53 protein-coding genes and 1 pseudogene (1 of these 54 only partly in view) are annotated in these 56454 nt (G+C 68.9%); 23 read left to right on the top strand and 31 right to left on the bottom strand.

Annotated elements, in window-relative coordinates; translation table 11 throughout:
- A protein-coding gene (locus tag AB0B82_RS19750) for an MFS transporter (protein WP_360170082.1) crosses the window boundary here: on the bottom strand, positions 1 to 983 show its 5' portion. Its footprint begins 229 nt before the window's first position; 983 of the gene's 1212 nt are visible here — the first part of the coding sequence; it begins with the start codon at positions 981 to 983; the stop codon falls past the left edge of the window.
- A 1397-nt stretch (positions 984 to 2380) separates the two neighbouring features.
- On the opposite strand from AB0B82_RS19750, the gene AB0B82_RS19745 reads away from it, so the two are divergent.
- The gene (locus tag AB0B82_RS19745) at positions 2381 to 3721 is read left to right on the top strand and encodes a sensor histidine kinase (RefSeq protein WP_360170079.1); all 1341 of its coding nucleotides are present in this window, start codon (positions 2381 to 2383) and stop codon (positions 3719 to 3721) included.
- Between the two features lie 52 nt (positions 3722 to 3773).
- Positions 3774 to 4421: a response regulator transcription factor gene (locus AB0B82_RS19740; protein ID WP_360170076.1), complete on the top strand. Its 648-nt coding sequence runs from the start codon at positions 3774 to 3776 to the stop codon at positions 4419 to 4421.
- Between the two features lie 166 nt (positions 4422 to 4587).
- On the opposite strand, the gene AB0B82_RS19735 is transcribed toward AB0B82_RS19740, so the two are convergent.
- Complete coding sequence (locus AB0B82_RS19735; RefSeq protein WP_360170073.1) at positions 4588 to 6066, bottom strand: PxKF domain-containing protein; 1479 nt, start codon at positions 6064 to 6066, stop codon at positions 4588 to 4590.
- 304 nt (positions 6067 to 6370) lie between these two features.
- On the opposite strand from AB0B82_RS19735, the gene AB0B82_RS19730 reads away from it, so the two are divergent.
- Positions 6371 to 6796, top strand: coding sequence for a CBS domain-containing protein (locus AB0B82_RS19730; RefSeq protein ID WP_360170070.1), 426 nt, complete (start codon positions 6371 to 6373; stop codon positions 6794 to 6796).
- Between the two features lie 45 nt (positions 6797 to 6841).
- Here AB0B82_RS19730 and AB0B82_RS19725 read toward each other — a convergent pair whose 3' ends face one another.
- From AB0B82_RS19725 to hisN, 3 genes are all read right to left on the bottom strand, one after another.
- Positions 6842 to 8191: a pitrilysin family protein gene (locus AB0B82_RS19725; RefSeq protein WP_360170067.1), complete on the bottom strand. Its 1350-nt coding sequence runs from the start codon at positions 8189 to 8191 to the stop codon at positions 6842 to 6844.
- Positions 8188 to 9501, bottom strand: coding sequence for a pitrilysin family protein (locus AB0B82_RS19720; RefSeq protein WP_360170064.1), 1314 nt, complete (start codon positions 9499 to 9501; stop codon positions 8188 to 8190). Before AB0B82_RS19720 ends, AB0B82_RS19725 begins: the two co-directional genes overlap by 4 nt.
- 157 nt (positions 9502 to 9658) lie before the next feature.
- Entirely contained in the window at positions 9659 to 10438 is a 780-nt protein-coding gene (gene hisN / locus AB0B82_RS19715; protein WP_360170061.1) for a histidinol-phosphatase, read from the bottom strand.
- Positions 10439 to 10584: 146 nt separating this feature from the next.
- Here hisN and AB0B82_RS19710 point away from each other — a divergent pair, with 146 nt between their 5' ends.
- Positions 10585 to 11064, top strand: a complete 480-nt coding sequence (locus AB0B82_RS19710; RefSeq protein ID WP_360170058.1) for a DUF2231 domain-containing protein — start codon at positions 10585 to 10587, stop codon at positions 11062 to 11064.
- On the opposite strand, the gene rsgA is transcribed toward AB0B82_RS19710, so the two are convergent.
- The 4 genes from rsgA to AB0B82_RS19690 all read right to left on the bottom strand — a co-directional run bounded on the left by rsgA (position 11046) and on the right by AB0B82_RS19690 (position 14822).
- Positions 11046 to 12041, bottom strand: coding sequence for a ribosome small subunit-dependent GTPase A (gene rsgA / locus AB0B82_RS19705; RefSeq protein ID WP_360170055.1), 996 nt, complete (start codon positions 12039 to 12041; stop codon positions 11046 to 11048). The two genes, AB0B82_RS19710 and rsgA, sit on opposite strands and share 19 nt — an antisense overlap.
- Positions 12041 to 13309: a 3-phosphoshikimate 1-carboxyvinyltransferase gene (gene aroA / locus AB0B82_RS19700; RefSeq protein WP_360170052.1), complete on the bottom strand. Its 1269-nt coding sequence runs from the start codon at positions 13307 to 13309 to the stop codon at positions 12041 to 12043. The genes rsgA and aroA overlap by 1 nt, the downstream gene beginning before the upstream one ends.
- A gap of 49 nt (positions 13310 to 13358) precedes the next feature.
- Positions 13359 to 13937: a DoxX family protein gene (locus AB0B82_RS19695; protein ID WP_360170049.1), complete on the bottom strand. Its 579-nt coding sequence runs from the start codon at positions 13935 to 13937 to the stop codon at positions 13359 to 13361.
- Between the two features lie 153 nt (positions 13938 to 14090).
- Positions 14091 to 14822: a DsbA family oxidoreductase gene (locus tag AB0B82_RS19690; RefSeq protein WP_360170046.1), complete on the bottom strand. Its 732-nt coding sequence runs from the start codon at positions 14820 to 14822 to the stop codon at positions 14091 to 14093.
- 82 nt (positions 14823 to 14904) lie between these two features.
- On the opposite strand from AB0B82_RS19690, the gene AB0B82_RS19685 reads away from it, so the two are divergent.
- Positions 14905 to 15750 (top strand): aminoglycoside phosphotransferase family protein, encoded by an 846-nt coding sequence (locus tag AB0B82_RS19685; RefSeq protein WP_360170043.1) that lies wholly within the window; start codon positions 14905 to 14907, stop codon positions 15748 to 15750.
- A 188-nt stretch (positions 15751 to 15938) separates the two neighbouring features.
- Entirely contained in the window at positions 15939 to 16622 is a 684-nt protein-coding gene (locus AB0B82_RS19680) for a DUF4097 family beta strand repeat-containing protein (RefSeq protein WP_360170040.1), read from the top strand.
- Positions 16623 to 16701: 79 nt separating this feature from the next.
- Here the strand turns inward: AB0B82_RS19680 and AB0B82_RS19675 are convergent, their stop codons facing one another.
- The 7 genes and pseudogenes from AB0B82_RS19675 to AB0B82_RS19645 all read right to left on the bottom strand — a co-directional run bounded on the left by AB0B82_RS19675 (position 16702) and on the right by AB0B82_RS19645 (position 23586).
- Positions 16702 to 16950, bottom strand: coding sequence for an alpha/beta fold hydrolase (locus AB0B82_RS19675; protein ID WP_360170037.1), 249 nt, complete (start codon positions 16948 to 16950; stop codon positions 16702 to 16704).
- Positions 16886 to 17185 (bottom strand): annotated as a pseudogene (locus AB0B82_RS19670) (ATP-binding protein); the annotation flags it as partial. The pseudogene AB0B82_RS19670 and the gene AB0B82_RS19675, both read right to left, overlap by 65 nt.
- Positions 17186 to 17197: 12 nt before the next feature.
- Complete coding sequence (locus AB0B82_RS19665; protein WP_360170034.1) at positions 17198 to 18427, bottom strand: M20/M25/M40 family metallo-hydrolase; 1230 nt, start codon at positions 18425 to 18427, stop codon at positions 17198 to 17200.
- A gap of 7 nt (positions 18428 to 18434) precedes the next feature.
- Positions 18435 to 18740 (bottom strand): phosphotransferase, encoded by a 306-nt coding sequence (locus AB0B82_RS19660; protein ID WP_360170031.1) that lies wholly within the window; start codon positions 18738 to 18740, stop codon positions 18435 to 18437.
- 2 nt (positions 18741 to 18742) lie between these two features.
- A complete protein-coding gene (locus tag AB0B82_RS19655) occupies positions 18743 to 19285 on the bottom strand; it encodes a hypothetical protein (RefSeq protein ID WP_360170028.1) in 543 nt (180 codons plus the stop codon).
- Positions 19285 to 20574, bottom strand: coding sequence for an aspartate--tRNA(Asn) ligase (gene aspS / locus AB0B82_RS19650; protein WP_360170025.1), 1290 nt, complete (start codon positions 20572 to 20574; stop codon positions 19285 to 19287). The genes AB0B82_RS19655 and aspS overlap by 1 nt, the downstream gene beginning before the upstream one ends.
- 663 nt (positions 20575 to 21237) lie before the next feature.
- On the bottom strand, positions 21238 to 23586 hold the full coding sequence (locus tag AB0B82_RS19645; protein ID WP_360170022.1) for a sigma-70 family RNA polymerase sigma factor: 2349 nt from the start codon (positions 23584 to 23586) through the stop codon (positions 21238 to 21240).
- Positions 23587 to 23905: 319 nt separating this feature from the next.
- On the opposite strand from AB0B82_RS19645, the gene AB0B82_RS19640 reads away from it, so the two are divergent.
- Positions 23906 to 24730, top strand: coding sequence for a hypothetical protein (locus AB0B82_RS19640; protein WP_360170019.1), 825 nt, complete (start codon positions 23906 to 23908; stop codon positions 24728 to 24730).
- Positions 24731 to 24826: 96 nt separating this feature from the next.
- Here the strand turns inward: AB0B82_RS19640 and AB0B82_RS19635 are convergent, their stop codons facing one another.
- Entirely contained in the window at positions 24827 to 25819 is a 993-nt protein-coding gene (locus AB0B82_RS19635) for an ATP-grasp domain-containing protein (protein WP_360170016.1), read from the bottom strand.
- A 97-nt stretch (positions 25820 to 25916) separates the two neighbouring features.
- Here AB0B82_RS19635 and AB0B82_RS19630 point away from each other — a divergent pair, with 97 nt between their 5' ends.
- From AB0B82_RS19630 to rsrA, 4 genes are all read left to right on the top strand, one after another.
- Entirely contained in the window at positions 25917 to 26693 is a 777-nt protein-coding gene (locus AB0B82_RS19630) for an SOS response-associated peptidase (protein ID WP_360170013.1), read from the top strand.
- A 117-nt stretch (positions 26694 to 26810) separates the two neighbouring features.
- Positions 26811 to 27452 carry an alpha/beta family hydrolase gene (locus tag AB0B82_RS19625; RefSeq protein WP_360170010.1) on the top strand — a complete coding sequence of 214 codons (642 nt, stop codon included), beginning with the start codon at positions 26811 to 26813 and terminating at the stop codon, positions 27450 to 27452.
- A 173-nt stretch (positions 27453 to 27625) separates the two neighbouring features.
- Positions 27626 to 28273, top strand: a complete 648-nt coding sequence (locus AB0B82_RS19620; RefSeq protein WP_360170007.1) for a sigma-70 family RNA polymerase sigma factor — start codon at positions 27626 to 27628, stop codon at positions 28271 to 28273.
- Positions 28270 to 28542, top strand: coding sequence for a mycothiol system anti-sigma-R factor (rsrA, locus tag AB0B82_RS19615; RefSeq protein WP_360170004.1), 273 nt, complete (start codon positions 28270 to 28272; stop codon positions 28540 to 28542). The genes AB0B82_RS19620 and rsrA overlap by 4 nt, the downstream gene beginning before the upstream one ends.
- Positions 28543 to 28553: 11 nt before the next feature.
- Here rsrA and AB0B82_RS19610 read toward each other — a convergent pair whose 3' ends face one another.
- The gene (locus tag AB0B82_RS19610) at positions 28554 to 31022 is read right to left on the bottom strand and encodes a helix-turn-helix domain-containing protein (protein WP_360170001.1); all 2469 of its coding nucleotides are present in this window, start codon (positions 31020 to 31022) and stop codon (positions 28554 to 28556) included.
- 656 nt (positions 31023 to 31678) lie between these two features.
- On the opposite strand from AB0B82_RS19610, the gene AB0B82_RS19605 reads away from it, so the two are divergent.
- Positions 31679 to 32998, top strand: a complete 1320-nt coding sequence (locus tag AB0B82_RS19605; RefSeq protein ID WP_360169998.1) for an HD-GYP domain-containing protein — start codon at positions 31679 to 31681, stop codon at positions 32996 to 32998.
- Positions 32995 to 34272 carry an HD domain-containing phosphohydrolase gene (locus AB0B82_RS19600; RefSeq protein WP_360169995.1) on the top strand — a complete coding sequence of 426 codons (1278 nt, stop codon included), beginning with the start codon at positions 32995 to 32997 and terminating at the stop codon, positions 34270 to 34272. The genes AB0B82_RS19605 and AB0B82_RS19600 overlap by 4 nt, the downstream gene beginning before the upstream one ends.
- Here AB0B82_RS19600 and AB0B82_RS19595 read toward each other — a convergent pair.
- From AB0B82_RS19595 to AB0B82_RS19580, 4 genes are all read right to left on the bottom strand, one after another.
- On the bottom strand, positions 34237 to 34908 hold the full coding sequence (locus AB0B82_RS19595) for a DUF5317 domain-containing protein (protein ID WP_360169992.1): 672 nt from the start codon (positions 34906 to 34908) through the stop codon (positions 34237 to 34239). The two genes, AB0B82_RS19600 and AB0B82_RS19595, sit on opposite strands and share 36 nt — an antisense overlap.
- Before the next feature lie 164 nt (positions 34909 to 35072).
- Complete coding sequence (gene mctP, locus AB0B82_RS19590) at positions 35073 to 36728, bottom strand: monocarboxylate uptake permease MctP (RefSeq protein WP_360169989.1); 1656 nt, start codon at positions 36726 to 36728, stop codon at positions 35073 to 35075.
- The gene (locus AB0B82_RS19585; protein WP_360169986.1) at positions 36725 to 37012 is read right to left on the bottom strand and encodes a DUF3311 domain-containing protein; all 288 of its coding nucleotides are present in this window, start codon (positions 37010 to 37012) and stop codon (positions 36725 to 36727) included. Before AB0B82_RS19585 ends, mctP begins: the two co-directional genes overlap by 4 nt.
- Before the next feature lie 510 nt (positions 37013 to 37522).
- Entirely contained in the window at positions 37523 to 38428 is a 906-nt protein-coding gene (locus tag AB0B82_RS19580; protein WP_360169983.1) for a DUF2785 domain-containing protein, read from the bottom strand.
- Positions 38429 to 38532: 104 nt separating this feature from the next.
- Between AB0B82_RS19580 and AB0B82_RS19575 the strand changes: the two genes are divergently transcribed.
- The 3 genes from AB0B82_RS19575 (at position 38533) to AB0B82_RS19565 (ending at position 41943) form a co-directional block, all read left to right on the top strand.
- Complete coding sequence (locus AB0B82_RS19575) at positions 38533 to 40011, top strand: histidine kinase N-terminal domain-containing protein (RefSeq protein ID WP_360169980.1); 1479 nt, start codon at positions 38533 to 38535, stop codon at positions 40009 to 40011.
- A gap of 119 nt (positions 40012 to 40130) precedes the next feature.
- Positions 40131 to 40955, top strand: a complete 825-nt coding sequence (locus tag AB0B82_RS19570) for an SAM-dependent methyltransferase (RefSeq protein ID WP_360169977.1) — start codon at positions 40131 to 40133, stop codon at positions 40953 to 40955.
- 91 nt (positions 40956 to 41046) lie between these two features.
- Positions 41047 to 41943, top strand: a complete 897-nt coding sequence (locus AB0B82_RS19565) for a helix-turn-helix transcriptional regulator (RefSeq protein ID WP_360169974.1) — start codon at positions 41047 to 41049, stop codon at positions 41941 to 41943.
- Positions 41944 to 42027: 84 nt separating this feature from the next.
- Here the strand turns inward: AB0B82_RS19565 and AB0B82_RS19560 are convergent, their stop codons facing one another.
- Positions 42028 to 42279 (bottom strand): WhiB family transcriptional regulator, encoded by a 252-nt coding sequence (locus tag AB0B82_RS19560; RefSeq protein ID WP_130383822.1) that lies wholly within the window; start codon positions 42277 to 42279, stop codon positions 42028 to 42030.
- A gap of 385 nt (positions 42280 to 42664) precedes the next feature.
- On the opposite strand from AB0B82_RS19560, the gene AB0B82_RS19555 reads away from it, so the two are divergent.
- Positions 42665 to 43078 (top strand): hypothetical protein, encoded by a 414-nt coding sequence (locus tag AB0B82_RS19555; RefSeq protein ID WP_360169971.1) that lies wholly within the window; start codon positions 42665 to 42667, stop codon positions 43076 to 43078.
- 7 nt (positions 43079 to 43085) lie between these two features.
- On the opposite strand, the gene AB0B82_RS19550 is transcribed toward AB0B82_RS19555, so the two are convergent.
- The 8 genes from AB0B82_RS19550 to AB0B82_RS19515 form a co-directional block, all read right to left on the bottom strand.
- Entirely contained in the window at positions 43086 to 43874 is a 789-nt protein-coding gene (locus AB0B82_RS19550) for an RNA polymerase sigma factor SigF (protein WP_360169968.1), read from the bottom strand.
- A 67-nt stretch (positions 43875 to 43941) separates the two neighbouring features.
- Positions 43942 to 44334, bottom strand: a complete 393-nt coding sequence (locus AB0B82_RS19545; RefSeq protein WP_360169965.1) for an anti-sigma regulatory factor — start codon at positions 44332 to 44334, stop codon at positions 43942 to 43944.
- A 125-nt stretch (positions 44335 to 44459) separates the two neighbouring features.
- Entirely contained in the window at positions 44460 to 45236 is a 777-nt protein-coding gene (locus AB0B82_RS19540; protein ID WP_360169963.1) for an amino acid ABC transporter ATP-binding protein, read from the bottom strand.
- Positions 45236 to 46201: an amino acid ABC transporter permease gene (locus AB0B82_RS19535; protein WP_360169962.1), complete on the bottom strand. Its 966-nt coding sequence runs from the start codon at positions 46199 to 46201 to the stop codon at positions 45236 to 45238. Before AB0B82_RS19535 ends, AB0B82_RS19540 begins: the two co-directional genes overlap by 1 nt.
- A gap of 6 nt (positions 46202 to 46207) precedes the next feature.
- Positions 46208 to 47107 (bottom strand): ABC transporter substrate-binding protein, encoded by a 900-nt coding sequence (locus AB0B82_RS19530; protein WP_360169959.1) that lies wholly within the window; start codon positions 47105 to 47107, stop codon positions 46208 to 46210.
- A gap of 287 nt (positions 47108 to 47394) precedes the next feature.
- Complete coding sequence (locus tag AB0B82_RS19525) at positions 47395 to 48150, bottom strand: amino acid ABC transporter ATP-binding protein (protein WP_360169956.1); 756 nt, start codon at positions 48148 to 48150, stop codon at positions 47395 to 47397.
- Positions 48150 to 48986 (bottom strand): amino acid ABC transporter permease, encoded by an 837-nt coding sequence (locus tag AB0B82_RS19520; protein WP_360169953.1) that lies wholly within the window; start codon positions 48984 to 48986, stop codon positions 48150 to 48152. The genes AB0B82_RS19525 and AB0B82_RS19520 overlap by 1 nt, the downstream gene beginning before the upstream one ends.
- Positions 48983 to 49834 (bottom strand): ABC transporter substrate-binding protein, encoded by an 852-nt coding sequence (locus AB0B82_RS19515; protein WP_360169950.1) that lies wholly within the window; start codon positions 49832 to 49834, stop codon positions 48983 to 48985. The genes AB0B82_RS19520 and AB0B82_RS19515 overlap by 4 nt, the downstream gene beginning before the upstream one ends.
- 204 nt (positions 49835 to 50038) lie before the next feature.
- Between AB0B82_RS19515 and AB0B82_RS19510 the strand changes: the two genes are divergently transcribed.
- From AB0B82_RS19510 to AB0B82_RS19485, 6 genes are all read left to right on the top strand, one after another.
- Complete coding sequence (locus AB0B82_RS19510; protein ID WP_360169947.1) at positions 50039 to 51241, top strand: NADP-dependent malic enzyme; 1203 nt, start codon at positions 50039 to 50041, stop codon at positions 51239 to 51241.
- 237 nt (positions 51242 to 51478) lie between these two features.
- Positions 51479 to 52633, top strand: coding sequence for an extracellular solute-binding protein (locus tag AB0B82_RS19505; RefSeq protein WP_360169944.1), 1155 nt, complete (start codon positions 51479 to 51481; stop codon positions 52631 to 52633).
- Positions 52630 to 53646 carry a sugar ABC transporter permease gene (locus AB0B82_RS19500; RefSeq protein ID WP_360169941.1) on the top strand — a complete coding sequence of 339 codons (1017 nt, stop codon included), beginning with the start codon at positions 52630 to 52632 and terminating at the stop codon, positions 53644 to 53646. Before AB0B82_RS19505 ends, AB0B82_RS19500 begins: the two co-directional genes overlap by 4 nt.
- A complete protein-coding gene (locus AB0B82_RS19495; protein ID WP_360169939.1) occupies positions 53646 to 54455 on the top strand; it encodes an ABC transporter permease in 810 nt (269 codons plus the stop codon). The genes AB0B82_RS19500 and AB0B82_RS19495 overlap by 1 nt, the downstream gene beginning before the upstream one ends.
- Positions 54456 to 54462: 7 nt before the next feature.
- Entirely contained in the window at positions 54463 to 55530 is a 1068-nt protein-coding gene (locus tag AB0B82_RS19490) for an ABC transporter ATP-binding protein (RefSeq protein ID WP_360169937.1), read from the top strand.
- Positions 55531 to 55559: 29 nt separating this feature from the next.
- Positions 55560 to 56327 (top strand): inositol monophosphatase, encoded by a 768-nt coding sequence (locus AB0B82_RS19485; protein ID WP_360169934.1) that lies wholly within the window; start codon positions 55560 to 55562, stop codon positions 56325 to 56327.
- Positions 56328 to 56454 lie beyond the last annotated feature (127 nt).

Raw genomic sequence — 56454 nt, 5'->3', positions numbered from 1 at the left:
TCCCAGCCGATCCCGAACACGTCGAACCCGATGCCGAGGACAAACGCAGCGATCATCATCACCCACAGCTGCGGGAACAGCGCCAGACACAGCATGATCGGAACCGCGAGCAGCATGCCGAACATGCCGGCGCGGACCGGATAACGCGGCTTGAGCCGCAGCATGACGATGCCGCCGGCAACGAGTCCGGCGCCGAAGCAGGCGCTGACCACACCCCAGCCGGCGCGCCCGAAGGTACCGTCCGCGATCACCGGGCCGAGCACCTGGTAGCACGCGGTGAAGATCAGGTTGAGCAGACCGAACGCGAGCACGATCACCCACACCCACTGCCGGGACACGAACTCGTGCCAGCCCTCGCGCAGATCGGTGAGAACCGAACTCGGCTGCCGCTCGATGCGCGGGATCGTCAACCGGGACAGCAGGAACGCGCCGGCCAGGAACGTCACGCCGTCGACCGCGAGCCCCACGCCCGGTCCGGTGAAACCGACGATGAGGCCCGCGACGGCGCCGCCGCCGATCATCGCCGACGAGCGCGCGAACCCCGCGAGCGCGTTGGCCTGCGGCAGTTCGCCCCGGTCGACGATCGACGGCAGGATCCCGGTCATCGCCGGCATCACGAACGCCGCCGCCACGCCGTTGACGGCCTCGATCGCCGCCAGTTGCCAGATCGCTGCGTGCCCGCTGAGAACCAGGGCGGCGGCCAATCCTTGCGTGAGTCCGCTGACCGTGTTGGCGGTGACCAGGACCAGGTGCCGCGGCAACCGGTCGGCGATCACACCGCCGATCAGCAAGAACACGACGTTCGGGATACTCCGCGCCGCCAGTACCGTGCCGACCGCGGTCGGCGAGTGCGACACGTCGAGCACCGCGAACACCAGCGCCACCGGCGCGATCGCCGACCCGAGAATCGAGACGAACCGCGCCGACACGAAGATCCGCACGTCCCGATGCCGCAAAACAGCCAGGTCCTGCCGAAACCCCACCCAAGCCTCCCCGCCCGCCAGAACCAACCCGCCGATCCTACGCACCCCACACCCACACCCCGCGCCCCATACCCCGCGTCCCACCCCGCCGCGCCGCCGTGCCTTTCGCCGCGTCCCACCCCGCCGCGCCGCCGTGCCTTTCGCCGCGTCTCGTGCCGCCGTACCTCGGTGCCCCACGTCCTGCCGCGTCTCGTGCCGCCGTACCTCGGTGCCCCACGTCCCGCGCGCCGTGCCTCTGCCGCGCCCCGCGCGCCAGCACGGCTCGCGCTCACACCCACCCCGGCGCCGGCGCGTCGGGTTGCCCACTCAACTGGAGGGTTGCCTACTCGAAATTCGGATGGGCAACCCTCCAGCCGAAGGGGCAACCTGCTCGGCCGACTGACCTCCATCAGTCAGACGACCGGGCCAGCCCCTGAGCTGGGCGGGTTCGGTCGCCGGACTGCTACGCGACGGGATGTCCGGGCGCTTGTGACCGATCCCTGGGTGGGTCTGGGTGACCGAGTCGGCGCCCGCGCTGGACGACCGCGCGTGTTCCCGCACGGTGGGTTTACCCATCGTGTTGTGGGTTCCTGACCCGTGTGAGGGGTGCGGAACCCACAACACGGTGGGTGAACCCACCGTACGGTGGAAACCCGGACCCCCCACCGACCACACCACGCCACCACACCACGCCACCACGCCGCAGACCAGCACGCCGCACCACGCTGCCCCACCGCCACGCTGCCCCACCGCCACGCTGCCCCACCGCCACGCTGCCCCACCGCCACGCTGCCCCACCGCCACGCTGCCCCACCGCCACGCCGCCCCACCGCCACGTCGAACAGTCACCGCGTGCCGGGTTCGCCAACCTCTGCGCCGGGTGCCCCAACCTCTTGGCCGAGTGCACCAACCTCTGCGCCGGGTGCACCAACCTCTTGGCCGAGTGCACCAACCTCTGCGCCGAGTGCACCAACCTCTGCGCCGGGTTCGCCAACCTCACGCGTCACATCCCACGCTCCACCGCCCGAGGGTTACCCACTCAACTGGAGGGTTGCCCACTCGAATTTTGGATGGGCAACCCTCCAGTTGAGGGGTTGCCCCCCCGAAGTGGAGGGTTCGCGCAGACGTGGGATGTGGCTTGTCGGGGGCAGACCGTGGAGCGGGCGATGCGGAGAGTGTCGTAGCCGGAGAGTGGGGCGGACAGCCGGGCGGACAGCCGGGCGGACAGCCGGGCGGACAGTGGGGCGGACAGTGGGGCGGACAGTGGGGCGGAGGGCGGCGGGGGCGGCGGGGGCGGCGGGGGCGGTGGTGCGGTGGGATGGGGGTGCGGTGGGATGGGGTGGGTTGGGTGATCGGGGGGTGACCCGAAGTGGTGGGTGTTTCCGGGGGGTGTGGGTTCGGCGGTACGGTCGGTGGTTGTGAGAGGCCGGGTATGGGGCGTACGGGGGAGCGTCGCGCTGGGGCTCCTGGTGCTCGTTGCAGCGGCCTCGGTGGGCGTGGGGCGGTGGGAGCGTGAGTTCGGCGGGCGGAGCGCCGAGATTCATCTGGCGCTCGAGACGGTCAACGCGTGCATCGCGCTGTTGCTCGCGTTTCTGGTGTACGGGCGTTTCCGGCGGACGTACAAACGTCAGGACCTGCTGCTGTTACAGGGCCTGGTCGTTCTCGGTACGGCGAACGCGCTGCTGACTGTCACGCTCGTGGCAAGCGAGACCGGCGCGTTCGGGAACTGGTTGCCGCCCGCGCTGCGGATCGTCGGCACCGTGCTGATCGCCGCGTCGGCGCTCAGTCCGGATCGTCTGGCGCGGAGGCGTGGATGGCGGCATTGGGCGCTGGCTCCGGCCGTCGTGGCGATGCTGGTGGTTGCCGCGATCGTCTACTGGCGCAGGGATTCGCTGCCGCCGGATCCCGACACTGAGACCCGGCTGGTTCCGCAACTGCTCACTCTGACCTGTTTCGCGGTGGCAGCGGTGGCGTTCACCCTGCAGGCACGCAGCCGGGACGACGAGCTGCTGCGCTGGCTTGGGCCGGCGTGCGCGGTCGGGGCGCTCGCGCGGCTGAGTTACCTGGTGTTCCCGCCGGAGCGCGCAGATTCGCTGTACTCCGGCAGTCTGTTGCGGACCGCGTCGTACCTGTTGCTGCTCGTCGCCGCGGGCCGTGAGATCAGTCGCCACTGGGCCTTGCAGGCGCAGGCCGCCGTGGCGGAGGACCGGCGGCGGCTGGCGCGCGAGATGCACGACGGCGTACTCCAGGAACTCGGGTACATCCGGTCCGAGGTCACCGGCTTCCGGGAGGCCGACCCGCCCCGGGTCGAACGCATCCTCGCCGCCGGAGATCGCGCGCTCGACGAGACACGGCAGATGGTCGAGGCACTCGGCCGGCCGGACGACGAACCGCTCGGGCTGGTGCTGCACCGGGCCGTCGAGCAGCTCTCCCAGCGGTACGGCGTGGTGCTCGACCTGCAGCTGGACGAGGCGATCGTGGTCGACCGGGCCCAGCGGCACGCGTTGGTGCGAATCGCCCGCGAGGCCGTCCTGAACGCGGTCCGTCATGGCAAGGTGGACCGTGTCCGGGTCGAACTGGGGCGTGACGCCGACGGAAGTCGTCTTGTCGTCCAGGACGGCGGACCGGGGTTCGACCCGGCGACCCGGTATGCGGGGTTCGGGCTGGTCAGCATGCGCGAACGCGCCGAGGCGCTGCCGGGAACCTTCGCGATCGAGTCGCGGCCGGGCTGGGGGACAAGGGTGACGATCACATGGTGAACGAACCGAAGCGGTGCTGGTACCGCAGCGCTGCAGGCGTGGTGGTCCGTCGATGACTGCCGAACCGCGCCGGGTGGTGATGGCCGACGATCATCCGCAACTCCGGGCGCACATTCGGCACGCGCTCGAGGCCGGCGGGTTCGAGGTTTGTGCTGAGGCGGGGACCGGGCCGGAGGCGGTGCGGCTTGCTCAGGAGTACGAGCCTGACGTCGTACTGCTCGACATCCACATGCCCGGCAGTGGCATTCGGGCCGCTGCGGAGATCTCCCGGCTGCTGCCGGCAACCGCGATCGTGATGCTGACCGTGTCGCGCGACGACAACGATCTGTTCGACTCGCTGCGGGCCGGTGCTTCCGGCTACCTGCTCAAGGACACCGATCCCGAGCGATTACCGGCGGCGTTGCGCGGCGTACTGTCCGGCGAGGCCGCGATCCCAAGAGCGCTGGTGGCCCGCATCCTCGACGAGTTCCGGGATCCGGGGAAGCGGCGGCTGGGGCGGCGCTCGAAACCGGCAAGCCTGCTCAGTTCCCGCGAATGGGAGGTGATGGCCTTGCTCGCCGAGGGCCTGACCACCGACGAGGTCGCCAAGCGACTGTTCCTGTCGCCGACGACCGTTCGGGTGCACATCTCCTCGGTGCTGCGCAAGCTCCGCGTCAAGGACCGGCAGTCGGCCCTCGACCTGCTCCGCGAAGAGCCGTAGCCGGCTGCTCCGCGAAGAGCCGTAGCCGGCCCGAACAGCGCCGGCCCGCATCGAGCCGTGCTGGCAACGCGGCGCCGCACGCAGCAACCTCCGGTGCCAGTGGACCGATCGCGAGGGCGGTCTCCCTCCTTACCGCCCTCGCGATTCGGTCTACCCCCCGGAGGCCTTACTTCTTCAGGTCCACCTGCGCCGACACCGGAGCCGTGAAGCTGCTGTCGGAGACGGTGACCTTGTAGGAGCCGGCGGTCAGTGCGCCGCCGGTCTGCTGGCTGAGCTTGGTGGACAGGTTGTAGATGTACTGCGTGTCCGACCAGCGCATCTGCTGCCCGTTGGTCGCGGCGACGTCGACCGTGGTCTCGTTGACCTGGGCGTCCGCCGTGCTGTCGACCTTGGCCAGCGAGACGGTCGGCGTCAGTGTCGTGACCGCCGCGCCGTCGCACCCGGTGACCGTGATCTTGACCGGGATGGTGCTGCCGAGCTTGAACACGCTCTGCCTGCCGCCGGCGTTGATCGGCTGCAGCAGCGCACTCGCGGTGTGCTGCGTTGTGAAGGACGCGCTACCCGCGTCCTCGCCACCGTCGTCGTCGGTGACCGTGAGGACGACGGTGTAGGTGCCGTCGGCGGTGTAGGTGTGCGAGCCGGTAACCGCGGCCGACGCCGGGTCGACGGTCGTCGTACTGCCGTCACCCCAGGCGATCGCCGCGCTGTGGGTGTCGTCGGTACCCGGGTCGGTGAAGGACCCGTTGACGGACACGGCGCAGGCGTTGGTCCGGGTCGCGACGACCGGGCCGACCGTCGGCGCGACGTTCGCGGCGGTCCAGGAGAACGACGCGGTCGCGGCGGCGTGCTCGCCGTCGGTGGCCTGGACGACCACACTGCCCGAGGCGTCGTCGGTGGCGGTGTGCGACCACGACCAGGTGCCGTCGCCGTTGTCGGTAACGGTGCCCGCGCCGCTGACCTTGCTGATCGTCAGGGTCGAGTTGCCGTCGGCGTCGGTGAACGCGCCGGAGGTGCTCAGCGCGGAGCCCTCGGAGCCGTTCTTGTCCTCAGGAGCACCGGAAACCACCGGCGCGTACGAGTTGCTGTCGCAGGCGTCGCCGAGCGCGTCGCCGTCGGCGTTGGCCTGGTCCGCGTTGGCGACCGCCTGGCAGTTGTCGGACGCGTCCGGTACGCCGTCCTGATCGGCATCAGGCGCCGTGACGACCGGGTTCGTGATCCGCACCGGGATCTGGACGTTGTTCTTGAACGTCCCCGGCCCGGCCGTGTTCGTGGTGATGGTCGCCGTCACGGTGCCCTCGGCCGCGCCGGTGGCAGCGCTGAAGCTGACCGGCACCTCCACACAGTCGGTGAACGTGATCGAGGCCGGCGTGGCGGTGACGCCGGCTGGGGTGTCGAAGGTGATGACGAGCTTCTCACCGGCATCGATGTTGCAGCCGGTCTCGCCGTCGCCGTTGTTCGCGACGACCTTGACCTTGGCGGTGCCGGTGGAGGCCGGGTCGCCGGCCACCAGGGTCACCGTCGAGCTGCCCTCGATCGAGTCGTTGATGTTGTCGGCGTACGCGATGCCGCCGGCCGTCAGGGCGACGGCCGCCGCGACCACGGTCCCCAGGGCCGCGCGCCGTGCCGTCGTGACGTACTTGGTCAATGGAATGCCTCTCCCCGCTGGCGGTACGCACCGTTCGTGCGCACCGATTGCCGTAACGCTACGTAGCAGGGAGTGCGGCTGGCCAGGGACAAAGGTCCTTTTGAGCGTTCAAGTACCTAAACGCCGGTGAGCATCTGACCTGCGGGGGAGGGTAGATGTCAGCGGATCACGGTGACCGGCCGGTGCCGTCGGCAACGAGGTGCGGTTGTCCTTCGTTGTCACCGGTTGTGACATCCGCAGCCCTGCCGCAGCGGCCAGGTTTTCGTTACCTTTGGGTATTGGTCCTCGATCTCCAGGAGGTTCCGTGAAGATCAACGACGTACTGCGCGGCAAGGGCACCGAGGTCGTCACCATCTCCCCGGAGGCCACCGTCACCGAGCTCCTCGCGCTACTGGCCGAACACAACATCGGTGCCGTGGTGGTCAGCCCGGACGGCACGTCCGTCGCGGGCATCGTGTCCGAGCGGGACATCGTCCGGCTCCTGCACGGTACGCCGAACGCCGGCGACGTCCGGGTCAGCGCGATCATGACGTCCGAGGTGCACACCTGCACCCCCGACGACCTGATCGACAACCTGATGCGGCTGATGACCGAGCAACGCATCCGACACGTCCCGGTCGTTGTCGACGGCAACCTCGCCGGCCTGGTCAGCATCGGCGACGTGGTCAAGCACCGGATCGGCGAACTCGAGTTCGAGCGCGAGCAACTCTCGAACTACATCACCAGCTGATGCACAGCGCTCCCGCCCCCTGGCTCGGGGGCGGGAGCGACGAAGTTATTCGGCCTCGATCAGTTCGCCGAGGTCGAGGGATTCCAGCTGCGGGCGGACGTCCTTGGCCTCACCGACGACGACCACGAGCAGTCCGTCGGCGCCGACGTACCGGCGGTAAGCCTCGGTCGCCTCGGCGGCGGTGGTCTCCGCGATCGTGCGCAGGTAGGTGTCGGCGAAGTCGATCGGTACGCCGTTCGCGATGTTGCTGCCGACCTGCTGCGCGACCGAATCGGCCTGCTCGTAGCGCAGTGGCGCGGTGCGGATCAGGCTGTCCTTCGCCTCCTGGACCTCCTGCTCGGTCAGGCCTTCGCGCGCCTCCAGCAGGATCCGCAGCGCGTCACCGATCGCGGCGCCGGTGACCTCGGTGCGGACGGCGCCGCCGAGGCTGAACGTGCCGCCCTTACGGGGCGCCGAGAAGCTCGTCCGCGTCCCGTAGGTGTAGCCCTTTTCCTCGCGGAGCACGGTGTCCACGCGCGAGGTGATGGTGCCGCCGACCACGTGGTTCGCGACCGCGGCCGCACCCCACGCGGGGTCGCGCCGGTCGGGGCCGGCACAACCGATCAGCAGTTGGCTCTGCACCGAGCCCGGCCGGTCGACCAGCACGACCCGATTGCCCGGGATGTAGATCGGTTCCGGCGTCTCCAGCGCGGGCCCGGCGGCTGACGTCCAGTTGCCGAACGCCTCGTCGATGATCCCGGCCACGTCCACGCCGGTCGCGTCACCGGCGAACAGGATCTCGGCCCGCTCCGGGCCGATGTTGTTCCGGTAGAACTCGGCCACCTGGACGTTGGTCAGCGGCCGGATCGTGTCCGGCCGGCCTGCGGTCGGCCGCGACCTGCGCGTCGACGGGTCGAACAGGTACGCCGCGAACGCCTCGCGCGCCCGGTACCCGGCGTTGGCCCGCTCCTGGTTGATCTCGCCGAGCCGGATCGTCACATGCCGCCCGACGTCGGCGGTGTTGAACGCGGGCCGTGTGATCGCCTCGGCCAGCAGCTGCACCGCCGGCGCCAGATGCGAGACCGGCACCGAGATTTCGACGTGCAACGCGTCCGAGCTGACATCCACGCCGTACGCCGCTCCGTGCCGCTCGAGGGCCGCGGCGAACTCGTTGGCCGAGTGCAGCTCAGTGCCCTCGTCGAGGGTCCGCGACATGATCGTGGCGACGCCCTCGAACTCGCGCGGTTCGGCGATCAGCGGCATCGCGATCGTCACCCGGACGGTGGCGACGTACTGCCCCGGGCGGTCGAAGACGTGCACCGGCGTACCGACAGCGGTCCGGGTGGTGACCGCCTCGGGGAACTTCCACGGTCGCGGCGCACCGACGGCCGGTGGGGTGGTCAGAACCTGGTTCATGCGTCTGCTCCCGACTCGGCAGCGGTCTCCTGACCGGCGGCCGTCTCCTGGCGGCGGTACGTGACCTGGGCGCGGCCCGCGGCGCGGATCCACTTCTGCGCGGCAGCCTGCACCTGGTCCACGGTCACGGCCTGGATCTGGTCGATCCGGGTGTTGATCCGGTTCGCGTCACCGAACAGCAACGCGTAGTGCGAGATCTCGTCGGCCCGGCCCGCACAGCTCGCGAGCTGCTCCAGCCAATCGCGCTCGGCCTGCGCCTGCACGGTGGCCAGCTCGTCCTCGGTGACGCCGTTCTCGGCCAGCTTCTCGATCTCCTCGAGCAGCGCGTCCTCGACCTTCTGCAGGTCGACGCCGTCGGACGCGATCCCGGTCAGCGTGCCGAACGAGACCCCGCCGACCAGCGGCAGCGCACCACCCGACACCGACTGTGCGATCTGCTCGTCGCGGACCAGGCGCCGGTTCAGCCGGCCGCTCTGCCCGGCGGCGAGGACGTCGAGCGCAAGCCCGGCCGCGTCCAGTTCGGGCGTGCCGTCGACCGGCAGCCGGAACATCATCGTGACCAGGTCGGACGGTACGTCGTCGACCACGTCCTCGCGGTGCACCTCGGTCAGCGGGCCGATCGTCCCGTCCGGCGCCGGTGGCGGCGTAGGGATCGCGGGCAGCTGGCCGAAGTACCGCTTGGCGGCGTCGAAGGCGTCGTCGGGGGAGACGTCGCCGACGATGCTCAGCACCGCGTTGTTCGGACCGTAGTACTTCCGGAAGAAGGCGTGCACGTCCTCGAGCGACGCCGCGTCCAGATCGGCCATCGAGCCGATCGTCATGTGCGCGTACGGGTGTCCCTCGGGGAACGTCAGCCGAACCAGCCGCTCGTAGGAGTCGCCGTACGGGCGGTTGTCGTAGGACTGCCGCTTCTCCTCCTTCACCACGTCCCGCTGGTTGTCGAGGTTCTCCTGGTTGACCGCGTCGAGCAGGTAGCCCATCCGGTCCGCCTCGAGCCAGAGCGCGAGGTCCAGGCCGCCGCTCGGCAGCGACTCGAAGTAGTTGGTGCGGTCGAAGAACGTGCTCGCGTTCAGGCTGGCGCCGGCGGTCTCCAGCAGGCTGAAGTGCTGACCGGAGGCGACGTTGCGCGAGCCCTGGAACATCAGGTGCTCGAAGAGGTGCGCGAACCCGGTCAGCCCCGGCGGTTCGTGGCGCGACCCGACGTCGTACCAGAGGTTGACGGCGACGATCGGGACGGCGCGGTCCGAGCTCACGACGACCCGCAGGCCGTTGTCGAGCGTCTGCTCCGCGATGGCGTACGTCAAGGGCATACCGGCCACCTTACGTGGTCGCGAAACTCCCTCGCGGGCCCTGACGTGTGCACTCTCGACAGGACGTGCCGGGTGCCGGGTGGTGCACCTGAGCGTGATTCGCTCCGCGCGTACGGCGTCTCGGCGGTGCTCTACCTAATGAGGTGACACACCATCGTCACTCGAGGCGCTTCAGGACCTCGTCGTGCAGGCGGCCGTTGGTGGCGACGGCGTTCGGGCCGTTCGGACCCGGGGCGCCGTCGACCGAGGTGAACTTGCCGCCGGCCTCCTCGACGATGATCGCCAGCGCGGCCATGTCGTACAGGTTCAGCTCGGGTTCGGCGGCGATGTCGACCGCGCCCTCGGCGACCAGCATGTACGACCAGAAGTCGCCGTACGCGCGGGTCCGCCAGACCGAGTCCATCAGCTCGGCCCACTGGTTCTTCTTGCCGATCTTCTCCCAGCCCTTGAGCGACGCGTACGACAGCGAGGCGTCCTCGATCCGGCTCACGTCGCTGACCCGGCACGGCTGCGACGAGTGCAGCGCGCGGCCGGTCCAGGCGCCGTCGCCGTACGACGCCCACCAGCGCTTGCCGAGTGCGGGCGCGGAGACCACCCCGACGACGACCTGGTCCTCGATCATCAGGCTGATCAGCGTGGCCCACACGGGGACGCCGCGGATGTAGTTCTTGGTGCCGTCGATCGGGTCGACCACCCAGCGGCGCACGCCCCAGCCGGTGGTGCCGTCCTCTTCACCGACGAACGCGTCCCGCGGCCGCGCCCGGGCCAGCGTCTTGCGCATCACGTCCTCGACCTTCTTGTCCGACTCGCTCACCGGGGTGAGGTCGGGCTTGGTGGCCACGTGCAGGTCGAGCGCCTTGTAGCGGTCCATCGTGGTCGAGTCCGCGTCGTCGGCCAGGATGTGGGCGAGCCTCAGGTCATCCGTGTGCGAAGGCATGCCGGAAGGCTAGCCTGAACACCGGGTACAGCGCTTCGGCTGTCCGGCAGGAGTTGCGGATCGGTTGCGGTGCGCGGTGAACCGATCCAGGTCGTTGAACGTTCTAGTAGTGTCCGACCAGGAATGACGACCGCCGGGAGGCGTCAATGTTCGAGCGCATCGGGGACCTGCCGCTGCACGTGTTGGTGATCCACCTGACCGTGGTCCTGCTGCCTGTGGCCGCGCTGACCGCCATCGTGTTCGCGCTGGTACCGCGCTGGCGCCGGCTGTTGCGCTGGCCCGCGCTCGTGCTCGGCGTCGGTTCGCTGGTGATGGCGTTCGTCGCGAAGGAGAGCGGCGAGGCGTTCGTCGCGGCGGTGCCGACGCTGGCGAAGGCCGTCGAGCTGCACGAGCAGCGCGGCAACCTGCTGTTCTGGTACTGCCTGATCTTCGCGGTCGTCGCCGTGGCTGCCTTCCTGCTGCTGCGCGAACGCGGACCGGCGGGCGAGGCGCGGACCAGCCGCCCGCTCGAGCTGTTGACGCAGGCCGCGGTCGTGGTGATCGCCGTACTGGTGATCTGGCAGACCGTTCGCACCGGCGACGCCGGCGCCCGGGCGGTGTGGGAGGGTCAGCTGCCGGCCAAGTAGTCCGCGGCGCGACCCTCGCGGGAGGCGAGCAGCCGCCGGAACGACGCCACCCGCGCCGGATCCGCGCGGTGCTCCGCGACGGCCTCGTCCAGCGCGCAGTCGATCGCGTCGATCGCGTGTGTACACCCGCGCGGACAGTCCGCGGCAAGTTCCTCGAGATCCGGGAACGCGTGGATCAGGGTCTCGGGCTCCACATGGGCCAGGCCGAACGAGCGGATCCCGGGGGTGTCGATCAGCCAGCCGCCGTCCGGCAGTTGCAGTACGACGGTGTTCGTCGAGGTATGCCGTCCGCGCCCGGTGACCTCGTTGACGACACCGATGGCGCGATCGGCACCGGGGACGAGCGCGTTGACCAGCGTGGACTTGCCCACACCGGAGTGCCCGACAAGCACGCTGGTGCGGTCGTGGAGCTGTTCGCGCAGCTCGGTCAGGTCGCCGCCGTGGTGCGTGGCGACCGACTCGACGCCGAGCGGGCGGTAGATCGACAGCAACGGCTCCGGATCGCCGAGGTCGGTCTTGGTGAGGCAGAGCAGCGGCCGCATCCCGGCCTCGTACGCGGCGACCAGGAACCGGTCGATGAGCCCGGTCCGCGGCTCCGGATGGGCAACCGCGGCAACGATCACGAGCTGGTCGGCGTTCGCGACCAGCGGGCGTTCGACCGGGTCGTCGTCATCGGCCGAGCGTCTCAGCAGCGTGGTGCGGGGGAGGACCTCGACGATCCGGGCCAGGGTGCCCTGCTCGCCGCTCGCGTCGCCGTCGAGTTTCACCCGGTCGCCGACGATGACTCCTTTCCGGCCGAGCTGGCGGGCCTTCATCGCAGTCACCCGGCGGTCCTCGACCCAGCACGTGTAGCGGCCGCGGTCGCGGGTGATGACGAAGCCTTCGACGGCGTCGTCGTACGAGGGGCGATCCTTGGTCCGTGGCCGGGTGCGGCGCTTGGGCCGGTCGAAACGGGCCTCCTCGTCGTACCGCGACATCAGCCGGCGAGCTCCGACCACAGCTGGGGGAACTCGGGCAAGGTCTTCGCCGTCGTCTCGATGTTCTCGATCCGCAGGTCGTCGACGAGCAGGCCGAGGACGGCGGCGGAGTGCGCCATCCGGTGGTCGGCGTAGGTGTGGAACAGGCCGCCGTGCAAGGGCTTCGGGCGGATCGCCAGCCCGTCGTCGAGCTGCCTGACGTCCCCGCCGAGCGCGTTGAACTCGGTCTCGAGCCCAGCCAACCGGTCGGTCTCGTGGTTGCGCAGGTGCGCGATGCCCCGCAGGTACGACGGTCCGTCGGCGAACGCGGCCACCGCGAGGATCACCGGCGTCAGCTCGCCGACCTCGCTCAGGTCGAGGTCGCAGCCCTGCACCCGGCCGGTGCCGCGCACGGTCAGACCGTCCGCGGTGCGGGTGACCTCGGCGCCGAAGCGAGTGAAGATGTCGCCGAGCTGTCCGCCCGGCTGGGTGGTCTCCGCGGGCCAGCCGGTCACCGTGACCGAGCCGCCGGTGATGACGGCCGCGGCCAGGAACGGCGCCGCGTTGGACAGGTCCGGCTCGATCGCGGTGTCCAGCGCGCGAATGGGGCCGGGGGCAACCACCCAGCGGTTCGGCTCGGAGTCGTCGACCTGGACGCCGCGCTCGCGCAGCATCGCCACCGACATGTCCAGGTGCGGCTGCGAAGGCACCGGCTTGCCGTCGTGGCGGATGTCGACGCCCTCGTCGTACCGGGCGCCGGCCAGCAGCAGCGCCGACACGAACTGACTCGACCCGGAAGCGTCCAGCGTCACCTTGCCGCCGCGGACCGATCCGGTGCCGGAGACGGTGTAGGGCATCCGGCCGGTGCCGCCGTCGTCGATCTGGACGCCGAGCGTGCGCAGGGCGTCGAGGATGACGCTCATCGGGCGTTCCCGCGCGTATGGGTCGCCGTCGAAGGCGATCTCGCCGTCGGCCAGCGCAGCGATCGGTGGGACGAACCGCATGACGGTGCCGGCCAGACCGCAGTCGACGCTCGCCGGGCCTTTGAGCGAACCCGGGGTGACGGTCACGGTCGAACCGCTCTCGGTGATCGTGACGCCGAGCGAGACCAGCGCCGACCGCATCAGCGCGGTGTCGCGGGCCGCGAGCAGACCGGTCAGGTGCGACGGTCCGTCGGCGATGGCTGCCAGAACGAGTGCGCGGTTGCTGATCGACTTCGATCCGGGCACCGTGACCGTACCGCTCACCGCTCCGCCGGCCTTCGGTGCCGCCCAACCCTGCTCGCTCATCCCACTCCTCAGCTCAGTGTGTTTCTGCCCTGAGCCTAGGCCATCGGGATCAGCCGATGTGCAGTTCAGCCTTCGCGAGGCGGGCGGCCTGCTTGGTCTCGCGGGCCAGCTGCTTCGCCTCGCGCCTCGCAGCCTTGGCTCCGCGCTTGGTCTCCCGCTTCGCGGCCCGGGCACCGTGCGTGGCCCGCCAGGCGACGCCCGGCTTGCCCTCGGTGTCCACCGCGGCGAGCAGCAGCCCGCCCAGCAGCCCCAGGTTCTTCATGAACTGGATCCGCTGCGCCTGCCGGGTCTCCTTGTCCTTCACCTGCCAGAACGGGTGCCCGGCGACGGTCACCGGCACGAGCGTGGCCGCCAGCACGCTCGCACCCAGCCGCCGGCCCTTGCCGGTCGCCAGCGCCAGGCCGCCGACCACCTGTACGACGCCGTTCAGCCGGACCAGGTTGACCGTGGTCTCGGGGATCCGGTCGCTGACCTGCGGGGGCGCGACCTGCTTCACCATCGGAACCAACCGGTCCGTCACCGGCTGCGCCTTGGGCACGAGCGGCTCCGGGTTGCGGATCGAGTTCGCACCTTGGACAACGAAAATCATGGACAGCAACGGCCTGGCCAGTGCGCGCACGACAGTCATGCCTCCTTCATACACCACGTTCCGTAGATCCCCCGGTACCCACGACCCACCCGCTGACGCAAGCAGTACCACCCTGACGCAGCCGGCCGGCCCGTCACAGCGTGTGGGTGGTCCCGGCGGGGTGTGGACGGTCGCCCGGGGGCGCCGGGCGGACTAGATGGGGCAGCCGTCGGGGCCGCAGGTGGGGTCGTCGGTGTTCGTGGCGCCCGGGGCGGTGATCAGGGTGACCGGCTTGTGGTCGGCGTTCGCGCGGCGCAGGGCCTCCGCGAAGACCTCGACGGGCTGCGCGCCGCTGACGCCGTACTTCTCGTCGATGACGAAGAACGGTACGCCGTTCGCGCCGTACGCCAGCGCCTGCGCCTGGTCGGCCGCGACCTGCTCGGCGTACTGGGTACCGGCGAGCACCTCTCGCACACGGGCCTCCGGCAGACCGGCTTCTGTGGCCAGCTCGGTCAGCGTGGTGTGGTCGCCGACCGGGAGGCCGTCGGTGAAGTAGGCCTTGAGCAGGCGCTCCTTGAGGCGGCCCTGGGTGTCCGCGGGAACCTCCCCGGCCTCGGCGAGCTCACGGGCCAGGTGGAGGAGGCGGTGTGCGTCGCCGGTGTTGACCGGCTTCGCCTGGTCGAGGTGGTACTCGAGGCCGACCTCGGCCGCCACCTCGGTGACGTGTGCGTTCGCCTGCAGACCCCATTCGCGCCCGCGACCGTATTTCTCGCCCAGCCGGGTCGCCAGGTCCCGCGGGTCGTCGTTCGTCGAGGACGGGTCGAGCTGGAAGCTGTGCCAGACGATCTCGGCGGTGTCGCCGCTGTCGGCGAGGGCCTGTTCGAGCCGGCGCTTGCCGATGTAGCACCACGGGCAGACGACGTCGGACCACACATCAATGCGCATAACGGTCGCCAACTGACGATTACTTGCAGCTATTCCCAACTAGGCACCGGTGTGACGCGTCTGACGGTCCATGGACCCGGAAATGGACGAGGACTTCGTACGCAGCCTGCTGAAGGAGCACCACCCGGACCTGGCCGAGCTGCCGTTGAAGGAGGTCGTCGGCGGCTGGGGCAACCAGATGTGGCGGCTGGGTGACGACCTGGCGCTCCGGATTCCCCGCAGCAACCAGTGGCACGAACCGCTCCGCAAGGAGCACACGTGGCTGCCGCACCTTGCCACGCAGCTCCCGCTGCCGATCCCTGTCCCGGTCCACCTCGTCGAGCCGTCGGACCGCTTCCCGCGGACCTGGCTGGTCACCACTTGGGTGCACGGGGTTCCCGGGGAGCACACGCCGATCAGCGATCCGGCGGCAGCCGACGTACTGGCGGGCTTCCTGCGGGCGCTGCACACCGAAGCGCCGGCCGATGTGCCGGCGAGCGACCGGTCGACGCTGCCGTCCGCACCGGGTTTCGAGCAGGTGCAGGAGTACGTCGGCCGCGGCGACGAGATCAAGGCGGTGTGGGAGGACGCGCTGGCGGCGCCGGCGTGGGACGGGGTGCCGGTGTGGCTGCACGGTGACCTGCACCCGGCCAACGTGGTGGTTGCCGACGGCACGCTCGCCGGAGTGGTCGACTTCGAGGAGATCGGTGCCGGTGACCCGGCGAACGATGTGGCGTCGGCCTGGATCCTGCTGCCGGCCCCGGAGCGCTTCCTGGACGCATACGGCGCGGACGAGGCCACGGTGCGGCGGGCGCGCGGGTGGGCCGTGTCGCGCGCACTGTTCCTGATCGCGATGGGGATCAACGGCGAACGGGGCATTCCGGGCGGCAAGACGCACTGGGGCCCGATCGGCCGTGCCGCCCTGGACCGGGTGCTGCGACCGCTCTGACGCGTCACCCCACGAGGACGCCGAGACGCGTCCTGACAGGTGCTCTGACAGGCCTCCTGACAGGTGCTCTGGCAGGTGCTCTGACAGGCGTGCCGGTGCCGTGTCAGTGCGGCGGCGGTTCGGTGTCAGCGCGGACCTGGAGGTTGGTGTCAACAACAACCGGTCCAGCGCATCAGGAAGGCACCACCATGCCCGAGTTCACCACCACCCAGTTCACTACCACCCAGGCGATCAACGCCGTACTGAACATCCCCGCCGGCCGCGTCCAGTTCGTCGCCACCGACCGCGCCGACACAGTCGTCGAGGTCCTGCCGGCGAACGCCGCCAAGAGCCGTGACGTCAAGGCCGCGGACGAGGCCCAGGTCAGCTACGCCGACGGCGTCCTGCGCGTTGAGGTCGTCGCGAGGAACCAGTACTTCGGTCCGTCCGGCGCCGTCGCGGTCACCGTCCAGTTCCCGACCGGTTCGCGGGCCGAGGTGCGGTCGGCGAGTGTCGAACTGCGCGCCACCGGCCGCCTCGGCGACGTGATCGTCGAGAGCGCCCAGGGCCCGATCGAGCTCGCGGACGTCACGAGCGCCCGGATCACATCGTCCGCGAGTGACGTCACGGTCGGCCGCCTGAACGGTCCCGCGGAGATCCGGACCAGCAAGGGCGACATCCGCATCACCGAGGCTGTCCGCGGCGACCTCGTCCTGCGTACCGACGTCGGCGACGTGGAGGTCGTCGCCGCCCCCGGCGTCTCCGGAACGCTCGACGCCGGCACCTCCACCGGCCGGATCGACAACGCGCTCAAGAACAGCGTGGGCGCCGCCGCCGAACTCACCGTCCACGCCACTACCGCCGTCGGCGACATCGTCGCCCGCAGCCTCTGACCCCGCAGCCTCTGACCTCGCAGATCGGCCGGGCCGCGCGACGCGGTCCGGCCGATGTGGTGGCTGATCAGGTGTTGGGTCAGCGCGCGGCCTGCTCGATCACGCGGGTGACGGTGTCGGGCTGGGACAGCGCGACCAGGTGGGACGCTCCCTTGGCCACGGTGATCTTGGCGTGGGCGCGCTCGGCCATGTACTGCTCCAGGGCCGGGGCGATCGCGTGGTCGCCGGTCACCACGACGGCGTACTTCGGCAGAGCGGCCGGGGCGGTGGCGGGGATCTTCTCGTCGAAGACCGGCGCGACAACCGGACGCTCTGAGGCGGCCGGCACGGAGGGCAGGTGCGAGCGACGCGAGCGGACTGAGGTTGTCGGTCTGGTGTGCGGCCGCACTGGCGACCAGGAAGCCCTGCCGCTCAGCTTGCTCGACCGCCGCCGCGAGGAGAGCGGACTTGCCGATCCCGGGCTCCCCGCTGACCACTGCCAGCGACGGCTCCCCGGCGGCGGCCGCACGCAGCGCGCGGAGAAGCGTGCCGAGCTCCTCCGACCGTCCACGTATCGGCAGCATGATCGAGTTGTATCAACCGCAGCGACGGACAGCGAGCAGCGCGTAGGTGCGGGCTGCGTGCAGGACGTCGGCGAGTACGACGTGTTCGTCGGCGGCATGGGCGTACCGGACGTCGCCGGGGCCGTACTGCAGGGTCGGGATGCCGGCCGCGGCGTACTGGCGCAGATCGGAGCCGTACGGTGCGCCCTTGATCTCGAGGGACAGCCCGTCCGCGTCGCCGGCGGCCTGAAGGGTGTCGTTCAGCAATGGGTCGCCCTCGGGCAACAAACCTGACGCGAACACCCCGCCCGGCCACGTGACTGTTACCGGGTGATCGCGGAGCCAGTCGTCCTTCGCGCACGCTTCGGCGACGGCCTCCTCGAAGGCCTTCCGCGCGTCGGCGACAGCCTCGCCGAGACGGACGCCGTACCGGCCTTCGGCGACCAGGTGGTCCGGGACGGTGCTCGCCCAGTCGCCCGCCGCGATCGTGCCGACCGACAGCGGGTTGGCGAGGTCGAGGTGCGCGAGCAGCGGATGTGGGTCGCGGTTGCGTTCGCGTTCGAGCTCCTGCAGCGCGGTCTGGATCGCGGTGAACTTCTCGATCGCGCTGACCCCGCGGCTGCGGGTCGAGCCGTGCGTGGCCAGCCCAGGTACCTCGAGCCGGAAGGTCAAGGAGCCGGCGTTGGCCGGGATGACGGCGTGGGCGGTCGGCTCCGCGATCACGCAGGCCTCGCCGCGATGCCCACGGCGCAGCGTCGCGAACGCACCGACGCCGCCGTCCTCCTCGCCGATCACGGTGTGGACGGCGAGCGGCTTGCGCAAGCTGATGCCCGCACCGACGATCGCGGCCACCGCACCGAGGATCGCCGCGACGCCGCCCTTCATGTCGCAGGTTCCGCGGCCCCACATCACGCCGTCCTCGATGCGGGCGTCGAACGCGTCGCCCGGCACGACGTCGACATGCCCGTTGAGGATCAGTCCCGGTGCCGCGTCGCCGCCCAGGACGCCGACGCACCCCCACGCTTCGGCGCGCTCGACTTCCATCCCCGGGAACTCCGGGTCGGCGGTCAGCTCCGGCAGATCGAGCGGCCAGTGGTCGACGCTCAGTCCCAGCGCCTTCAGCCGGGCCGCGCACCAGGCCTGTACGCCGACCTCGGCCGCGGTCCCGTCCACGCTCGGGATCCGGACCAGCTCCCGCAGCTCGGCGACGATCCGCTCGTTGTCGATGGCCGCCAGGACCGTGCGCTCCACCTCACTCAGCATGTGCACATCATGCATCCAGCAGCTCGACGATCCGTCGGCCGCCGCCGTTCACCAGGTCGACGGCGTACGGCGGCCGCTCGTGGGCGAACTCCGCGACACTCGCGAACGCCGCCGCGGCGCAGATCGCGACCGCGGCGCGGCCGCTCGCCCGCAGCGCCGCCTCGAGGAACACCTCGTCCACGCCCTCGGCCGCCCCGTCGCGGAACGCGGACGCCGCCAGCGACACCAGGTCGTACCCGCGCGTGCCGCTGCCGGCCGCCTCGATGTCGACGATCCCGGTGATCCGCCCGTCCTCCGCGAGCAAGTTGCCCATGTTCAGATCGCCGTGGACGAGATCGTCGCGGGGCAGCGCCTCGTCGCGGTACGGCGCGCACAACTCGCCGTACCGGCGCAGCAGCTCCGAGGACTCGTCGCCGTACGCCCGGACGCGCTCCACACACCGTCCCACCCGTCGAACACGACACCGCAGGCCCAGTCGGACCAGCAGAGCTCGTGATCATCGAGCATCAGGTCGCGCTGCAGCTCGCAGATCTCCACCACCTGCTTCGCGAGCGGCAGGTCGAGCTTGGGTGGGGTGCCGTGGACGAATTCCTGCAGCTGGTACGGCGATCCCGCGGCCGTGGTGCCGACGGCGACCCATGCGGGTGTCGGGTAGCCGACGGCGCGCGCCCGGCGAACGAGCTCGGCCGCTCGCCGGACGCGCGGCGCCCAGTCGGGATTCGCCGTCCACTTCAGCACGACGCCGCCGGTCAGCTCGTACGCCGTGCTCTGCAGGCCACCGGTCAGCTGCCGCACGATCCGGTGATCGATGCCAAGGGCAACGTTGATCTCGGCAACAACCGACGCGGTGGTCTCCATCAGGGCGTCAACCGGTGCAGGTCGCGCGGGAACAGCGTCACCTGGCGGACGTTGTCCGCGCCGGTCAGCCGGGCCACGAACCGCTCCAGCCCGATCGCGAACCCGCCGTGCGGCGGCATCCCGTGCTTGAACGCCTGCAGGTACGAGCTGTATGCCGGGGCGTCCGCGCTCTCACCACGCGCGGCGAGCGCGGCGACGTAGTCGGAGTACCGGTGCAGCCGCTGGCCGCCCGTGACCAGCTCGACCCCGCGGAACAGCAGGTCGAACGAGTTCGACCAGCGTGGGTCCGACGGCTGTGGGTGCGTGTAGAACGGCCGCTTCACCATCGGATAGCCCTCCACGGCGACGAAGTCACTGCCGTGTTCGCGCAGCGCCCACTCACCGATCGCGCGCTCGTCGGCCGGCGCGAGGTCCGGTTCGTCCGGGTTCGCGCCGGCGATTTTCAGTGCCTCGGTGAAGTGCAGCACCGGGACCTCGACCGGGATCTCCGGCAGCGTCACCCCGAGCCGCTCGAGCGCGGCCCCGGCCCGCTCACCGACGGCCGCGAGCATGCCCGCGATCGCCGACCGCAGCATCACCAGCACGTCGCGGTGGTCGGTGACGAACCCGAACTCCGCGTCCAGCGACACGTACTCCGCGAGGTGCCGGACCGTGTCGTGCGGCTCGGCCCGGAACACCGGACCGACCTCGAAGACCCGCTCGAACACGCCGACCATCGTCTGCTTGTAGAACTGCGGCGACTGCGCCAGGTACGCCGGTCCGCCGAAGTAGTCGAGCGTGAACACGTTCGCGCCGGACTCGGTCGCCGTACCGACGATCTTCGGGGTCTGGATCTCCGTGAAGCCCTGCGCGTCCAGGGCGGACCGGAATCCGTGCAGCGCGGCCGCGGCGATCTCCCACCCGGCCCGGACCGCCGGATGCCGCAGCGCGACCGGCGCGTTGTCGAGCACCACCGGCAGCCCGGCACCGACCGCGGGACGCCACAGTTCGATCGGCGGCGTCTCGGCCGGCTCGGTCAGCGGCTCGATCACCGGGTCGACGAGCTCCGCGCCGCCGGGAGCCTGCGGGTTCGCGGCGACCGTCCCGGTCACCTGGACCACGGTCTCCTCACCGAGTTCGTCCAGCTGTGCTTGCGTCTGCTCGGACTTCACCACGATCTGGCTCAGGCCCGACCGGTCGCGCAGGATCAGGAAACTGACCGCGGCGAGCCGTCGTCTTCGATGCACCCAGCCGGCCACCGTGACGGTCTGGCCCACTGCTGAGGGGATCTCATGGCTGAGAATGCGCAAAGCTGTTTCACCTCCAGGTCTGATCTCGAACCCCGGAGGTGTGGGCGAAGGGGAACTCGCGGTGCCACCACACCTTCACCGGACCCGATCTCGAACCTGGTCCGGCCTCTTGCACTGCATCCGCTCGGGAGTGTCTTCGCCACCGCTCCACGGATCGCCTTCACAGCTGCCGGCGACTCTCTCGGCCGTGGGGTACGGCGCTACTCGGTTCCGTCCACGCGAACACCACCAGGATAGAGGACCCGGCAACCGGATTTCCGGCTCCCGGACCCGGGACTGTGCACCCCCGCCCGGGACTGTGGACACCCGCCCGGGACTGTGAACCCCCGCCCGGGACTGTGGACAGGCAATCGCTTGTCCACACCCACCAGAATCGGTTCAAGCTTCCGCTTCAGCCCGCTCGACTCCGGCGCGCCCATACCCCCGACTTTGTGCACCAGGTCCGCACCTGTCTCCCACTTTGTGCACCAGATCCGTACTTTTCGGCCGCGAAAGTACGGATCTGGTGCACAAAGTGCGCGGCTGGCGGCTGGCGCTGGCGGCCGGTTCGTCGGCATGTTCGGCCCGCGACACAGCGGTCGCGAGGGCCGAATCTCTGCTCGTACGCCAACGGAGAACCCGCGCCACGAGCGGCTGACCCGACCTGGAGGCGTCGGCGAACGGTCAGCGCCGGGTCGTCGAGGGCGGGATCTGGACGCTGTCGGTGTCCTCGCGACCGCCGACCCGCACGTGCACCGTCACGGTGTTGCTGCTGCCCGTGCCCGGCAGCCACGCGTTCCACTCCGAGTTGAACGGCTTGCGGTAGTTGGTCGTCGTACAGACCGCGCGACGGATGTCACTGGTCCGCTCACAGGTCCATCCGCTGCCCAGCGACGGCAGCAAGGTCAGGTTCCGGCCCCAGGAGATGTCCAGCGTCACCGTGCGGCCCTGGGCGCCGTTCACCTTGAGGAAGCGGTTGTAGACGAACGGGTTCGGGTCGTCGTGGGGTGTCGGTGTGAGGATCTGCAGCAGCGACTCGTCCTGCCGCAGCGCGGGGAGCACCTCGGAGTCGGTGTCGCTGACCAGGTCCGCCTGCACGGCGACGGTGAACGTGCGGGCGGCCTCCGACGACTTGTCCGGTACGTCGAAGTCCGCCGGCAGCGGAGCGGGCTTGCTCGGGTCGTTCGCCGTACACGTCCGGGTCTTGGCCGAGCACTTCCAGCCGGCCGGATTCGCGGCGATCGGCCACTCGAGCGCGTCGCCGTACGTGAGTTTCAGCGTGACGCTGTCGCGACCGGTGCGCGGGGCAACGGTCAGGATCCGGTGGTGGACGTCCGGGTCGCTGCGGCCGTCGACGATCTTCAGCAGGCTCTCGTCGGTGCTCGGCGTCGCGGCGACGGTCGCCGAGTCGTCGTCGTACAGCCGGCCGGACTTGGCCGAGACGGTGAAGGTACGGTCGGCGGCCGAACCGCCGGTGGGTGCGTCGAACGTGATCACCAGCGGTTTCGGGTTCGCCGGGTCGTTCGCCGTACACGTGCCGGCCGCCTTGGTGCAGACCCAGCCCGGCGGGTTGCCGTTCAGCGGCCACTCGAGCTCGGCGCCGTACTTGAGGCCGATCACCACCGGGTTGGCGTTCCCGGCGGGTGTCTTGATCGTGACGACGAAGCGGACGCCGGACGCGTTCGCCTCCGCCCGAGCGGACCGCGGCGTCACGGCCGGGGTCTCGCGCAGTACGGGGCTGCCGCCGCCTTGCGGGATGCTGATCGTCACCAGGCCCTCGTCGAGCACCGGCGTGGTCGGGGTCGGCTTCGGCGGTGTGGGCGTCGTCGGAGCCGGTGTGGTCGACGTCGGCTGGGTAGGCGTGGTGGTCGGGACCGACGTCGGAGCCGTGGTCGGCTCGGTGGTCGGCTCGGTGGTGGTCGGCGCGGACGTCGGCGGCCGGGTCGGGTTGGAGGCCGGTGGCTGGGTCGGGTTCGACGCCGGCGGCTTCGCGGTCGGTTTGTTCGGCGGGGCGGTCGGCTTCCCGGCCGGCGGCTGGGGCGGCGGTTGGGTGGGCTGCTGGGTCGGGGCCGGCTGCTCGATCGCGGCCGGGGGAGTTTCGTTGCCGGTCAGCGCCATCGCGGCGAGGACGGCGGCGACCGCGACGACGACGGCGGTGCCCGCGCCGACCGCGGTCCGCGTGCTGTTCTCGGAGACCTTCTTCCAGCCGGTGACGAAGAAGCCGACCAGTCCGACCTTCGCGCCCGAGGCAGCGGCCAGGTAGCCGAGGCCCGCCGTACCGAGCAGGGCCGGGGCGAGCAGCGCCGGCAGCGCACTGTTGACCTCGACCAGCTCGAGGTACACCGCGGTGCACTTCGCGCACTCGTCGAGGTGCTCGCGGACGTTGCGGTTCTCGCGCTTGGTCAGGCCGCCGCGGACGTACGCGCCGAGGCGCTCCGTCGTCCAGCGGCACCGGTCGCCGGCGACATCGGCCAGGTGCTGCTGCAGGTACGCCTGCCGCAGGCCCTCGCGGGCCCGGTACGCCAATGCGGACACGCCGTTCGCGGTCAGGCCGAGCAGCGGGGCGATCGCGGCCGGCTTCTCACCCTCGACCTCGGTGTGCCAGAGCACCGCCTGCCAGCGCTCCGGCAGGCTGGCGAACGCCTTGGCCGCGGCGCCGCTCTCGAAGCCGGTCACGGTCGGGTCCTCGAAGGTCTCCGGCTCCCGCTCGTACGACGCGATGTCGTCGGTGGTCTGCACCTTCTTCCCGGCGCGGACCCGGTCGACGTGCACCCGCCGTACGGTCGTCAGCAGGTACGCGCGGAACGAGACGTCCGGTCCGCCGCCGCCGCGCAGCGCGTCCAGCACCTTGGCGAACGCGTCACTGGCCAGGTCGTCGGCGTCGTTGGCCGGGACCAGCTGACGGGCCATCCGCTCGGCGGCGTAGTGGTGGCGCGCATAGAGCTCGCCGTACGCCTCGAGGTCGCCGTTGCGGACCTGCGCGATCAGCTCCGCGTCGCTCGGCACGTCGGGCCGCTCGTCCGGCGTCTCCATTCCATCTCCCCGTGAGCTCTGGCGACCACTGGCCGACCTTCGGTCAACGCTGTGAACCCTTGTCGAACAACTCTGTGTGCAGCCCCGTGACGGACCGCCACAAGTTGCCGGAAACAAGGTTCCCACGGAGGACGGCCGAGCGCACCTCTCCTGACGCGGAACTGTGCCTCTTTCCTGACGAGAACACCAGGGCAGAAGTTACGCCGAAAAAAGTTCTGCGAATCCGCGTCATGATCCGCGGCCACCGCTGTCTCATCGGCGTACGACGCTTCCGGCCGACCGGTCGGGAGACTGACGGGGCTGATTTTCGAGGAGGGCCATGTCGCTGTTCGCGGACTTCCGTCGACGGTTCGACCTGCGTCCGGCCAAGTCCCTGAACCTGGCGGGGTCGCCCGCCCGGACCCGGTCGGAGGCGTCGTCAGCTGGAGAGGATTCCGGACCACCGTACGGCGCGATCGCGCCGTACGGCGCAGCTGGCACCGACCACCGCGCCTACCTGGCGATCGCCGAGGCGCTCCGGGACGGTGCCGACGTTGTGCCTGCATCGGACGAAACCGGACGCCGCCTGGCGGCGGACGGGGTCTCACTGGTGGAGGCACTTGATGGGCTGAGTGCGTTGTACCGCTCGATCGCCGGGGGCGAGCCGGCTTTCGCCGCGGTACGCGCACTCAGTTCCAGCTGGGCCGAGGCCTCTCTCGTCCACCTGCATTCGCTGTCCTGCGAGGACCCGCTGACCGGGCTGTCCAGCCTGGCGCACCTGCGGTCCCGGCTCGGCGAGCTCTACCGAGAGGCGGAACTCCGTGGAACTTCCGTACCGAAGGACCACGCACTGGTGGTTGTCCAGCCGGTCAATCCCCCGGGTACGTCGCCGTTCGACCGCGAACTCCGCCTGGTCGACGTCGCGGAGTGCCTGCGGATCGTCTTCTGCGGCGGTGACGTACTGGGCCGCATCGGCGCACGCCGTGCGGCGGCGCTCGTCGGCCGCCGCCCGAACCTGCCGCAGCAGGTCGCGACGGTACGAGCCCTGATCACACAGTGGCGCCTGGACGCCGATGGACCCCAGCTGGCCCGGGTCTGGATCGAGGGCCTGCCGGGCAGTGACGAGATGGCCGGGAGGTTGCTCGACGAGCTGGCCAGACCTTGAGACCTGCGTCCGGACGCCAACAGGGGGGCGCCCGGACGCATCGGACGGCGGCGGATCGCCTAACACGGGGTGGGCGATCCGCCGCCTCATGCCGTTCTATGCCTTGAGCAACTTCTCGACCAGTTCGTCGTACGCGATACCTGCACCGCGGGCCGCGACCGGGACCAGGCTGCCCGGCGTGAGGCCCGGGAGTGCGTTGACCTCCAGGCAGTACGGCGTACCGGCGTCGTCGCAGCGGAAATCGGCGCGCGAGTACGTCGTACCGAAGCCGAGGGCGCGGTGCGCGCGCAGCGCGAGATCCTGCAACCGCTCGGCGAACTCCGCCGTGATGTCGGCCGGGCAGATCTCCCGGACGGCGCCGGGCTGGTACTTCGCCTCGTAGTCGAACACGGCGGTGGTGAGCTCGATCTCCACGACCGGCAGCGCCGCCGTACCGATCACACCGACCGTGAACTCGCGGCCGCCGAGGAACGGCTCGACGAGTAACTCGGCGCCGTCGGCCGGCAACTCCTCCGGTGAGTCGACCTTACGGACGGCGACGCTCGACCCTTCCGCGACCGGCTTCACCACGACCGGACCGTTCGCCAGCAGCTGCTTGACCTCGCCGGGTGCGTCGGGCGGGGTGTAGAGCACGCGCGCCGGCACGGGGATACCGGCCGCCTCGAGTACGGCCTGGGCGCGACCCTTGTGCCAGGCAACGGCACAGACGTCATGGCCCGCGCCGGTGAACGGGATGCCGGCCAGCTCCAGCAGCGCCTGGACGTGCCCGTCCTCACCCCAGCCACCGTGCAGTGCGATGAACACGCGGTCGGCGCGCCGCATCAGGTCCAGGACGGGCCCGTCGGTGAGAGCGGCGTACATCCGTTGTCTGAGGAGCGCGCGGTCGGCCGGCACCGGCGGTTCCTTGGGGACGGGTACGACGGTGTCGCCGGACGGCACGGGATCGGCCAGGACCGGCTGCTCCGCGGCCGGATCGATCAGGACGACGTCGTGGCCGCGCCCGGCGAGCGCCTGCGCCACTGCCCAGCCGGACGACCGCGAGACGTCACGCTCCGAACTCTCTCCGCCACACAGCACCGCGACCCGCACTTCGTCGTCCTTCCTGTCCCTCGGCCGGCGCCCGTTCGGCGAGCGCCGGTGCAACGGTAGACCGCCCGCTGTCCTGGGTCGGACATAGGCTGGTGGCATGTGCGGTAGGTATGCGTCCAGCCGGGCCCCGTCCGACCTGATCGAGGAGTTCGAGATCCAGGCGGGCAACGTGCGCGAGTCCGTCGAGGAACTCGGCGCCAACTACAACGTCGCCCCGACCAATCAGGTCGTCGCCGTGGTCGAGCGGAAGAACCGCGAGCAACCCGACGAGACCGTCCGCAAACTCACCACGGTCAAGTGGGGTCTGGTGCCGTCGTGGGCCAAGGATCCGTCGATCGGCAACCGGATGATCAACGCCCGGATGGAGACGGTCGCGGAGAAGCCGGCGTTCAAGAAGGCCTTCGCCACCCGGCGCTGCATCCTGCCCGCCGACGGGTACTACGAGTGGTACACCGCCGAGGAGAAGAAGAACGGCAAACCGGTCAAGCAGCCGTACTTCATCCACCCGCCGGACGGCAGCATCATGGCGATGGCCGGGCTGTACGAGATCTGGCGCGACCGCTCCGTCGAGGACCCCGAACGCGACGACGCGTGGCTGTGGACGTGCACCGTGCTCACCACCTCGGCCACCGACGACCTCGGCCGGATCCACGACCGGATGCCGCTGCTGGTCGAGCGCGAGCGGTACGACGCCTGGCTCGACCCGCTGTCCTCGGACACCGACGACCTGCTGAAACTCCTGGTGCCCGCGGCCCCAGGGCGGCTCGAGGCGTACGCCGTCTCGAAGGCGGTCGGTTCGGTGAAGAACAACGGCCCGCACCTGCTCGACCCGCTGCCGCCCGAGGGCGAGGAACCGTCCACCGCGCTCTTCTGACCGGCCTGTCGCGCCCTTCTGACCCGCCCATCGCGCTCTTCTGACCGGCCTGTCGAGTTTCGATCTGACCGGCTCGGCGAGTTTCGTGCGCCGCGGTGGCCGCGTCCGGGTGACAGGATGGGGCGGGTGACCGACGAACGGATTGTGGGGACGCCGCACGGCGAGGCCCGGATCGTTGCGCACCGGGCCCGCCGCCCCGTGGCGACGCTGGCGCTGGGCCACGGTGCCGGTGCCGGGATCGAGTCGGGGGATCTGGTCGCGCTGGCGAGCCGGTTACCGAAACAGGACATCAACGTGTTCCTGATCGAGCAGCCCTGGCGCCGCGCCGGCCGCAAACTGGCCCCGGCGCCGAAGGTGCTCGACGAGGCCTGGATCGCGATCATCGGCCAGCTCCGGGTCCGGACGCCGCTGGTGATCGGCGGCCGCAGCGCCGGCGCGCGGGTGGCCTGCCGTACCGCGAGCAGTCTGGGCGCATCCGGCGTACTGGCCCTCGCCTTCCCGCTGCACGCGCCCGGGAAGCCGGAGAAATCGCGGGTGGCCGAGTTGCAGTCGGCCGGGCTGCCGACGCTGGTCGTGCAGGGGGAGCGGGACCCGTTCGGGACCCCGGAGGAGTTCCCGCCGCTGACCGAGATGGCGGTGGTCCCGGACGCGGACCACTCGTTCAAGGTGCCGAAACGCGCGGAGCTGAGCCAGCAGGAGGCGTACGACCTGCTGGTCGAAGCTGTGTTCGAATGGGTCAGCCGGGAAATCTCCGGCTGACCGCTGGTTCAGGGGCGAGTTTCGGGGTGCTTCAGGCCGGCTTCGGGCGGTGTGTCGGGGGTGCGGTGGGGTGCGGGAATGCCCCCGCGGCCGGGCGTGTTGTGACGGTCATGATGGCCACGAGTGAGGCTCCGGCGCGGACGGTTGGGAAGACACCGGTATTCTCGATCCCGATGCCGACTCCCACCACGACCGAGACTCCCGAGCAGCGCACCGCGCGGTTCGAGCGCGAAGCGTTGCCTTTCCTGGACCAGATGTACGCCGCGGCGATGCGGATGACCCGTAATCCGTCGGACGCCGAAGACCTGGTGCAGGACACTTTTGCGAAGGCGTACAGCTCGTTCCACCAGTTCACGCCGGGCACCAACCTGAAGGCGTGGCTGTACCGGATCCTGACGAACACGTTCATTAACGGCTACCGGAAGCGTCAGCGTCAGCCGACCCAGTCGCCGACCGAGGAGATCGAGGACTGGCAGCTCACCGCCGCCGAGTCGCACACTCCCGGCGGCCTCAAGTCGGCGGAGGCGGTCGCGCTCGAGCACCTGCCCGACTCCGACATCAAGTCCGCACTGCAGGCCATCCCGGAGGACTTCCGCCTGGCCGTGTATCTGGCCGATGTCGAGGGCTTTGCTTACAAGGAGATCGCCGAGATCATGGGCACACCGGTCGGCACCGTGATGTCACGGTTGCACCGCGGCCGGCGCCAGCTGCGGGACCTGCTCGGCGACTACGCGCGGGACCGCGGCCTGATCCCGGCGGACACGAGCACCGACGCGGCGGGCACCAGCACCGACCGCACCGCGGAGAAGGAGGAGTCGTGAGCTGCGGCGAGCCCCACGACGTCGACTGCGGAGAGATCCTGCAACGGGTCTACGTCTTCATCGACAACGAGATCGAGGACGCCAGTTCCGAGCAGATCCGCCACCACCTCGAAGAGTGTGCCCCCTGCCTCGACGAGTACGACCTGGAACGCTGCGTCAAGAAACTGGTCCACCGCTCCTGCGGCTCCGACCACGCCCCCGACGCCCTCCGCCAGAAAATCCTCACCCGCCTCACCCAAATCCAAGTCGAAATCACCACCACGGATTGACGTCGGCCCGGTCAGATCGAGTACGGAGTGAAATCGTAGGCGGGAGTTTCGCCTCGACGGAGTCTGTCGAGTAGTTCGGTGGCTTCGAGCCGATAAATGTCAGGGGCGTTCCGCACCAGGTGCAACGCAATGCCGAGTTGCTGCTCGGCAGCAGTTGAATCGCCGCGGACGACATTGACTTTCGCGAGCTCGATGTAGAGACGGCCTTCCCGGATCGCGTCATGGGATGCGCGGGCGACTTCGATGCCGGCTTCGATATGTCTGGTGGCCTCATCGAGGTCACCGTTCGAGGCATAGGCAATGGCGAGCAGATGCCGGCCTTCGCCTTGGAAGGTCGTGTCGTTGGCTTCCTGCACGATGGCCAGACTGCGCAGTGCCATGGGTATCGCGTCGCGGTGGCGTCCGACCTGCAGGTGCGCAAAAGCCGCGTTGAGAAGCCGCTTGAAGACCGCGCGCGTGTCGTTCGCGCGTTCGGCCAGACGGATCGCCTTCGCGAACGCCTCGTCCGCACGCACGAAGTCGCCGGTGCGGTCGTAGAGTCCGCCCACGGCGGTGAGCGAAACACCTTCCAGGGTTTCGTCCTGGATGGTTCGGCTCAACGCCAGCGCGGTCTCGCCGTACTCCAGCGCCTCCTCGATCTTTCCCTCGTGCCCGAGCAGGTATGCAAGCGAGGAACAGCACCGAGCCTGCCCGGCCAAGGCGCCGATATCACGAAACATCTCCAGCGCCGCGAGAATTTGATCGATGGCGAGGCCCATCGCACCGCTTTCCGCGTCCGGGATCGCGCAGTCGTGCTGGATCCAAGCAGCGGCCTCCGGTTTCCTGTGGAGCTGGGCGACCTGAATCGCTCCGGCGTACATCTCGCGCATCTCTTGCCAACGACGCCGTGACTCGAGGTACCCGAAGAATGCCAGCCCCATTTCCGGCAAGAGCGCAGAGTCCGTCAGGCGCGAGTGCTTCGCTTGGCGGAAACGGTCCAGGAGGTTTCGTAGCTCGGCGTCGACCCAGCGCAGCGCCTGTTCCCGCTCGAGGAGCGCGGGAAGGCTGGCGCCGCCTCGGACGGTCGCCAGCTCGAGCCGTGGGCTGGTCGGGTGGGTGAAACGATGAGCAGTCCAGCCGATCTCGATGTAGAACCGGATCACCCGAGCCAGGGCGTCGTCGCGCTCGGCTGCGCTCAGGCTCTCGTCTGCGACTTCGCGGCCATAGGCCCGGATGAGGTCGTGGAAGCGGTACGTCGACGGACTGACCGATTCCAGCAGGTTCAGATCGACGAGACGTTCGACGATCGCGCTCGCCTGACGCAGCGAAACCTCGAGCAGGGCGGCCGCGACATCGATCAAAAGATCCGATCCGTCGAGAAGAGCCAACAGTGGAACGGCTCTCGCGGCCTGGCGATCGAGGTCCTGGTCGCTCTCCTCGAGGAAGCGGACCGAACTGGCGATTCTGGCTCGGACCCCCGTCTCGTCCGAGCCCAGGCTGTCCAGCCGGCGCTCCTCGTCCTGCATCAGGTCGACGAAATGCTGAATCGGCCAGCTGGGCCGAATCGCGAGGCGCCCTCCGATCAGTCGGATCGCCAGCGGCAGCCGTCCCGAGTAGGTCGCGAGGAATCTCGATGCTTCCGGCTCGGCATCGACCCGGGCCTGGCCGATGAGGCCGGCCAGGAGATCGATCGATTCCGCCTCTGACAGTGCATCGAGGAGGATCTGCCGGGCGCCGGGGAGGTCCAGCATCGACCCCCTGCTGGTGATGATCGCGCTCGATCCCGGACTGCCGGGGAGCAACGGCTGGATCTGCGCGATGTCGGCGGCGTTGTCAAGCAGCAGAAGTACGCGCTTGCCGGCCAACTGCGAGCGGAACAGCGCCGTCGCCTCGTCCACGTCGTCCGGCACCGCATGGGAGTCGGTGCCGAGCGAGCGCAGGAGATGCCGTTGCGCATCCGCGACGGGCATCGGCGCACCTGGCCCGTAGCCGCGCAGGTTCAGGTACAAGTGACCGTCGGGGTAGCTGTCGGCGAGCTTGTGCGCGGCGTGAACGGCCAATGTCGTCTTGCCGATTCCACCCATACCTGTGATCGCGACGATGCCGACAGTGGTGGGGGCGATCCCGATCGGGTCGCGCAGAGCCGAGAGGATCGCATCAACCTGGGCGCTGCGGCCGGTGAAGTCGGACGCGGCGGGCGGCAATTGCCACAACGCCGGAACCACTCCTGTCGCAACCGTCGCTGTTGTTGCTCCGTGCACCTTGCCCTTGCCGCGGGCAACCGAGAGGAACTGGTCGGCTTCGCTGGGTGTGAGGGCGAGAGCGGCCGTGAGGGAGCGGACCGTGTCGATGCGGGGGCGGGTGCGGGTGCCGCGTTCGAGGACGCTGATCGCTTGTTCGCTGAGGCCGGCCTTTTCGGCGAGGGCCGCTTGGGTGAGGCCGGCGCGGGTACGGAAGGTACGGAGGAGGTCGCTCAGCGTCGGCGTCGCGGACTCACTCATCCCTGTTCCCGTCCTCCTCGATGCAGGCCCGGTATCGGTCAGTACCGGAAACGGCCCGGGCCAACTCTAGAGGGATCCGCCGACAGACGTCGGCGGTTGTCCACAGGTCGTGTCGTTCCGCGGCCATACCCAACGATCGTTTGAAAGATAGCGTTCGGTACGCGGATGAGGACTCTCTGAATACGAGACCTGTCGAAATGGTGGTCTGCTGTAAAGCTGTGACCAAATCGCAAAGACCCCGGATTTCTCCGAGGTCCTCGCTGTCTGTAGCCGCCTTCGTTCAGGCGTTCGGGCGCTTGCCGTGGTTCGCGCCCTTCTTCTTGCGTGCGCGACGCTTCCGGCCGGTCTTTCCCATTTCTAAGCCTCCTTGAAACAACTGCAAAGAGTCACAGTCTCTCATATCACGCCAGGGGTCCTCACATCGTCCGGCGGGTCACGTTTGGGCTTACAGTGTTTCGGCGCAGGCCTGATGAGCAAAATTCAGATGAGTCAGCGAAGGCTGTCTGCCCCCCTGCGTCCGGGAGACCACCGGGCGCAAGACTGCGATCGCTGATCGGAGGTGACATATGATGACCGGCGACACCTGGGACTGGTGAGCTATGGCGTAGTGGAAGGCTTGAGGTGGCCTAGTGAGACCTTCACTGCTACGGGGGACTGTGGCCGCAGTCGCCATTTGCGCCTCGGTAGTGCTGGTAACGGCTCTCACAAAGATTACCTTCGGCTTCCCGCTGCTTGCGCTCTGCCTACTGATGTTGATCGGCGGTGCCCTGCGCTTCAGGGTTCTTCCCAACCATCCCGCCACACTTGATTCCGTCACGCTCGTTGCGGTTTACGTGATCGCCGGGCCGTGGTACGCGGTCGCAGTCTCCGTGTTCGCCTACTTGGCCCAGCTGAGGCAGCCCTCGCCGCTGGTGAAGCGGATCTTCAATCCATCGCATCGCGTCCTGTCCGCTGCCGGAGGTGGGCTCGCGTATGCGGCCGTCGGGGGTCCGGTAGGCGCGGAGGCATTGGAACATATTCCCGCGACCGTCGGAGCCGCTCTCGTCGGCACGGTCGGTCATCAGCTGACCAACGCGTTGCTGGTCAGCCTCATCCTCTGGCTCGAGGGTCAGGTTCGGGTCATCGACTTTCTCCGGTCGGTGATCCTTCCTACGTTCCTGCCGATGCTCGGCTACAGCGCCCTCGGCGTGTTGCTGGCCGTCGCGTGGATCGGTGGGCTGAACATCGTGGCGTGCTTGCTGGTCGTCGTTCCGTTGACGGTGGTCCGGTGGGCAATGTCGCAGTACCAAGCGGAGCGTGCGGCCCAGGCCGCAGCTATGCGTGCGTTCATCCAAGTCATCGAGACGAAGGATCTCTATACCCGCGGCCATTCCGAGCGGGTCAGTGCCGGGGTGGGCATGCTCGGTCGTCACCTCAGGCTTCCGGATGACCGTCAACAGGCACTCGAGCACGCCGGTCTGCTGCACGACGTCGGGAAGGTCGGAGTACCGACGAGCATCATCCGCAAGCCCGGAAAGCTCGATGACGCCGAAATGGACGCGATTCGCCTGCACCCGGCCCGCGGCGTCGAGCTGATCGGAAACATCCCGTTCCTTGAGGAGGTCAAGTCCGCAGTTCTGCATCACCACGAGAAGTACGACGGTACGGGCTATCCGGCAGGCCTGAGCGGGACCAACATTCCGTACTTCGCGCGGATCATCGGGATCGTCGACGCCTTCGACTGTCTGACGTCGACGAGGTCGTACCGGCCGGCGCGCAGTATCGAGGACACGCTGGCCATTCTCGTCCAGGACAAGCGGACGCATTTCGACCCGGATCTGGTCGATGCCTTCGTCGCGGTGATCCGGAACGAAGGCTGGAAGGCGGCGGCAGTAGACCAGCCGGTGCCGGACGGCAGTGTTCAGGTCATCGACCACGACGACCTGAGCTTGGGCAGCAGCGGCGGCGCCTCCGGCTCGGCAGCCGGACCGACATGATCGAGACCGGGCAGCTCGGCGATCAGCGTCGTTTGGGCAGCGGGATCGTGCTGGCGACCGCGGGCTGCGTGGTCGGCCTGATCGCGGTCATCCTCACCGCTCGACGAGGAGTGAGCGAGTGGCCGTTCGCGGTCGTCTTCGGCCTGCTGATCGCCATCGGCGAGATGGTGCAGTTCCGCGTCGACGGCGTCCGCAACCGCGCACCGATCGCAACCAGTGCTGCGCTCGGTTATGTCATGTTGAGGGGACCGGCGCTCGACGCTCCCCCGGAGGTGGCTCAGATCGTCGCTGTCACAGGCTTCGCGACGCTGGCAGGCCTCTTTCCGCGCGCGATTGCCGGGTTGCCGTGGGATCTCGTGATCTCCAGTCGGCGCGTGCTCTCCGTGGCCTGTGCCGCGATCACCTTCGCGCTTGTCATCCCGAACGACCTGGAGTGGAACGGCTCCTGGACACATGCCATGGCTCTCACCGGTGCAATGTTGCTGGCTGTGTTGTCCGCCGGCCTGGTCGATGCCTTGGTGGGGGCTGGGCAGGAGACCGAACAATTCAATCGGCCGTTTCCTGCGGCGTTGCGGGACGAGTTGATGGTGATGACTCGGATCGGGCTCGCGATGGGGATCAGCGGGATGTTGCTGGCGGCCGGGACTTCGTTGATCGGGTTGTGGGCGGTGCCGTTGGTGGTAGTGCCGTTGTTGCTGACTCAGTTCGCGTTCCGCCGGTTCGCGTCGGCGCAGCGGACTTATCGGAGTACGGTGCGGTCGATGGCTCGGAGTACTGAGATCGCCGGCTTCAGTAGCCCGGGGCAGAATGCGCGGACGGCGGCGTTGGCGGTGGCGATCGGGAACGATCTGGGGTTGACGCCGGCGCGGATGGAGGCGTTGGAGTACGCGGCGCTGCTGTCGGGAGTCGGGCAGTTGGCATTGGCGGATCCCAGTCCGGGTGGGGCCTCGTTGTTGCGGACGCGGGAGGAGCGGCAGCGGGCGGCGGAGATCGGGGCGTCGGTGATCGAGCGGTCCGGGGTGCTGGATCATGTCGCGGAGATCGTCCGGCACTCCAACGATCCGTACCGGCACGGACGGGCGAACAACCCGGCCATTCCGGTGGAGAGCGGGATCGTGAACGTTGCCCTGGCCTACGAACAGCTCGTCGGCGAAGGGTCCGGGCAGTCGCCGGAGAAGGCGATGGAGTCGATCGGGCTGGGGATCGGCGCGGAGTACGACCCGGTGGTGGTCGACTCACTACGCCGGATCGTCGGCCGCGGCTTCCGGTTCTGACGGTCCGGGCGGTCCGGGCGGTTCCGACAGCTCCCGGTTCGCCTTCGGCGACAGGCGCAGCAGCGCGGGCGTTCCGGCGCACGGCTCGAGGTCGTCCCAGACCGGCGCGGTGGTCACGGGCACCCGCCCGGACGCGCCCATCCCGGCGTACAGCAGCAACCCGGCCCCGGCCGCAATCAGTACGTCGCCTGGGCTGACCGCTTGCCCGAACCCGGGAAGCGCGACCGGTATGACGTCCCCGAGCCAAGGCAGCCTGGTCGAAGCATCGGCCAACTCGTGCCGCGGATCGATCACCAAGGCATCGCCGACCCCGGCGCGCGCCAACGCGCCGGGCGACACGGGCATGGCGCCGTTCAGGGCGACCACGACGGCATTGCCGAAGAACCCCAGCGCCAGCAGCCCGACGCCCGGGTGCCGCAGGTTCAGTCGCAGGAAGACCGCGATACAGACCGCGGAACCTAGCAGCCCGACGGGGTACGCCGTACCGCCGAAGAGGGAACCGAGGAGCTGCCCGATCGCCGCCGCGGCCAGCCAGTGCACGCCCGTCAAGGTGTTGCCGGCGAGCTTGCTGAATCGCCCGCCGGTCGCGAGCGCCGCCCCGGCGGCGAGCACCATGACGAGCAGGACCAGCAGCACGGGAGTGATTCTGCCGAATCAGCGGCCCGAAACCGGGCAAGCTGATCCCGCAGCGTGTCGACTTAACTGCAAACGGTGAGAGGCGGCCCGGATCCCCGGACCGCCTCTCGAAACAGGCCGACTGCAGCCGCGAACTACAGCCCCGAACTACAGGCCGGCAGCGCTCAGGACTTGGCGGTCGCCGCTCCGCCCTCGTCGACGATCTCCGGCAGGTCGTGCACGCCGGGATCGCCCCGATCGGCGACGAAGTCGCTCGGGTGCGTGGCGTCCACCCCGTTCGGCACCTTCGCGAGCTTCAGCAGCACCGTCAGCACGATGACGATCACCAGGTTCAGCACGAAGGCCGTCAGCGCGATGTACGCCGGCGTGTTGGTGAACGGGATGTTCGCGATCGAACCGCCGAAGTGCTTGCCGGTCGCCGGGTTCACCACGTTGTACGCCGAGATGGTGCCGAACAGCATCGCGACCGCCCATCCGGTCAGCAACGCGTACCGGTGGAACCAGCGGGTGTACAGGCCGACCACGATCGCCGGAAAAGTCTGCAGGATCCAGATCCCGCCCAGCAGCTGCAGGTTCAGCGCGATCGTCTTGTCCATCGCGAGCACGAAGACCAGCGCGCCGACCTTCACCAGGAGGGAGGCGAGCTTCGAGACCTTGGCCTCCTGGGCCGGTGTCGCCGACGGCTTGAGGAAGTCGCGGTAGATGTTGCGGGTGAACAGGTTCGCCGCCGCGATCGACATGATCGCCGCCGGCACCAGCGCGCCGACCGCGATCGCCGCGAACGCGATCCCCGCGAACCAGGACGGGAACTCCTGGTCGAACAGCCGCGGGATCGCCAGCTGCGGGTTCGCCAGGCCGTCCAGGCCCTTGAGGTCGACGTTCGCCTTGATCGCCATGAAGCCGAGCAGGGCGAGCAGACCGAGGAGCAGCGAGTACGCCGGGAGCAGGGTCGCGTTCCGTCGTACGACGTTGCGGGTCTTGGTCGACAGCACCGCGGTCACCGAGTGCGGGTACATGAACAGCGCCATCGCGGAGCCGAGCGCCAGCGTCCAGTACGACACGTAACCGGACTCGCCCGGGATGAACGCCCCGGTGGGCTTCCCGGTCGCCGGGTTCGGCTTGCTCAGCTTCTCCTGGGCCGCACCGAAGATCGACTCCCAGCCGCCGAGCACCCGCGGCAGGTAGAAGATCGCGACCAGGATCACGATGTAGATCAGGATGTCCTTGACGAACGCGATCATCGCCGGCGCCCGCAGGCCGGACGAGTACGTGTACGCCGCGAGCACCGCGAACGCGATCAGCAGCGGCAGGTCCTTCGCCAGCAGGTTGTTGCCGCCGAGACCCATCGTCTCGAAGACGGCCTGCATACCGACGAGCTGCAGCGCGATGTACGGCATTGTCGCGAGGATGCCCGTGACGGCGACGGCCAGCGACAACGCCCGGCTGCCGTAGCGGCCGCCGACGAAGTCCGCCGGGGTCACGTACCCGTGCCGGTGCGAGACCGACCAGAGCCGGGCCATGAAGACGAACACGATCGGGTACGCGACGATGGTGTACGGCACCGCGAAGAAGCCGCTGATCGCACCGGTCGCGTACATCGCCGCCGGGACCGCGATGAACGTGTACGCCGTGTAAAGGTCGCCACCCAGCAGGAACCAGGTGATGAACGTGCCGAAGCTGCGTCCGCCCAGCCCCCACTCGTGAAGGTCGTCGAGATGACCCGCACTGCGCCAGCGCGCCGCCATGAACCCCATGACGGTGACCAGACCGAAGATCAGCACGACGATGGTCAACTGCACCCAGTCGACGGAGGTGTTCATCGGTCGTCCTCCTTCGCGGGCGCGAGGTCGGCACTCTCGGGGTCACCGAGACCCTGGGCGGCGCGTCGCCTGCGTTCCTCGCCACGGACCAGCTTGTAGGCGACGGCGACCAGTCCGGCGGACAGGAACACCCACATCAGTTGGTACCAGTAGAAGAACGGGAATCCCCACAGGCGGGGGGTCTCCTTGGCGTACATCGGCACCAGCAGCGGCAGGACCACCGCCAGCACCACCAGCACACCGGAGATCCAGTACGCGGGTCTCACCGCGGACAATCGGAACACTGCAACCTCCTCGGGACACGACAGGCGCAGGGGAGCACGCTACCCTCCGACCGGACCGCTCACTAGCCCTTCAGGGTGCTGCACGAACAACGAAAAGGTGTGGCTCGTACGGCGTGTCGTGCTGCCCGTGCTGTTTCTCGTGGTCGTTGCCGTGCCCTCTTTATCCGGAACTCTTCGGTCTGCACGAGGTAACGCCGTACGCGCAACTCGCGGCGTTTCGCCCGCAGGGAGAACCGGATGTCGTTTCGTTGCCGGAGGCATCGGCCGACGTCCGGGAACAGGCCCTTGCGCAGCCGTACGACCCACCGTACAAGGGTTTCACGGTCCAGCCAGAGCTTGCGGTCCAGGGCGGGACGAGCGTTTGTTGGTCGCGTCCTCACCCGGTGCGGTCACGTTCGCGTCCGAGCCCGGGCCGGCCGCGAGCCCCAGCGCCGGGGGTTGTCTACTCGTGCGCCAGCAGAGAACCCCCACGAGGCGCGGTCAACCCATCGTGTTTGCCGTGGTCGCCGGCTAGGAGGGCGTTGTCGCCGGGCGGTAGATGTACGGTTGCGAGGCCTGGACCGCCTCGGTGAGCATCAGCAGCAGGTCGGCGCGGGCCTCGATCGGGCGGCCGAACAGCTCGTCGTCACCCGGGATCGGGAAACCCTTCACGCCGATCGCCAATTGACTCAACAGGACGTGCAGGACCCCGCGGGCGTTGAACACATTCGGTGTCGGCCACTCGGGCAGCGTCTCGTGCATCAGCGGCTGCTGTGCCGCGGTCGCCGCGATCGGCTTCAGCCAGCGTTCGAGCTCGTCGCTGGACAGCATGTTTCGGTGCAGGATCGTCATCACCGCATGCGCGACCCGGTCGTGCTCCTCGTGCACCCAGCGGTACGGCGTCTCCTTGACGATCCGGTCCGCGAGCACGTCGAGCAGTGCGCGCAGGACGCCGGCGTCGCAGTGCCGTGACCGCGCCAGCGCACCGATCGCGTCGGCGCCGTGCGCGACCGCGTGGGCCCAGCCGCATTTCTCGACGTACCCGCGCAGGTCGCGTTCGCGCAGCAGCCAGGTCGCCAGCCGGTCGCCCCAGCGCATCACGACCTCGTCGTGCACGAGGAACTCGGCGTTGTCGCGGTGAATCACCTCCGCCAGGGTCAGCGCGGTGAACGAACGCCGGAAGACCGTGTCGGTGCCGTCCTCACCCAGGCCGTAGTTCAGTCCGGCGCACAGGCCGTCGCCGAAGCCCGGCAGCAGGTCGTCGTACACGCCGCGCTCGAGCCAGGTGGCGAGCGTCGGGTACGCGAGCGCGTCGCGGACCTGCGGGTTCGTGCTCGCCAGGCCGCGGACGAGCTCCTCGGTGAGGTCGGTCAGCGTACGGTCGTGCGGTACCGCGTAGTCCGCGGCCATCACGTCCTGCCAGTACGTCGACTCCACCCGAGCATCCTTTCATCTGTCCCTGATCAATCAACACCCACACACGCCCTCTTGTCGAACGGACCACCGCGGGTACTGGTACAAGCCCTGGGTAGCATCGGGGCGTGCCGTCCTTGACCGATGTGGCGCGAAACCACACCACGCTCGACCAGGCCGACCTGGATCGTCTGCAACTGCTCGTCTCGGACTGGCAGATGCTGGCCGACCTGTCGTTCGCCGACCTGGTGCTGTGGCTGCCCGACACCGAAGGGCTGGGGTTCTGGGCTGGTGCGCAGATGCGGCCGACGACCGGTCCGACCGCCTACCTCGACGACATCGTCGGCAGCTTCATCCCGCGCGGCCGCCGGCACCTGCTCGACCAGGCGTACGACGGCGGCCGGATCTGCCGCGAGGGCGACCCGGAATGGCGCGACGACGTACCGGTCCGGGTCGAGACCATCCCGGTCCGCCGCGGGGACCGCGTGATCGCGGTGATTGCCCGCAACACCAACCTGCTCGGCGTCCGGACGCCGTCCCGGCTGGAGATCGCCTATCTGCAGAGCGCGACGGACCTGGCCCGGATGATCACCGACGGCGTGTTTCCGTACGGCGGGGAGCGGCTGCTGTCCACCACGCCGCGCGTCGGTGACGGCTGCATCCGGGTCGATCGGCACGGAATGGTGACGTTCGCCAGCCCCAATGCGTTGTCCGCGTACCGCCGGATGGGGCTGGTGACGGACCTGGTCGGCTCCCGGCTGAAGGACGTGACCGCCGAGCTGCTGCAGGCGGGGCACAAGGTCGACGACGTGCTCGCGTCCGTGGTCACCGGCCGCGCGGCCAAGGAGATCGAGATCGAGAACTCCGACGCCACGCTGTTCCTGCGCGCGATCCCGCTGCGGGCCGAGGGGCAGCACGTCGGGGCGCTGATCCTGCTCCGCGACGTGACGGAGCTGCGCAGCCGGGAGCGGGAGCTGGTCACCAAGGAGGCGACCATCCGGGAGATTCATCATCGCGTCAAGAACAACTTGCAGACGGTCGCCGCGTTACTGCGGATGCAGGCCCGCCGGATCACCGTGCCGGAAGGGCAGGTCGCGCTCGCCGAGGCGGTCCGCCGGGTCGGGTCGATCGCGATCGTCCACGAGACGCTGTCGGAGTCCTTCGACGAGCACGTGGACTTCGACGACGTCGCCGACCGCGTCGCCGCCATGGTCGCGGACGTGTCGACCGTCGCGACGGCGGTGGAGACCCGGCGGACCGGTTCGTTCGGCGTCCTCGACTCCGAGATCGCGACGCCGCTGGCGATGGTCCTCACCGAACTCATGCAGAACTCCGTCGAGCACGCGTTCGGCGCCCGCGACGGAGCCGCGGCCAGCGGCACCATCGAGCTGACCGCCGAGCGCTCGGTCGGCCGGTTGCACATCGACGTGATCGACGACGGCAAGGGACTTCCGACCAACTTCGACTCCGAGCTGTCCGGCAACCTCGGCCTGTCCATCGTCCGCACGCTGGTGCTCGGTGAACTCGACGGCACGCTGGCGTTCGGCAACCGCCACGACGGCCGTCCCGGCACCCAGGTCACCTTGGACATCCCGGTGAAGGACTGATCCGGCCGGTGTTCCGAACGATCGCTTGATTGTCAGCGACTTGCTACACAGTGTGTCCAGACGACCGCGCGTACCCCTACGATGACCTGACGAACTCCCCGACCAAGAAGGCTTTGCCGATGGCGACCTCAGACGCTCCGGATGCTCCGAGCTTCGACACTTCCCAACCGACCATCGCTCGCGTCTACGACGCTCTGCTCGGCGGCAAGGACAACTTTGCCGCCGACCGCGAAGGGGCGGCGATGTACCTGAAGTACGTGCCGGATGCCGGCCGCTGCGCGATCGAGAACCGTGAGGCCCTGGTGAAGGGCGTGCACTATCTCGCCCGCGCCGCCGGGATCGACCAGTTCCTCGACATCGGCAGCGGTCTGCCGACCCAGAAGAACACCCACGAGGCGGCGCAGGAGATCAATCCGAACGCCAGGGTGGTGTATGTCGACATCGACCCGATCGTGCTCGCGCACGGCCAGGCGCTGCTGGCCACCAACTCCAGCACCATCGTGGTCACCGCCGACCTTCGTGACCCGCAGTCGATCCTCGACAACGAGGAGATCAAGGCACACCTGGACTTCAGCCGTCCGGTCGCGCTGATGATCGTCGGCATCCACATGCACTTCCACGACGACGAGAAGCCGGACGAGTGGGTCCGCACGCTGATGGATGCGCTCGCCCCCGGAAGCTACCTGTTCATCACCGACTTCGTCGACACCGGTGAGCAGCTGCAGAAGAACATGGAGCGCGCCGGTCTGGAGAGCCTCGGGAACGGCTGGATCCGGACCCCGGAGCGGATCGAGCAGCACTTCCTCGGCCTGCCGCTGGTCCCTCCGGGCCTGGACTTCCTCGCCCGCTGGTTCCCGGAGGAACCCGACGCCGACGTTCCGGACGCGGCGGAGCTGCAGCCGTGGCAGCGGATCCTGATGGCCGGGATCGCCAAGAAGGAGTGACGGTACCGCCGCGCCGTGCGTGCGCGTAACGACCAAGCCGGACGCGCGCGCACGGCGTCGCGAGATACTGCAAGGCGGTGGGGAGGTGGGGGTGACCGAGTCGGGCGCGCAGAGCGGGCCGACCGCGCTGCGCATCATCCTCGGGGCGCACCTGCGCCGGATGCGGGAGGCGGCAGGTTTCAGCCGGTCCGAGGCAGGCTGGGAGATCCGCTCCTCGGAGTCCAAGGTCAGCCGGATGGAGCTGGGCCGGGTCGGCTTCAAGGAGCGGGACGTCCGCGACCTCCTGGCGTTCTACGGCCTGGACGACGCCGAGGAACGGGAGCGCCTGCTCGCCCTCGCGCGCGAGGCGAACAACCCCGGCTGGTGGCATCGGTACGGCGACGTGCTGCCGAGCTGGTTCCACTCGTACCTGGACCTCGAGGCCGCTGCGCAGCTGATCCGTACCTACGAGCTGCAGTTCGTCCCCGGGCTGCTGCAGACGGAGGACTACATCCGCGCCACCGTCCAGCTGGGCCGTGGCGTGATTCCCGCCGACGAGATCGACCGTCGGGTCGCGCTCCGCGTCCGTCGGCAGAGCGTCCTGAGCCGCCCGAACCCGGTGCGGCTCTGGGCCGTGCTCGACGAGTCGGCGCTGCGCCGGCCGATCGGCGGCGAGAAGGCGCTGGTGCGGCAGCTCGAGCACTTGATCGACATGACCCAGTTGGCGCACGTCAGCCTTCAGGTGATGCCGTTCACGATCAGCAGCAACTCCGGGTCCGCCGGCGCGTACACGATCCTTCGGTTCGAGGAGCAGGACCTGCCGGACATCGTGTACATCGAGCACCTGACCAGCGCGCTCTACCTGGACAAGGTCGAGGACCTCGACCAGTACACGGAAACGATGGAAGCCCTCTGCGTCGCCGCACCGCGGCCGAACAAGACTCGTGACTTCCTGGCCGGCGTCCTGAAGACCATGGGCGCCGCCCCTCGGTCCTTCGCCGTCCCGTGACGGCTGCGGGAAAGACGGCCGCGGGAATCTGGGAAACACAAAGGCCCCGCGGTACTTTCCGCGGGGCCTCGAAGGAGGACTTGCTCAGGCGGTGCGGATGCGCTGGCGGGCATTCCGGCGCTTCAGCGCACGGCGCTCGTCCTCGCTCAGGCCGCCCCAGACACCGTGGTCCTGGCCGGCTTCCAGTGCCCACGCGAGGCACTGCTCACGCACGTCACAGCGTCGGCACACCTGCTTGGCCTCCTCGATCTGCATGATCGCGGGCCCGGTGTTGCCGATGGGGAAGAACAGTTCCGGGTCCTCGTCGAGGCATACGGCCCGGTGGCGCCAATCCATGGCGAATCCCATCTCTCTCAGTAGTTGACGTAAGCTGACAGGCAGTTCCTGTGCCCAATCAGCGATGCTGTACTCGTCGGTTCGTGAGGCATGGGGGTCAATGCCTGCGTCTTGTTGTGAACGCTTTCACGAACGAGACCATGTTCCCAATCTTGGCGGATCGAAACAAGGGTTATGGAGTTGTTGATCCGATCACAACGCTTCCTTAACACTCCGAACTGGAACGCGTCCGTACTCCCCATCCGGTTATCGGACGGGGCGTCCTTTCCGCGTTGACCCGTTCACTGCAAGTAACCGCTGCAACCGACTTTTGGTTACGCACAACCTCAAATCCCTGTGGGGCCGAGGTTCGCGGACCCGCTCGACGCCGCCCTATGCTGGCGAGGTGCCGACCGACTCCCCAGCTGCAGCCGTCCCGAGACCGCTCAAAGTAGCCGCGGCAGTGGTCGCTGTGGAAGGGCTCGTGCTGATCGTTCTCGGAATTGCCGAAGCCTTGACGATCCAAAGCGCCCGCCTGGGCCAGGGCATCACCACAGCTGCCTTCTTCCTGGTGTACGGCGTCGCGCTCGTCCTGGTCGCGTTCCGCGGACTGTGGCGCGCGGCCCGGTGGAGTCGCGGACCGACGGTCTTCACGCAGCTGATCCAGCTGCTCGTGGCGTACAGCGTCTGGAACGGCGGCGGCCGAGCGATCGCCGCCGGCCTCGCCGTGCTCGCGATCGCCGTTCTGGTGTGCGTTTTCCAGAAGGCGTCCACCGAGGCCCTGACCAGTGGTGGCGCCAACGACCACCCGGTCCTCTGACCCCCGGCTACTCCTTCAGCAGGCCGGTCCGCAGCTCGGTCAGGGTCCGGGCCAGCAGCCGCGAGACATGCATCTGCGAGATGCCGATCTCCTCGGCGATCTGCGACTGCGTCATCCCCCGGAAGAACCGGAGTGTCAGGATCCGCTTCTCCCGGGTGTCGAGCTGGGCCAGCAACGGCTTCAGCGATTCCCGGTACTCGACGCTCTCCAGTGCCTCGTCCTCGCCGCCGAGTCCGTCCAGGACGGTCGTCGCGTCGGTCTCGTTCTGATCAGGGGCGTCCAGAGACAGCGTGTTGTAAGCGTTCGCGGACTCCAGACCCTCGATCACCAGGTCGGGGGACAGCCCGAGGCGCTCGGACAGCTCCGCCACGGTCGGCGCCCGGCCGAGCTCCTGGGTCAGCTCGGCGGTCGCGGACGTCAGCGACAACCGCAGCTCCTGCAGACGCCGCGGCACCCGGATCGCCCAGCCCTTGTCGCGGAAGTACCGCTTGATCTCACCGAGGATCGTCGGCGTCGCGTACGTCGAGAACTCGACGCCACGCTCCGGGTCGAACCGGTCGATCGCCTTGATCAGGCCGATGGTGGCCACCTGGACGAGGTCGTCGTACGGCTCTCCCCGGTTCCGGAACCGGCGCGCGAGGTGCTCGACGAGCGGCATGTGCAGGGCAACCAGTCCGTCGCGCGCGGCGGCGTACGACGGATCGCGGCGGCCGCCCGCCATCTGCCGGAACAGTGCGGCGGTCCGGGTCCGCAGATCGGGGGAGTCCTGGGACTCGCCGAGGTTCTCGTCGGTCACGCAGCAGCCTCGCGGGCGCTCGGTTCGGGCGGAAACGGCAACGGTACGTTGCCCGGGGTTCGATGGTTCACAGGGTCTCCGCGGCGGTGGCGCTGGCCGTCACGGTGATGGTCAGCCGGCCGCCGACGCTCTCGGCCGCTGCGGACTCCACCAGGGCAGTCAGGACGGTCCAGCCGAACGACGACGTGTCCGGCCGCCAGCCGTTCGGTACGACGGCACTCGTGCGCACCGTGAGGTGCGGCGGGGCGATCTCGAAGACGCACTCCAGCACGCCGTCGGCCGACTGCGGCAGCAGCAGCGAGCACGCCTCGTCGACCGCGATCCGCAGGTCGTCGATAGCGTCCAGCGTGAAGTCGTTGCGGGCCGCGAGATTGCCGACCACCGACCGCGGTACGGCGATGTAGGCACTGTCCGCCGGAATACTCAGGCGGACCTCGGCGGCTCGTCCGGTGCTGGTCACATCGTCTCCCTCAATTCGACCCACCACGCCGTCCATGATCCAACACTACGTTCGGTCGAGCGCGAAATGGCGCGGTCCTGCCCCCGGACGGTGCCGGGGCAGGACCGTGCGAAAGCCACGGACGCTCAGGGGTGTTCGTGTTCCGATCGCAACCGGGACAGGAACGCCTGGGTCCGGGAGTGCTGCGGGTTGCCGATCACGTCCTTGGGCGATCCGGCCTCGACCACGACGCCGGCGTCCATGAACACCACCGTGTCCGCGACGTCGCGGGCGAACGACATCTCGTGGGTCACCACGATCATCGTCATCCCGTCCAGGGCGAGTTCGCGCATCACCGCGAGCACCTCGCCGACCAGCTCCGGGTCCAGCGCCGACGTGGGCTCGTCGAACAGCATCAGCTTCGGCTGCATCGCCAGCGCCCGCGCGATCGCGACCCGCTGCTGCTGGCCACCGGACAGTTGCGCCGGATAGGCGTTGCAGCGATCCGCGAGGCCGACCCGGTCGAGCAGCTTCATCGCCCGTTCGCGGGCGGTCTTCTTCGACTCGCCCTTGACCTGCACGGGCGCCTCGACGATGTTCTCCAGCGCGGTCATGTGCGGGAACAGGTTGAACCGCTGGAAGACCATCCCGATCTCGCGCCGCTGCGCCGCGATCTCCTTGTTCTTCAGGCGGTACAGCTTGCCGTTGCGCTCGTCGTACCCCATCAGCTCGTTGTCGACCCAGATCCGGCCGCCGTCGATCGTCTCGAGCTGGTTGATGCAGCGCAGGAACGTCGTCTTGCCCGAGCCGGAAGGGCCGAGCAGGCAGACCACCTGCCCGCGTTCGACGTCCAGGTCGATGCCCTTCAGCACCTCGTTGTGGTGGAAGGACTTGGTCACATTGACCGCGTGCACGAGCGGCATCAGGCTCCTCCTGCCCCGGCCGGCCGCGCGGCCCGCGGCGCCTTGGCGTTCCCGAAGCCGCGTCCGAAGTGCCGCTCGAGGAAGTACTGACCGACCATCAGCACACTGGTTGCGGCCAGGTAGTACAGCGTCGCGGCGACCGCGATCGGAAAGGTCTTGTAGAACGTGCTGCCGATCGACTGCAGCTGGTAAAACAGCTCGCCGATCACCGGCACCGCGAGCAGCAGCGAGGTGTCCTTCAGCATCGCGATCGTCTCGTTGCCGGTCGGCGGCACGATCACCCGCATCGCCTGCGGCAGCACCACCCGGCGCATCACCTTGCCGCTGCTCATCCCGAGCGCCTCTGCCGCCTCGGCCTGGCCCTTGTCCACGCTGAGGATGCCGGCCCGGGCGATCTCGGCCATGTACGCCGCCTCGGACAGGCCGAGACCGATGACACCGGCAACCAGCCCGGTGAACACCTGGTTGGCGTCCAGCGTGAAGAACCGCCAGTCGCCGGACATCCCGAGCCAGTCGATGATCTTCCAGTCGAACGGGATCCCGAACTGGATGCCTTGCGGGAACAGGATCCCCAGCGTGCCCATCGTGAACAGCAGGATGTAGCGCGGGATGCTGCGGAAGAACCAGGTGAACGCCCACGCGGTGGCCGACAGGATCGGGTTGTCCGACAGCCGCATCACGGCCAGTACGACGCCGCCGCCGACGCCGACGATCATCGACAGCACGGTGACCAGCAGGGTGCCCTTGAGGAACCCGTTGATCACCGGCTGCTGGTTCATCGCCTCGAACACGAACCGCCAGTCGAACGCGTCGTTGGTGACCAGCAGGTGCACCAGCATCGCGACCAGGACCGCGATCACCGCGATCGCGACCCACCGCCCCGGATGCCGGACCGGGACGGCGTCGATCGGGCCCGGCCGTTCCGGAGCGGCGTCCTGCGGCCGGGCTTCAGCCTCGGTGCTCATCACAACTCACGGGTTGACGGCGAAATCGGTGATCGCGCCCGAGTCGTTGTTCCACTTCTGCAGCGTGCTCTTGTACGTGCCCTCCTGGTCCAGGGCCTTCAGCGCCTCGGTGATGGCCTGGGCGAACTCGGTCTGGTCCTTCGGCACGACATAGCCGTACGGCGCTGCATCGTAGATGTCGCCGAGCTGCTCGAGCTGACCGTTGGTCTGCTTGATCGCGTACAGCACGATCGGGGAGTCGGCCAGCATCGCGTCCGCCTTGCCCGCGACCAGGTCCGCGGTCGCCTGGTCCTGCTTCTCGCGGACCACCAGCTTGATCTCCGGCTTGCCCTCGGCCTTGCACTTGGCCTGCCGCTTCGGGATGTCGTCCTCGAGCTGCGTCGTGCCCTTCTGCACCGCGACCGTCTTGCCGCACGCGTCGTCGGCGTTGACGCCCTTCGGGTTGCCCTTCGCGGTCGCCCACAGGGTGCCGGCGTTGAAGTAGCTGACCATGTTGACCTGCTGCTTGCGCTTGTCGTTGATCGTGAACGACGAGACGCCGACGTCGTACTTGCCGCCCTGGACACCGGTGATGATCGTGTCGAATCCGGCCGGCTGCCAGTCGACGGTGACGCCGAACTTCTGGGCGACGGCGTTGAACAGGTCCACGTCCATGCCGACGACGGTTTTGCCGCCTTGCAGGAACTCGTTCGGCGGGTAGCTGGCGTCGACACCGACGACGATCTTGCCGGCCGACTTGATCTTCGCCGGCAGGGCGCCGCTCAGATCAGGTCCGCCGCTCGCGGGAGCGCTGGAGGGGGCGCTCGACGGCGAGGTGGAACTACCTTCAAGGGAGTTCGAGCCGCATCCGGCGGCTGCGAGTACCAGGACGCCGGACAGCGCCAGCGCCCTTCGCAGGACAGACATCTGGTCCTCCAAAACCGGGCACCGGACGGCCCGGTGCCATGTGTCCGCATCTTGACACAGGGCCCCGCGGGCCGCGCACGGACCAATCCGGAACAGCAACCTATTCGTAGCCTGCCCGCGTGGACGCTGCGCACCGTCGACCATTCGGGTACGCAGCGTCACCGATTTCCGGGGCTCCGCACGCGGTCGGCGTACGGCGGCGTACAGCTGGTGACGGCACCGTGCCTGCCGCTGCGGGCCGGCGTTACAGAATCGGGGTTTACCGGGCCGGTGTTATCGGGTCGGTGTTATTGGGTCGGCTCGACGTGGGTCGGGTCGAGGACGCGGCGCAGGAAGGTCCGGGTCCGTTCCTCGGTGGGGTTGCCGATCACGTCGGCGGGCGGCCCCTGCTCGACGATCACGCCGCCGTCCATGAACACCACCCGGTCCGCGACCTCGCGGGCGAACGCCATCTCGTGGGTGACGACCAGCATCGTCATCCCGTCGAGCGCCAGCTTGCGCATCACGGTGAGTACGTCGCCGACGAGCTCCGGGTCGAGCGCTGACGTCGGCTCGTCGAACAGCATCAGCGCCGGATCCATCGACAGCGCGCGGGCGATCGCCACCCGCTGCTGCTGACCACCGGACAGCTGCGCCGGGTACGCGTCGATCTTCTCGCTCAGCCCGACCCGGTTCAGGTTCGCGCGGGCGATCCGGTCGGCCTCCTCCGGGGCCCGTTTGAGAACGGTGCGCTGGGCAACGGTGCAGTTCCCGAGGGCGGTCAGGTGCGGGAACAGGTTGAACTGCTGGAACACCATCCCGATCTGCTGCCGGGCCTCGTCCAGGTGGCAGTCCCGGTCGGTGATCTCCTCACCGCGGACGAACACCTGCCCTTCCTGCGGCACCTCCAGCAGGTTCACACAGCGCAGCAGCGTCGACTTGCCGGATCCGGACGGGCCGATCACGCACACCACTTCACCCTGCTCGACGGTGAAGTCGATGCCGCGCAGGACGTGGTTGCTGCCGAACGACTTGTGCAAGTTGCGAATGTCCACCAGTGCCATCAGCGCGTCCTCGCCGTTCGTGCCTCGAGCCGGCGGGCCAGGATGCCCAGCGGCAGCGTGATCAGCAGGTAGCAGAAGCCGCAGACCACGATCGGGGTCAGGTTCGAGTAGGTGTTGGCCAGGTCCCGGCCGAAGCCGGTGAGCTCGTACCCGTCGGCGGCCACGCCGATCATGAACACCAGCGAGGAGTCCTTCACCAACAGGATCAGGTCGTTGGTCAACGGCGGCAGCACGATCCGGAATGCCTGCGGCAGCACGATCTTCCGCATCGCCAGGCCCGCGGGCATCCCGAGCGACCGGGCCGCCTCGACCTGGCCGCGCGGCACCGCCTGGATGCCGGCCCGGATCACCTCGGCCATGTACGCCGAGGCCACGATGCCGAGCGCCAGCCACACCACGCCGTACGGGTCCCACGGGATGGTCAGGCCCTCGAACGCCAGCGGCAGCAGGCTGAACGCGATGAACACCACGATCGCCGGCAGCCCGCGGAAGAACTCGATGTAAGCCGTCGCGATCCACCGGTACGGCCCGACCTGGCTGAGTTTCATCAGTGCCAGCAGGGTGCCGCCGAGGAGCCCGATCACGAAGGCGCCGGCGGTGTACTCGATCGTCTTGACCAGCGCCTGCAGGATGCCGTCTTCGAACGTCGACTTGATGAACTCGGGCTTGAAGAAGACGCTGACGATCTGGCCCCAGTCCGCCGAGACGGCGGCCACCACGACCACGACGACGAGGACGCCGTACTGGATCCAGCGGGAGCGCTGGGCCCGCTGCCGCGGGCTCAGCCCCCTCCGCTCAACCGGGGCGTCGGTCCCCGGGCTCGATGCGGTACTCACTTCTTCGGCTCAACCCCGAACCACTTCTTGTAGATCTCGTTGTAGGTGCCGTCCGACTTGGCCTTGGTGAGCAGCTCGTTGAACTTCGCCACCAGCTTCGGGCCGCTGCCGTCCTTGAGCGCGCCGAACCCGTACTGCTCACCGGTGTTGAACTCGGCCACGATCTCCATGTCCGGGTTCTCCTTGACGAAGTCGTACAGCACGCCGTTGTCGTTGATCGCGGCGTCCACCCGGCCGGACTTCACGTTGTTCTCCTGCAGGGCGAGGTCGTTGAACGGGATCACCGTGTAGCCGTTCGCCTTGGCGTTGTCGTCGGCGTACTTCTTGCCGGTGGTGTCGGCCTGCGCACCGAGCTTCTTGCCGCGCAGGTCGGCCAGCGACTTGATGCCGGAGTCCTTCTTGGCCATCAGCACCTGGGTGGCGTCCATGTAGGGATCGGTGATGCTGATCGCGGCCTGGCGCTCCGGAGTGATCGTCATCGCGCCCATGCCGACGTCGCACTTCTTCGCCTTGAACGCGGCACCCGAGGTGACCTGCGCCCATTCGATGTTGACGACCTCCTGCTCGAGGCCGAGGTCCTTGGCGAGCACGTCGAGCAGATCGACGTCGAAGCCAACCACCTTGGTGCCGTCCTTGTACTGGAACGGCTTGTACGGCAGATGCGTGCAGATCGTCAGCTTGCCCGGTTTGACCAAGGTGATGCCGGCGGCGGCCGCCTTGTCCTCGGAACCGCCGCTGCCGCTGTCCGAGTCGCCGCCGCACGCGGTCAGGGTGAGCGACAGCGCGAGCGCGACTGCGGCGATCGGGCCGATCGCCCGGCGCTTACGGAGAGTGGGGACGATGTTCATCGCGGATCTCCTCGACAGGGGTTGTGAATGCCCGAATCCTGGCACACGTAGGGACGGAAGGTGTGGAGCCTCTCACAGCAGACCAGTCAGCCATGTGGTTTACTCGTCACCGACGGGTGACCCCCTGGCATCAGCGGCTGTTCGACGCACCCTCTCGAACGCCACTCTCTCAGTTCCGCTCGCAACTCCCCGAAGGGTCCCCGCATGGTCGCCCAATCCGTTGAGCCGTCCGTTCGCACCGATCAGTACGCCGGTGACGCCGTTTTCGAACTGCATCGCGGCGGCAAGATCGAGGTCACGTCCTCGGTCCACGTCGCCGATGCCGACGATCTGTCCAAGGCCTACACGCCCGGCGTCGCCCGGGTCTGCACCGCGATCGCCGAGGACCCGTCGCTGGTCCGGCGCTACACCTGGAAGTCGAACGTGGTCGCCGTCGTCACCGACGGTACCGCTGTCCTAGGTCTGGGAAACATCGGCCCGGCCGCGGCCCTGCCGGTGATGGAGGGCAAGGCGCTGCTGTTCAAGGAGTTCGGCGGCGTCGACTCGGTCCCGATCGCGCTGGACTGCACCGACGTGGACGAGTTCGTCGACACCGTCGCGCGGATGGCGCCGACGTTCGGCGGCATCAACCTGGAGGACATCTCCGCGCCGCGCTGCTTCGAGATCGAGCACCGGCTCAAGGAGCGCCTCGACATCCCGGTGTTCCACGACGACCAGCACGGTACGGCGGTCGTCGTCCTGGCCGCCCTGCGCAACGCGCTCCGGGTGACGGGCAAGTCGATCGAGGACATCCGGGTGGTGATCTCGGGCGCCGGTGCGGCCGGGGTTGCGTGCGCGCGCATCCTGCTGCAGGCCGGTGTCGGCGATCTCGCGGTCGTCGACAGCAAGGGTGTCCTGCACGAGGACCGCTCCGATCTGAACCCGGTGAAGCTGTCGCTCGCCCGGGACACCAACACCGGCGGGCTGTCCGGCCGGCTGGTCGACGCGCTCGTGGGTGCGGACCTGTTCCTCGGGGTGTCCGGTGGAACGGTGCCGGAGGAGGCCGTTGCGCAGATGGCCGACGACGCGATGATCTTCGCGCTCGCGAACCCGAACCCGGAGGTCCACCCGGACATCGCGCACCGGCACGCTGCCGTGGTCGCCACCGGCCGGTCCGACTTCCCGAACCAGATCAACAACGTGCTGGCGTTCCCCGGCATCTTCCGCGGCGCCTTCGACGCGAACGCCTCCCGGATCACCGAGGGCATGAAGCTGGCCGCCGCGGATGCCCTGGCCGGCCTGATCTCCGAGACCGAGCTGAACCCGGGCTACATCATCCCGTCGCCGTTCGACGACCGGGTCGCTCCCGCCGTCGCCGCGGCCGTCGCGGCCGCCGCCCACAGCGACGGCGTCGCCAGGCCTGCCTGAGCCGACCCCGGACCGCCCCCGTGAGCCCGGCTCACGGGGGCGGTCGCCTGTCCGGAACGTTGTCGTAGGCAACAGTGCGGACGCCTGCGGTTGCTTTCCGCCGCCGGTCGAACGCTTGCCGGAAAGCTATTGACTTAACAAAACGGCGCGGCCACCATTGGCAGGTCTCGCCTGCCGGTGAGCGTCCGCTTCCGCAGCGTGAGCATTCCGCACAAGCTTTCCTGGTTGGAGACTGCTATGAAGCTCAGGACCGCAGTCGGAGCCGTCGCGGTGGTCATCGCCGCGGCACTCACGCTGAGTGGGTGTGTGAAGAGCAGCACCGCCGCGAAGGGCGGCGGTGCGGAGGACACGAAGACGGTTCGGGTCTTCATCAGCGGCGACACGAATGTCGAGAAGCTCTGGACCGACGGCCTCGGTCCGGCGTTCGAGCAGGCCAACCCCGGCTACAAGGTGCAGATCACCCTGGATCTGCACGGTGAGCACGATGCCCAGACGATGGCGAAGCTGTCGGCGTCGGTGGCCCAGCAGAAGGATCCCGGGTTCGACCTGGTCGACGGCGGCTTCGTGGCGAAGGCGTCGGCGGCGAACTTCCTCGACCCGGTCGATCCTTCGAAGATCTCCGCGCTGGGCGAGATCCCGGCCGATGTGGTCAAGGCCGGCGGTACCGGCGGCATCCCGTACCGCGGGTCCTCGGTGCTGCTCGCCTACGACACCAAGGCGGTCCCGGAACCGCCGAAGACCCTGGACGACCTGCTCGCCTGGATCAAGGCGCATCCGGGCAAGTTCACGTACAACTCGCCCAAGTCGGGTGGTTCCGGCGGCGCGTTCGTGGCCACTGTGCTGGACAAGTACGTCCCGGCCGACGCGCGGCAGAAGATGACGGTCGGTTACGAAAAGGGCCTGGAATCACTGTGGGAGCAGGGGTTCGCGACGTTGCACGGCCTGAACCCGTACGTGTACCAGAAGGGCGTCTACCCCAACGGCAACCAGCAGGTGCTGGACCTGCTCGCCAACGGGCAGATCTCGATGGCCCCGGTCTGGTCCGACCAGTTCACCACCGGAGTCGCCAACGGCTCGATCCCCGCGACCGTCAAGGCCGCCCAGATCTCGAACCCGTCCTTCACCGGCGGTGCCGCCTACCTCGGCATCCCGGCCAGCAGCCCGAGCAAGGACGCGGCGCTCAAGCTCGCGAACTTCGTCCTGCAGCCGGAGCAGCAGGCGATGATCGTGAAGAACATCTCGGGGTACCCGGCGATCTCGCTCGACAAGCTGCCGCCGGAACTGCAGGGCAAGTTCGCGAACGCCGACACGAACAACCTCCGCAAGGGGTACTTCGACTCGATGACCAAGGACCTCAACAACCTCTGGGACCAGAAGGTCCCCGGTAAATGACGGAGCAGGTGACCGGGCAAGTGACCGGGCAAGTGACCGGGCAAGTGACCGGGCAAGTGACCGCGGAGCCGGCAGCCGCGGACGGCGAGGCTCGTCCGGCGGTCCGCCGGTACGCCGGCCGGGACCGCTCCGGCCGGACCCGGGGCTTCCTGATGGCGCTGCCGCCGATCGCGCTGATCGCGATGTTCGTCGGCTTCCCCGTCTTGCTCGCGTTCGGCTTCAGTCTCGGCTTCACCGGCGGCCTGAACCGCACCGTCGCGATCATCGGCCAGAACGTGCACGCCGCGGACGGTCTGATTCCGACGTTCGCGGCGTACGCCGAGATGTTCACCAACGCCCGGTTCCTCGGCGACCTGTCGGTGACCGTGGTCGTCACACTGATCAGCACCGCGCTGGTGATCTCGCTCGCGGTCGGAATCGGGCTGTACCTGAAGTTCGTCGGCGGCCTGCTCGGCAAGATCCTGTCCACGCTCGCGGTCATCCCGCTGTTCATCCCGGTGGTGATCGCGTCCTGGGCAATCCTCGGCTTCTACTCCGCCAACGGTTTCCTGCGCAGCGTCGCGGCCCAGGTCGGGCTCGGCTTCCCGATCTGGTCGTACACGCTGGTGACGATCGTCATCGGCTCGGTGTGGACGTCACTGCCGTTCGCGACGCTGCTGGTCACCTCGGGGATGCAGGCGGTCCCGCAGGCGATGATCGACGCCGCGCGCGACGCCGGCGCGTCGTTCTGGCGGGTGGTCGTGAGCGTCGTCGTACCGATGGCCGGGGTACCCATCGTCATCGCGACCACGTTCACCGCGATCGGCGTGCTCGGCTCGTTCACCGTGCCGTACTTCACCGGGCCGAACTCGCCGAACATGCTCGGCGTGGACATGGCCAACTACTTCACCGCGTTCAACCAGCCGCAGCAGGCGGTGGTGATCGCGTTCGTCGTGTTCGCGATCGCGGCCGGCATCGCCGCGGTGTACGTCTGGGCGAACTTCCGGTCGGCCAAGGAAAGCGGGGCGGTCTGATGGCCAGAACGATCACCCGGATCCTGGTCCTCGGGTTCGCCGCCGCACTCGCACTGTTCGTCCTCGGTCCGCTCGGGTGGCTGGCGGCGCGGGCGTTCGCGACCACCTGGACCTATCCGAACCTCCTTCCGGACGGCTGGACGGTGCGCTGGTGGAGTGTCGTGTTCAGCGACGAGGCGCTCGGTACCGCCGTCCAGAACTCGTTGTCATTCGCCCCGATCACCGTGGCGGTGTCCGCGGTGATCTGCCTGCCCGCGGCGTACGCGTTCGCGCGCTTCGAGTTCCCGGGGCGGCGGTTCTTCCTGATCAGCGTGTTCGCGGCCAACGCGTTCCCGAAGATGGGGCTGTTCGTGTCGCTGGCGGCGCTGTTCTACGCGCTCAACCTGATGAACTCGATCCTCGGCATCCTTGTCGTCCACGTCCTCGGCACGGTGGTGTTCATGACCTGGATCCCGGCCGCCGCGTTCGCCGCCGTACCGCGCAGTCTCGAGGAGGCGGCCCGGGACGCCGGAGCGTCGAAGCTGCGGACGTTCTTCAGCGTGACGTTGCCGATGGCCCTGCCCGGCATCCTGGTGGCGGCGATCATGAGCTTCCTGGCGTCCTTCGACGAAGCGCAGGGCACGTACCTGGTCGGCGCGCCGGACTACATGACGATGCCGACCCAGATGTACAGCCTGGTGCTCAACTACCCCACCCAGGTCGCGGCAGTGTTCTCGATCCTGCTCGCGATCCCGTCCGTCGCGCTGCTGCTGGCCGCGCACAAGCACATCGTCGGCGGCCACCTCGCCGAGGGCTTCCAGATCAGGTAAGGGAACCATGACGACCGACACCACCGCGTCCCGGGTCGTTGCCGACGACACCGCCGCGTCCGCCGCGCCCGGCCTCGAGATCCACGGCCTGCACAAGGCGCTCGGCGGGCGGACCATCATCGACGATCTCGACCTGACGGTGCAGCCTGGCGAACTCGTCTCGTTGCTCGGCCCGTCCGGGTGCGGCAAGACCACGACGCTGCGGATGATCGCCGGCTTCCTGACGCCGGACGCGGGCTCGATCAAGGTCGGCGGCCGCGAGGTCGTCCATCTCGGCCCGGAGCGGCGGCCGAGCGCGATGGTGTTCCAGAACTACGCGCTCTGGCCGCACATGACGGTGGCGAAGAACGTCGGCTTCCCGCTCAAGCTGCGCAAGCGGCCGAAGGCGGAGATCGCCGAGCGGGTCGACGCCGCGCTCACGCTGGTCAACCTGATGCACCACAAGGACTCCCGGCCGGCCCGGATCTCCGGCGGCGAGCAGCAGCGGACGGCGCTCGCACGGGCGCTCGTCCAGGAGCCGGAACTGCTGCTGCTCGACGAGCCGCTCAGCAACCTGGACGCGAAGCTGCGGGTCAAGGTCCGCGAAGACATCCGGGAGATCCAGCAACGCCTCGGAATCACCACGGTCATCGTCACGCACGACCAGGAAGAGGCGATGTCGGTCTCGGACCGGATCGCGGTGATGAACGACGGACGGATCGAGCAGTTCAGTACGCCGGCCGAGCTCTACAGCACGCCCGCGACCGAGTTCGTGGCGACGTTCATCGGCAGCCTCAACCGGCTCGAGGGGCGGATCTCCGACGGCCGCGTGGTGGCAGGCTCCGGCGTACTCGGCGTTCGTCCCGAGGACGTCGTGTTCACAGCGGACGCTGCTCCTGGCAGTGTGGCTGCGACGGTCGAACGGGTGGTCCCGCGCGGGCACTTCAGCGAGCTGTATCTGCGTCGTGAGGATGCCGAGTTGCGTGCGTATGTGACTGGCGTACCGCCCGCGGCCGGTACGCAGGGTTGGGCACGGATCGCCAAGTGGCTCGAGTTCGAGGGCGGTCGTCAGGTCCGCCAGGGGACCGCGGAGTGAGGTCGGACGAGCTGGCCACCGCCATAAAGGTGGCTCAGGAACTTGCGGAGTGGGCCAACGAGTTCACGCGGAGCGCCGACCTCGGCGACGTCCGGACCAAGGCGGATGCCGCGGACTTCGTGACCGCTGTCGACCTCGCGGTCGAGAAGCACGTGCGGGAGGTCATCGCCGAACGGCTGCCCGGCCATCTCGTCGTCGGTGAGGAGCTGGGTGGCAGTGCGCGTTCCGGCGTGCCTTGCTGGTACGTCGACCCCGTCGACGGGACCGCCAACCTGGCCAACGGCGTGCCGTGGACGGCGTTCTCGCTCGCGCTGGCCGTCGACCGTGAACCGCTCGTCGCGGTCGTCGGCGACGTGTGGCGCGGACAGGTCTTCGCCGCCGCAGCCGGCCAAGGCGCCTCGCTGGACGGGCGACCGCTCGAGCTCGCCGGTGGTCCGGACACCGGACTGGAGGGGACGATCGTCAGCACCGAGCTGCTGAACCAGTCGCCGTGGCCAGGCATGGATGTCTTCGTCGCCGGTCTCCGCGACAGCTTCTGCACCACTCGGGTGATGGGCTCCGGGACGCTCTCGCTCGCCGGACCGGCAGCCGGGCGCGGCGCCGGAGCCGTGATCGAGCGGTACAGCCCGATCGATCACCTCGCCGCTGCCCTTGTGGTCCGGGAGGCCGGTGGTGTCCTGCTGGACGACGACGGCGTGGAAACTGTCTGGCCGGAGTCCGGCGGCATCCTCGCCGCCCGCCCGGAACACGCGGCGGCCCTCTACGCCCTCTGGTCCACCGCACGCCGCTCGGCGTGAGTTTGGTTACTGGGGATGTGGTGCTGCGGCCCCTAGATGATTGATGCACGGCTGGGCCTGGGATCTCAGTGGTCGTAGGCGGTTATGGACCGGAGTACGGGTGCTCCGATTCGGTCGTTGTGCCAGA

This window comes from Kribbella sp. NPDC048915 (assembly GCF_040649595.1).
In the GTDB taxonomy this organism is placed as follows: Bacteria; Actinomycetota; Actinomycetes; order Propionibacteriales; family Kribbellaceae; genus Kribbella.
Note: the sequence above shows the minus strand (reverse complement) of the source record. Positions and strands in the feature narration are given on the sequence as shown.

Excerpts from the sequence above, each read along its gene's own strand:
- AB0B82_RS19690 (WP_360170046.1), bottom strand. The coding sequence starts at position 14,822 with ATGCGCATTGATGTGTGGTCCGACGTCGTCTGCCCGTGGTGCTACATC.
- AB0B82_RS19490 (WP_360169937.1), top strand. The coding sequence starts at position 54,463 with ATGACGACCGACACCACCGCGTCCCGGGTCGTTGCCGACGACACCGCC.
- AB0B82_RS19505 (WP_360169944.1), top strand. The coding sequence starts at position 51,479 with ATGAAGCTCAGGACCGCAGTCGGAGCCGTCGCGGTGGTCATCGCCGCG.
- AB0B82_RS19640 (WP_360170019.1), top strand. The coding sequence starts at position 23,906 with ATGTCGCTGTTCGCGGACTTCCGTCGACGGTTCGACCTGCGTCCGGCC.
- hisN (WP_360170061.1), bottom strand. The coding sequence starts at position 10,438 with ATGCCTTCGCACACGGATGACCTGAGGCTCGCCCACATCCTGGCCGAC.
- AB0B82_RS19535 (WP_360169962.1), bottom strand. The coding sequence starts at position 46,201 with ATGAGCACCGAGGCTGAAGCCCGGCCGCAGGACGCCGCTCCGGAACGG.
- AB0B82_RS19625 (WP_360170010.1), top strand. The coding sequence starts at position 26,811 with ATGGGGCGGGTGACCGACGAACGGATTGTGGGGACGCCGCACGGCGAG.
- AB0B82_RS19530 (WP_360169959.1), bottom strand. The coding sequence starts at position 47,107 with ATGTCTGTCCTGCGAAGGGCGCTGGCGCTGTCCGGCGTCCTGGTACTC.
- AB0B82_RS19655 (WP_360170028.1), bottom strand. The coding sequence starts at position 19,285 with ATGGAGACCACCGCGTCGGTTGTTGCCGAGATCAACGTTGCCCTTGGC.
- AB0B82_RS19660 (WP_360170031.1), bottom strand. The coding sequence starts at position 18,740 with ATGGGCAACTTGCTCGCGGAGGACGGGCGGATCACCGGGATCGTCGAC.
- AB0B82_RS19725 (WP_360170067.1), bottom strand. The coding sequence starts at position 8,191 with ATGAACCAGGTTCTGACCACCCCACCGGCCGTCGGTGCGCCGCGACCG.
- AB0B82_RS19695 (WP_360170049.1), bottom strand. The coding sequence starts at position 13,937 with ATGACTGTCGTGCGCGCACTGGCCAGGCCGTTGCTGTCCATGATTTTC.
- mctP (WP_360169989.1), bottom strand. The coding sequence starts at position 36,728 with ATGAACACCTCCGTCGACTGGGTGCAGTTGACCATCGTCGTGCTGATC.
- AB0B82_RS19620 (WP_360170007.1), top strand. The coding sequence starts at position 27,626 with ATGCCGACTCCCACCACGACCGAGACTCCCGAGCAGCGCACCGCGCGG.
- AB0B82_RS19570 (WP_360169977.1), top strand. The coding sequence starts at position 40,131 with ATGGCGACCTCAGACGCTCCGGATGCTCCGAGCTTCGACACTTCCCAA.
- rsgA (WP_360170055.1), bottom strand. The coding sequence starts at position 12,041 with ATGTCGCGGTACGACGAGGAGGCCCGTTTCGACCGGCCCAAGCGCCGC.
- AB0B82_RS19740 (WP_360170076.1), top strand. The coding sequence starts at position 3,774 with ATGACTGCCGAACCGCGCCGGGTGGTGATGGCCGACGATCATCCGCAA.
- AB0B82_RS19720 (WP_360170064.1), bottom strand. The coding sequence starts at position 9,501 with ATGCCCTTGACGTACGCCATCGCGGAGCAGACGCTCGACAACGGCCTG.
- AB0B82_RS19525 (WP_360169956.1), bottom strand. The coding sequence starts at position 48,150 with ATGGCACTGGTGGACATTCGCAACTTGCACAAGTCGTTCGGCAGCAAC.
- AB0B82_RS19645 (WP_360170022.1), bottom strand. The coding sequence starts at position 23,586 with ATGGAGACGCCGGACGAGCGGCCCGACGTGCCGAGCGACGCGGAGCTG.
- AB0B82_RS19630 (WP_360170013.1), top strand. The coding sequence starts at position 25,917 with ATGTGCGGTAGGTATGCGTCCAGCCGGGCCCCGTCCGACCTGATCGAG.
- AB0B82_RS19560 (WP_130383822.1), bottom strand. The coding sequence starts at position 42,279 with ATGGATTGGCGCCACCGGGCCGTATGCCTCGACGAGGACCCGGAACTG.
- AB0B82_RS19680 (WP_360170040.1), top strand. The coding sequence starts at position 15,939 with ATGCCCGAGTTCACCACCACCCAGTTCACTACCACCCAGGCGATCAAC.
- AB0B82_RS19710 (WP_360170058.1), top strand. The coding sequence starts at position 10,585 with ATGTTCGAGCGCATCGGGGACCTGCCGCTGCACGTGTTGGTGATCCAC.
- AB0B82_RS19510 (WP_360169947.1), top strand. The coding sequence starts at position 50,039 with ATGGTCGCCCAATCCGTTGAGCCGTCCGTTCGCACCGATCAGTACGCC.
- AB0B82_RS19685 (WP_360170043.1), top strand. The coding sequence starts at position 14,905 with ATGGACGAGGACTTCGTACGCAGCCTGCTGAAGGAGCACCACCCGGAC.
- AB0B82_RS19665 (WP_360170034.1), bottom strand. The coding sequence starts at position 18,427 with ATGCTGAGTGAGGTGGAGCGCACGGTCCTGGCGGCCATCGACAACGAG.
- AB0B82_RS19540 (WP_360169963.1), bottom strand. The coding sequence starts at position 45,236 with ATGCCGCTCGTGCACGCGGTCAATGTGACCAAGTCCTTCCACCACAAC.
- AB0B82_RS19610 (WP_360170001.1), bottom strand. The coding sequence starts at position 31,022 with ATGAGTGAGTCCGCGACGCCGACGCTGAGCGACCTCCTCCGTACCTTC.
- AB0B82_RS19495 (WP_360169939.1), top strand. The coding sequence starts at position 53,646 with ATGGCCAGAACGATCACCCGGATCCTGGTCCTCGGGTTCGCCGCCGCA.
- aroA (WP_360170052.1), bottom strand. The coding sequence starts at position 13,309 with ATGAGCGAGCAGGGTTGGGCGGCACCGAAGGCCGGCGGAGCGGTGAGC.
- AB0B82_RS19500 (WP_360169941.1), top strand. The coding sequence starts at position 52,630 with ATGACGGAGCAGGTGACCGGGCAAGTGACCGGGCAAGTGACCGGGCAA.
- AB0B82_RS19600 (WP_360169995.1), top strand. The coding sequence starts at position 32,995 with ATGATCGAGACCGGGCAGCTCGGCGATCAGCGTCGTTTGGGCAGCGGG.
- AB0B82_RS19515 (WP_360169950.1), bottom strand. The coding sequence starts at position 49,834 with ATGAACATCGTCCCCACTCTCCGTAAGCGCCGGGCGATCGGCCCGATC.